The sequence below is a fragment of the Herbidospora sp. RD11066 genome, assembly GCF_054661255.1.
In genome coordinates, this window is sequence record NZ_BAAGDO010000010.1 from 61,534 (window position 1) to 119,204 (window position 57,671).

At 71.4% G+C, this 57,671-nt stretch carries 37 protein-coding genes (2 of these 37 only partly in view); 22 read left to right on the forward strand and 15 right to left on the reverse strand.

Features of this window, described 5'->3' with window-relative positions:
- Both ACYQ78_RS31720 and ACYQ78_RS31725 read right to left on the reverse strand, forming a co-directional pair.
- Positions 1–6,216, reverse strand: partial view of a thioester reductase domain-containing protein gene (locus ACYQ78_RS31720; RefSeq protein WP_459804628.1) — the 5' portion only. The gene continues 213 nt to the left of window position 1, outside the view; 6,216 of the gene's 6,429 nt are visible here — the first part of the coding sequence; the start codon lies at positions 6,214–6,216; its stop codon lies beyond the left edge, outside the window.
- 30 nt (positions 6,217–6,246) lie between these two features.
- On the reverse strand, positions 6,247–19,515 hold the full coding sequence (locus ACYQ78_RS31725; RefSeq protein ID WP_459804629.1) for an SDR family NAD(P)-dependent oxidoreductase: 13,269 nt from the start codon (positions 19,513–19,515) through the stop codon (positions 6,247–6,249).
- A 247-nt stretch (positions 19,516–19,762) separates the two neighbouring features.
- Here ACYQ78_RS31725 and ACYQ78_RS31730 point away from each other — a divergent pair, with 247 nt between their 5' ends.
- Complete coding sequence (locus ACYQ78_RS31730; protein WP_459804630.1) at positions 19,763–21,313, forward strand: aspartate aminotransferase family protein; 1,551 nt, start codon at positions 19,763–19,765, stop codon at positions 21,311–21,313.
- 15 nt (positions 21,314–21,328) lie between these two features.
- Here the strand turns inward: ACYQ78_RS31730 and pgl are convergent, their stop codons facing one another.
- The 6 genes from pgl to tkt form a co-directional block, all read right to left on the reverse strand.
- Positions 21,329–22,057: a 6-phosphogluconolactonase gene (pgl, locus tag ACYQ78_RS31735; protein ID WP_459804631.1), complete on the reverse strand. Its 729-nt coding sequence runs from the start codon at positions 22,055–22,057 to the stop codon at positions 21,329–21,331.
- 63 nt (positions 22,058–22,120) lie between these two features.
- Positions 22,121–23,026: a glucose-6-phosphate dehydrogenase assembly protein OpcA gene (locus ACYQ78_RS31740; protein ID WP_459804632.1), complete on the reverse strand. Its 906-nt coding sequence runs from the start codon at positions 23,024–23,026 to the stop codon at positions 22,121–22,123.
- A complete protein-coding gene (gene zwf, locus ACYQ78_RS31745; protein WP_459804633.1) occupies positions 23,023–24,630 on the reverse strand; it encodes a glucose-6-phosphate dehydrogenase in 1,608 nt (535 codons plus the stop codon). The genes ACYQ78_RS31740 and zwf overlap by 4 nt, the downstream gene beginning before the upstream one ends.
- 50 nt (positions 24,631–24,680) lie before the next feature.
- A complete protein-coding gene (locus ACYQ78_RS31750) occupies positions 24,681–26,294 on the reverse strand; it encodes a glucose-6-phosphate isomerase (protein WP_459804634.1) in 1,614 nt (537 codons plus the stop codon).
- Between the two features lie 3 nt (positions 26,295–26,297).
- Positions 26,298–27,404, reverse strand: coding sequence for a transaldolase (tal, locus tag ACYQ78_RS31755; RefSeq protein WP_459804635.1), 1,107 nt, complete (start codon positions 27,402–27,404; stop codon positions 26,298–26,300).
- A 2-nt stretch (positions 27,405–27,406) separates the two neighbouring features.
- Entirely contained in the window at positions 27,407–29,440 is a 2,034-nt protein-coding gene (gene tkt, locus ACYQ78_RS31760; RefSeq protein ID WP_459804823.1) for a transketolase, read from the reverse strand.
- A 327-nt stretch (positions 29,441–29,767) separates the two neighbouring features.
- Between tkt and ACYQ78_RS31765 the strand changes: the two genes are divergently transcribed.
- From ACYQ78_RS31765 to ACYQ78_RS31780, 4 genes are all read left to right on the forward strand, one after another.
- Positions 29,768–30,691: a heme o synthase gene (locus tag ACYQ78_RS31765; protein ID WP_459804636.1), complete on the forward strand. Its 924-nt coding sequence runs from the start codon at positions 29,768–29,770 to the stop codon at positions 30,689–30,691.
- A gap of 72 nt (positions 30,692–30,763) precedes the next feature.
- Positions 30,764–31,906 carry a PrsW family intramembrane metalloprotease gene (locus ACYQ78_RS31770; RefSeq protein ID WP_459804637.1) on the forward strand — a complete coding sequence of 381 codons (1,143 nt, stop codon included), beginning with the start codon at positions 30,764–30,766 and terminating at the stop codon, positions 31,904–31,906.
- An 80-nt stretch (positions 31,907–31,986) separates the two neighbouring features.
- Positions 31,987–34,602: a M14 family zinc carboxypeptidase gene (locus ACYQ78_RS31775; protein WP_459804638.1), complete on the forward strand. Its 2,616-nt coding sequence runs from the start codon at positions 31,987–31,989 to the stop codon at positions 34,600–34,602.
- A 104-nt stretch (positions 34,603–34,706) separates the two neighbouring features.
- Entirely contained in the window at positions 34,707–35,141 is a 435-nt protein-coding gene (locus tag ACYQ78_RS31780; RefSeq protein WP_459804639.1) for a cellulose binding domain-containing protein, read from the forward strand.
- A 29-nt stretch (positions 35,142–35,170) separates the two neighbouring features.
- Here the strand turns inward: ACYQ78_RS31780 and ACYQ78_RS31785 are convergent, their stop codons facing one another.
- Both ACYQ78_RS31785 and ACYQ78_RS31790 read right to left on the reverse strand, forming a co-directional pair.
- Entirely contained in the window at positions 35,171–35,911 is a 741-nt protein-coding gene (locus ACYQ78_RS31785; RefSeq protein ID WP_459804640.1) for a SanA/YdcF family protein, read from the reverse strand.
- Positions 35,912–35,917: 6 nt separating this feature from the next.
- On the reverse strand, positions 35,918–36,859 hold the full coding sequence (locus ACYQ78_RS31790) for a COX15/CtaA family protein (protein ID WP_459804641.1): 942 nt from the start codon (positions 36,857–36,859) through the stop codon (positions 35,918–35,920).
- Between the two features lie 72 nt (positions 36,860–36,931).
- Between ACYQ78_RS31790 and ACYQ78_RS31795 the strand changes: the two genes are divergently transcribed.
- The 7 genes from ACYQ78_RS31795 (at position 36,932) to ACYQ78_RS31825 (ending at position 42,313) form a co-directional block, all read left to right on the forward strand.
- A complete protein-coding gene (locus ACYQ78_RS31795) occupies positions 36,932–38,092 on the forward strand; it encodes an NAD(P)/FAD-dependent oxidoreductase (RefSeq protein ID WP_459804642.1) in 1,161 nt (386 codons plus the stop codon).
- Positions 38,089–38,325 (forward strand): (2Fe-2S)-binding protein, encoded by a 237-nt coding sequence (locus tag ACYQ78_RS31800; protein ID WP_459804643.1) that lies wholly within the window; start codon positions 38,089–38,091, stop codon positions 38,323–38,325. Before ACYQ78_RS31795 ends, ACYQ78_RS31800 begins: the two co-directional genes overlap by 4 nt.
- Complete coding sequence (locus tag ACYQ78_RS31805) at positions 38,322–38,459, forward strand: hypothetical protein (RefSeq protein ID WP_459804644.1); 138 nt, start codon at positions 38,322–38,324, stop codon at positions 38,457–38,459. The genes ACYQ78_RS31800 and ACYQ78_RS31805 overlap by 4 nt, the downstream gene beginning before the upstream one ends.
- The gene (locus ACYQ78_RS31810; RefSeq protein ID WP_459804645.1) at positions 38,456–39,700 is read left to right on the forward strand and encodes an FAD-dependent oxidoreductase; all 1,245 of its coding nucleotides are present in this window, start codon (positions 38,456–38,458) and stop codon (positions 39,698–39,700) included. The genes ACYQ78_RS31805 and ACYQ78_RS31810 overlap by 4 nt, the downstream gene beginning before the upstream one ends.
- Positions 39,697–40,566 (forward strand): dihydrodipicolinate synthase family protein, encoded by an 870-nt coding sequence (locus ACYQ78_RS31815; RefSeq protein WP_459804646.1) that lies wholly within the window; start codon positions 39,697–39,699, stop codon positions 40,564–40,566. Before ACYQ78_RS31810 ends, ACYQ78_RS31815 begins: the two co-directional genes overlap by 4 nt.
- 1 nt (position 40,567) lies before the next feature.
- Complete coding sequence (locus ACYQ78_RS31820) at positions 40,568–41,569, forward strand: proline racemase family protein (protein WP_459804647.1); 1,002 nt, start codon at positions 40,568–40,570, stop codon at positions 41,567–41,569.
- Between the two features lie 66 nt (positions 41,570–41,635).
- Positions 41,636–42,313, forward strand: coding sequence for a GntR family transcriptional regulator (locus tag ACYQ78_RS31825; RefSeq protein WP_459804648.1), 678 nt, complete (start codon positions 41,636–41,638; stop codon positions 42,311–42,313).
- A gap of 1 nt (position 42,314) precedes the next feature.
- Here the strand turns inward: ACYQ78_RS31825 and ACYQ78_RS31830 are convergent, their stop codons facing one another.
- The 3 genes from ACYQ78_RS31830 to ACYQ78_RS31840 all read right to left on the reverse strand — a co-directional run bounded on the left by ACYQ78_RS31830 (position 42,315) and on the right by ACYQ78_RS31840 (position 44,953).
- Positions 42,315–43,187 carry an EamA family transporter gene (locus tag ACYQ78_RS31830; RefSeq protein WP_459804649.1) on the reverse strand — a complete coding sequence of 291 codons (873 nt, stop codon included), beginning with the start codon at positions 43,185–43,187 and terminating at the stop codon, positions 42,315–42,317.
- A gap of 96 nt (positions 43,188–43,283) precedes the next feature.
- Entirely contained in the window at positions 43,284–44,048 is a 765-nt protein-coding gene (locus ACYQ78_RS31835; RefSeq protein ID WP_459804650.1) for an ABC transporter permease, read from the reverse strand.
- Positions 44,045–44,953, reverse strand: coding sequence for an ABC transporter ATP-binding protein (locus ACYQ78_RS31840; RefSeq protein ID WP_459804651.1), 909 nt, complete (start codon positions 44,951–44,953; stop codon positions 44,045–44,047). Before ACYQ78_RS31840 ends, ACYQ78_RS31835 begins: the two co-directional genes overlap by 4 nt.
- 199 nt (positions 44,954–45,152) lie before the next feature.
- Here ACYQ78_RS31840 and ACYQ78_RS31845 point away from each other — a divergent pair, with 199 nt between their 5' ends.
- Positions 45,153–45,878, forward strand: a complete 726-nt coding sequence (locus ACYQ78_RS31845; protein ID WP_459804652.1) for a VOC family protein — start codon at positions 45,153–45,155, stop codon at positions 45,876–45,878.
- 62 nt (positions 45,879–45,940) lie between these two features.
- Here the strand turns inward: ACYQ78_RS31845 and ACYQ78_RS31850 are convergent, their stop codons facing one another.
- The gene (locus ACYQ78_RS31850) at positions 45,941–49,279 is read right to left on the reverse strand and encodes a glycosyl hydrolase family 95 catalytic domain-containing protein (protein ID WP_459804653.1); all 3,339 of its coding nucleotides are present in this window, start codon (positions 49,277–49,279) and stop codon (positions 45,941–45,943) included.
- Between the two features lie 367 nt (positions 49,280–49,646).
- On the reverse strand, positions 49,647–49,898 hold the full coding sequence (locus tag ACYQ78_RS31855) for a hypothetical protein (RefSeq protein ID WP_459804654.1): 252 nt from the start codon (positions 49,896–49,898) through the stop codon (positions 49,647–49,649).
- A 251-nt stretch (positions 49,899–50,149) separates the two neighbouring features.
- On the opposite strand from ACYQ78_RS31855, the gene ACYQ78_RS31860 reads away from it, so the two are divergent.
- From ACYQ78_RS31860 to ACYQ78_RS31900, 9 genes are all read left to right on the forward strand, one after another.
- Complete coding sequence (locus ACYQ78_RS31860) at positions 50,150–50,881, forward strand: helix-turn-helix transcriptional regulator (protein WP_459804655.1); 732 nt, start codon at positions 50,150–50,152, stop codon at positions 50,879–50,881.
- Positions 50,878–52,290 (forward strand): Fe-S cluster assembly protein SufB, encoded by a 1,413-nt coding sequence (gene sufB, locus ACYQ78_RS31865; RefSeq protein WP_459804656.1) that lies wholly within the window; start codon positions 50,878–50,880, stop codon positions 52,288–52,290. Before ACYQ78_RS31860 ends, sufB begins: the two co-directional genes overlap by 4 nt.
- A gap of 2 nt (positions 52,291–52,292) precedes the next feature.
- Positions 52,293–53,411, forward strand: a complete 1,119-nt coding sequence (sufD, locus tag ACYQ78_RS31870) for a Fe-S cluster assembly protein SufD (protein ID WP_459804657.1) — start codon at positions 52,293–52,295, stop codon at positions 53,409–53,411.
- Positions 53,408–53,725, forward strand: coding sequence for a non-heme iron oxygenase ferredoxin subunit (locus ACYQ78_RS31875; protein WP_459804658.1), 318 nt, complete (start codon positions 53,408–53,410; stop codon positions 53,723–53,725). Before sufD ends, ACYQ78_RS31875 begins: the two co-directional genes overlap by 4 nt.
- A 1-nt stretch (position 53,726) precedes the next feature.
- Entirely contained in the window at positions 53,727–54,473 is a 747-nt protein-coding gene (sufC, locus tag ACYQ78_RS31880; RefSeq protein ID WP_459804659.1) for a Fe-S cluster assembly ATPase SufC, read from the forward strand.
- Positions 54,473–55,738, forward strand: coding sequence for a cysteine desulfurase (locus ACYQ78_RS31885; RefSeq protein WP_459804660.1), 1,266 nt, complete (start codon positions 54,473–54,475; stop codon positions 55,736–55,738). Before sufC ends, ACYQ78_RS31885 begins: the two co-directional genes overlap by 1 nt.
- Positions 55,735–56,166 carry a Fe-S cluster assembly sulfur transfer protein SufU gene (gene sufU, locus ACYQ78_RS31890; RefSeq protein ID WP_030452277.1) on the forward strand — a complete coding sequence of 144 codons (432 nt, stop codon included), beginning with the start codon at positions 55,735–55,737 and terminating at the stop codon, positions 56,164–56,166. The genes ACYQ78_RS31885 and sufU overlap by 4 nt, the downstream gene beginning before the upstream one ends.
- A gap of 1 nt (position 56,167) precedes the next feature.
- Positions 56,168–56,536 (forward strand): metal-sulfur cluster assembly factor, encoded by a 369-nt coding sequence (locus ACYQ78_RS31895; protein ID WP_459804661.1) that lies wholly within the window; start codon positions 56,168–56,170, stop codon positions 56,534–56,536.
- Between the two features lie 276 nt (positions 56,537–56,812).
- Positions 56,813–57,671, forward strand: the 5' portion of a protein-coding gene (locus ACYQ78_RS31900) for a DEAD/DEAH box helicase (RefSeq protein WP_459804662.1). The gene runs 983 nt beyond the window's last position; only the first 859 of its 1,842 coding nucleotides appear in the window; the start codon lies at positions 56,813–56,815; its stop codon lies beyond the right edge, outside the window.

Consider the following 57,671-nt stretch of genomic DNA (forward strand, 5'->3'; position numbering starts at 1 on the left):
GGCGTCGATGGTCGCGCGCCAGGTGTTCCAGCCGGTCTCGGGCAGGTCGTACCCGAGCGCCCGCAGGTGGTCGACGAGGTCGCCGAACGACTGCGACTGCTCGTTGAACAGGTGGAAGGTGCCGTTCACGGCGGACTCGCGGGCGGCCAGCGTGGTGATCGCCCCGCTGACGTAGTCCACCGGGACCAGGTGCACCCGGCCGGTCAGCCGGTCGGGGACCACACCGGCCTGGAGCATGCCCTTGAGGCTGAGCCAGACGAAGTCCCTGGTCTGGCACGCACCGCTGTCGCGGTCCCCGGACACCACGTCGACCCGGTAGACCGACACGGGGATACCGCGGGCCCGGGCGATCCCGAGCACGCCCTCCGCCACCCACTTGCTCTGGAGGTAGCCGTTGCGCAGCAGGTGCGCCGGACCGGTCGCGGCGGTGACACCCACCGGCTCGTTGGTCTCCGACGCGGCGAACACGCCCGTGGTCGACACGTAGTGCACCGGGACCGTGCGGTGGCGCGCGGCCAGCCGCAGCACCTCGACGGTGCCGGTCACGTTGGAGCCCTTCAGATCCGGGTACGGGCGCAGCCAGCTCACCGTCGCCCCGGCGTGGAAGACGGCGTCGACCCGGCGGGCGAGGTCGTCGAACACCTGCTCGCCCAGGCCGAGCCGGGAGGAGGTGAGGTCGCCGACGTGGACGACGACCCTGGCCGGGTCGACCTCGCCCGCCACCTCGTACCACTCCAGGTTCTCCCGCAGGCGGCGCTCCGCGTCGGCCTGGTCGACGCCGCGCACCAGGCAGTGCACGACCGCGCCGGTGGTGCGCACGATGTCGCGCAGCAGGAAGGCTCCGAGGAACCCGCTGGCTCCGGTCAGCAGGACCTCTCTCGGATCGGTGGCGACGGTGACCACGGTGTCCGCGGCGACCACGTCGTCGTCGAGCACCACCTCGCCGGCGAAGTCCACGCCCGCGACGTCGTCGTCCCCACCGGTGACCGCCGCGCGCGTCGTGGCGCAGAGGTACTCGGTCAGCGCGGCGGGCGTCGGGTGCTCGAACACCACCGAGACGGACAGCCGCGTGCCGATGTGCGCGGCCAGTCGGTTGCGCAGTTCCACCGAGATCAGCGAGTCGAAGCCGAGATCGGCGAAGAGCTGGTCGTCGCCGATCGCCGAGGCGTCGGGGTGGCCCAGCACCGATGCGACCTCCGCGCGGACCAGTTCGCCCACGATCTCCCGCCGTCGCTGCTCGGACTGCCCGGCCAGCCGCCGTTCCAGCGGCTCGGCCTCGCCCGTGCCCTGGGTGGCCCGCCGGGACGTGACCCTGGCCAGGGCGGTGAACAGCAGCGGCACCGCGGTGGGCCGGGCGGCCAGCGCGCGCACGTCCAGCGAGGTCACGACCGGGGCCGGACGACCGGTCCGCAGCGCGGCGTCGAACAGGCCGGGGCCGTCGTCGGGGGTGATCGGCAGCAGGCCGGTGCGGGCGATGCGCTTGAGATCGGCGTCGCCGAGGTTGCCACCCATGCCGCCGACCTGTGACCACAGGCCCCACACCAGCGAGGTCGCCGGGAGTCCGGCGCCGGTCCGGTGCGCGGCCAGCGCGTCGAGGAAGGTGTTCGCCGCGGCGTAGGCGCCCTGGCCGGAACCGCCGATGACACCGGCGACGGAGGAGAACAGCACGAACGCCGACAGGTCCAAGTCCTTGGTCAGCTCGTGCAGGTTCCACGCGGCGTGCACCTTGGGCCGCAGCACCCTGGCGACCTGGTCGGCGTCCAGGGAGCCGATCATGCCGTCGTCCAGGACACCCGCCGTGTGCACGACACCGATGAGCGGGCGCGATGCGGGGATGGAACCCAGCGCCGAGGCGAGTTCCTCCCGGTCGGCGGTGTCGCACGCGGTGATCGTCACCCGCGCGCCGAGAGCGGCCAGCTCGTCGGCCAGCTCTCGCGCCCCCCGCGCGGCCGGGCCGCTCCGGCTGACCAGCAGCAGGTCGGTGACGCCGTGCGCACGGACGAGGTGCCCGGCGAACAGCGCGCCCAGCGCGCCGGTCCCACCGGTGATCAGCACCGTGCCGCCGGGCCGCCACGGTGACGCCGCGCGCCCTGCCGAATGTCCCGGCGCGAGCCGGGCCAGCCGGGGAACGGCCACCGAGCCCGCGCGCACGGCCAGTTGCGCCTCCCCGGTCGCGATCGCGGCGGGCAGCGCCGACATCGATGCCGGATCGTCGTCGATGTCGATCAGCCGGAACCGGCCGGGCATCTCCGACTGGGCGGAGCGCAGCAGACCCCAGACCGGAGCCGCGGCCAGGTCGACCGGCGTGTCGTCGGCGTCGATCGCGCGCCGGGTCAGGAAGATCAGCGGGACCTCGGCGGAGCGCTCGTCGTCGTTCCAGGCGCGGACCAGTTCCAGCGCCCGCAGGACGGCGGACTGGGCACGGTCGGCGACCGTATCCTCCGCGTCGTCCTCTGCGGCGAACATCAGCGGCGCGACCAGGGCGGTGAACGTCCCGGCGGCGGACAGCGCCTCGTCGATCCCGGTGAACCGCAGCGGCCAGGGCAGGCCGCCGTGGCCGGTCTCCAGCACGGCCGGCCCGGCCCCGCCGGTCGGCCCGGCCGGGATGACCGGGGTCCACGCCACGCGGAACAGCGCCTCGCCCGGACGGGCCAGCGCGGCGCCGACCTCGTCCTCGCTCGCGGGCCGGGTGACCACGGCCGCCGCACGGGCCAGCGCGGTGCCCGACGCGTCGGCCAGCAGCACCGACACCGCGCCGTTCTCCGCCGGGGTGATCCGCACTCTGGCGGCGTCGGCGCCCGCCGCGTGCACGGTCACCCCGCGCCACTCCGCCACGACGCCGGGGTGCCCGGTGAGCAGCGCGGCGGGGTGCAGCGCGGCGTCGAGCAACGCGGGGTGGACGCTGAACCCGTCCGCATCGGTGTCGGCGGGCAGCCGCACCTCCGCGAACAGCTCGCCGTCGCGCCGCCACGCGGCCAGCAGTCCCGAGAAGAACGGGCCGAGGGCGAACCCGGCGTCGGCCCGATGCCGCAGCAGCAGGTCGGCGTCCAGGGGCTCGGCGCCGGGTGGCGGCCACTCGCTCAGGCCCTCCTCGGCGTTCCGGCGGGGACTGAGCACCCCGCGGGCGGCGAGCGTCCAGACGGGACGGTCCTCGTCCGCGCCGGTGTGCACGCTGATCCGGCGCCTGCCCGCGTCGTCCGGGGCGTCCACGGTGAGCTGCACGCGCAGCCTGGCCCGCTCCGGCAGCACCACCTGCTCGTCCACCACCAGCTCGTCGACGTGCGGGCAGCCGACCTCGTCCCCGGCGCGCACCGCCATCTCCAGCAATACCGAGGACGGGACGACCTGGCTGCCGAACAGGCGATGCTCACCCAGCCACGGCGCGATGGACGTCGACAGCGCGCCCGAGATCAGGACCTCGTCCCGGCCGGCGACCTCGACCGGGCTCCCCAGCAGCGGATGGTCCGACACCGGCCCGGCCGGGTCGTCGCCCCGCATCGCGGCGGGCGCCAGCCAGTAGCGCTGCCGCTGGAACGCGTAGCTGGGCAGCGGGCCCGCCGCCACACCGGCCGGGGCCAGGTAGGCGGCCCAGTCGACCGCGACCCCCGCCGCCCACAGCCGGCCTGCCGCGTCGACGAGCTCCAGAGGCTCGGAACCGCCGGTCCGGGTGCTCGCGACCGCCGTGACCCCGGCCCTGCCGTCGAGGCCGTCGCCGACCAGCGCGGTCAGCGCGGCCCCGGGGCCGACCTCCAGCGTCGCCGTGACGCCCTGGTCGGCGAGACGGCGCAGGGCGTCGAGGAAGCGCACCGGCCTGCGCACCTGGTCGATCCAGTACTCGGGGGAGCAGAGCGTGTCCGCGTCCGTGAGCTCACCGGTGACCGAGGAGATGATCGGGATGGCCGGCGCGGTGAAGGTGACCGCGCGCACGACGTCGCCGAACTCGGCCAGCATCGGCTCCATCAGGGGGGAGTGGAAGGCGTGGCTGACGGTGAGCCGCTTGGTCGAGCGGCCCCAGGACGCCACGGTGGCGGCGATCCCGGCGACCACGTCCTCGTCTCCGGAGACGACCACGGCCGACGGCCCGTTCACCGCGGCGATGCCGACGCTGCTCTCGTGGCCCTTGAGCAGCGGCGCGACCTCGTCGGGGGTGGCGCGGAGCGCGACCATCGCCCCGCCGGCGGGCAGCCGCTGCATCAGCCTGCCCCGTGCGGTGACCACGGCGGCGGCGTCGTGCAGTGACAGCACCCCGGCCAGGTGCGCGGCGGCCAGTTCGCCGATGGAATGGCCGACCAGCACGTCCGGCCGCATCCCCCACGACATCACCAGCCGCGCGGTGGCGACCTCGAAGGCGAACAGCGCCGGCTGGGCGTAGCGGGTCTCGACGAGCCGGTCGCCCTCGGCGATCACCTGCCGCAGCGGGCGGTCCAGGTGCGGGTCGACGGCGGCGCACACGGCGTCGAACACGTCGGCGAACACCGGGAACGCCTCGCGCAGCTTCAGACCCATGCCGGCGCGCTGCGACCCCTGGCCGGTGAACAGCAGCCCGAGCCCGCCCTGGCGCGAGGCCGCCGCCGGAACGGTCTCCGCGTCTCCGGCCAGCGCGCGCAGCCCGGTCAGCAGGTCCTCGCGGCCGGTGCCCACCACGACCGCGCGGTGGTCCAGCGCGGCGCGGGTCGTGGCCAGCGACTGCGCGATCCGCTCGGCCGACAGCGCCGGGTTCCGCTCGGCGAAGGACAGCAGCCGCTGCGCCTGGGCCCTGATCGCGCGCGGCGTCTTCGCCGACAGCGGCCACGGCACCACCGGCAGGGGCGCCTCCGGCCCGTTGTCCCCGCCGCCGTCCGGCGCCTGCTCGATGATCACGTGCGCGTTGGTGCCGCTGACCCCGAAGGACGACACCCCCGCCCGGCGCGGCCTGCCCGTCTCCGGCCACGGCCGCTGTTCGGTGAGCAGCTCGACGCCGCCGCGGGACCAGTCGACCAGCGGAGTGGGCTCGTCGACGTGCATCGTCCTGGGCAGCACCCCGTGCCGGATCGCCTGCACGGTCTTGATGACGCCGCCGATGCCGGACGCGGCCACCGCGTGGCCGATGTTGGACTTCAGCGACCCCAGCCACAGGGGCCGGTCCGCGTCGTGCGCGGCGCCGTAGGTGGCCAGCAACGCCTGCGCCTCGATCGGGTCGCCCAGCCGGGTCCCGGTGCCGTGCGCCTCCACCGCGTCGACGTCGGACGCCTTCAGCCGGGCCTCGGCCAGCGCCCTGCGGATGACCCGCTCCTGCGACGGCCCGTTGGGCGCGGTGAGCCCGTTGGACGCGCCGTCCTGGTTGATCGCGGAGCCGCGCAGCACCGCCAGTACCCGGTGCCCGTTGCGTTCGGCGTCCGACAGCCGCTCCAGCAGGACCAGGCCGACCCCCTCGGACCAGCTGGTGCCGTCGGCCGCCGCGGCGAACGACTTGCACCGGCCGTCGGGGGCGAGGCCGCGCTGGCGGGAGAAGTCCACGAACCCGCCGGGGGTCGCGCTGATCGTCACGCCGCCCGCCAGCGCCAGCGTCGACTCACCCGAACGCACGGACTGGGCGGCGATGTGCAGCGCGACCAGTGACGACGAGCACGCGGTGTCGACGGTGACCGCGGGTCCCTCGAAACCGAACGAGTACGCGACCCGGCCGGACACCACGCTGGTGAGCTTCCCGGTGATCAGGTAGCCCTCCAGCTCGGCCGGTCCGCGCAGGCCGAGGTAGGTCTGCTCGACCGCGCCGATGAACACGCCGACGTCGGCGCCCTTGAGCCCGGTGGGGTCGATGCCCGCCGCCTCGAAGGTCTCCCACGCGGCCTCCAGCACCACCCGCTGCTGCGGGTCCATCGACACCGCCTCGCGCGGGGAGATCCCGAAGAACTCCGCGTCGAACTCGGCGGCGCCGTCGAGGAACCCGCCCGAGCGGGTGTAGGTCGTGCCGGGGGTCTCCGGGTCCTCGTCGAACAGCCGGTCGAGGTCCCAGCCCCGGTCGGCGGGGAACTCCGAGATCGCGTCCCGGCCGTCGAGCACGAGCTGCCACAGGTCGTCGGCCGACGCGATCCCGCCGGGGTAGCGGCAGGCCATGCCCACGATCGCCACCGGCTCCTGCCGTCCGGACTCCAGCTCGGTGATGCGGTGCCGAGCCTTCTGCAGGTCCGCCGTGACCCATTTCAGGTACTCGGCGAGCTTCTTCTCATCCGCCATGGTCTTCTCTCAACCTTTCGTCAGGACGCGTCAGCTGTCGGCTCTGCCTAGTTGGTTGTCGATGAACGCCAGCAGCTCCTCGGTGGACGCCTCCTCGATGGCCGTGTCCGGCGCGGTGGCGGTGATCCGGGAGCCGCCGGACGACTCCATCCATCGGGAGAGGATCGTCTGCAGGCGCACGGTGATCGTGTCCCGGTGCCCGTCGTCCGCGCCGGCGGAGAACAGCACGTCCTCCAGCGTGTCCAGCCCCGCGAGCAGCGGTGACGCGGGCGCCGCCGCGCCGTCCGGGGCGATCTCGCCGAGCAGGAACGCGGCCAGCGCGGCGGGCGTCGGGTGGTCGAACACGATCGTGACGGGCAGCCGCACGCCCACCGCCGCGCTGAGCCGGTTGCGCAGCTCGACCGCGGTCAGCGAGTCGAAGCCCACCTCCATGAACGGCCGCCGGGGATCGACGGCGTCCGCGTCGCGAAGGCCGAGCACCACCGCCACCTGGCCGCTGACCATTCTCTGGACGGTCGCCTCGTGCTTGTCCGCGGGCAGCGCCGCCAGCCGCTCGGCCAGAGTCATCCCGTCGTCGTCCCCGGCCTGACGAGCCTGACCTGCGGGCGGGACGAGCCCGCGCAGCAGCGGGGGCACGTCGTCGCCGGCGCGCAGGGCGTCGAGGTCGAAGGGGGTCGCGGTCAACGCGGCGTCGGGCAGTCCGAGCGCGGCGTCGAGCACGGCCAGCCCGTGGCCGACCCCGATCGGGACGATCCCGTCGCGGCGGAAGCGGGTCAGGTCGGCGTCGGTCGCCCCGGCGCCGATGCCGCCGTCGACCTCCCACAGGCCCCAGCCCAGCGCGCTCGCCGGGAGGCCGCCGGCCGCCCGGTGCCGGGCCAGGCCGTCCAGGAACGCGTTGGCCGCGGCGTAGTTGGCCTGCCCCGCACCGCCGAACACGCCGAGGAGCGAGGAGAAGAGCACGAACGCGGACAGCTCCATGCCCTCGGTCAGCTCGTGCAGGTGCCAGGCGCCGTCCACTTTGGAGCGCAGGACGTTCTCCAGCTGGGTGGGTTCCAGCGCGGTGACCAGGTTGCCGTCCAGCACCCCCGCCGCGTGCACCACTGCGGTCAGCGGGTGTTCGGCCGGGATGTCCGCCAGCACCGCGGCCAGCGCGTCGCGGTCGGCGACGTCGCACGCGACGATCTCCACGGACGCGCCGTGCCCGGCCAGCGCGCGCCGCAGCGGATCGGCGCCCGCGGCGTCCGGACCCGACCGGCTCAGCAGCAGCAGGCGCCGTACGCCGTGCTCGGCCACGAGGTGGCGGGCGACCTCTGCGCCCACCGCCCCGGTGCCGCCGGTGATCAGCACCGTGCCCGAGGCCGTCCAGGTGTCCCGGCCGTCTTCCGGCGCACCGTTGTCGACCCGGGCCAGGCGGGGTGCCAGGACCTCGCCGCCGCGCAGGGCGACGGCGGGCTCGCCGGTGTCGAGCAGCGCGGCCAGTAACGCGAGGTCCGGGGTCGCGGTGTCGGTGTCCACCAGGACGATCCGGTCCCGGTTCTCCAGCTGCGCCGAGCGGACCAGACCCCACAGCGCGGCGGCGGCCGGGTCGCAGAGGTCCGAGCCGGCCGGGACCACGGCGCCCCGGGTGAGCACCACCAGCCGGGTCTCGGCAGACCGCGGATCGGCCAGCCACGTGCGCAGCGACGCCAGGACGCCCGACGTGAGCGCGTGCGTCCGCGCCGCGACGTCGCCGCCGGGCTCGGCGTCGGCCTCGGTGTCCAGCAGCAGCACCTCGGCGGGCAGGCCGGAGCCGACGGCGGCCCAGGTGACCGGTGGCGTGCCGGGGGTCACCGGCAGGGGGATCCACTCCAGGCGGTGCAGCGACCGGGCCGGGCCGGGGCCGCCGATCAGGTCGGCGGAGGTCCGGTCGCGCCAGACGACCGAGTCCACACCGGCGACCGGGCCGCCGTCCGCGTCGATCAGCAGCACCGACGCGCTGTTCTCCCCGGTCGGTGTGACCAGCGCGCGCACCACCGTGGCGCCGGTGGCGTGCAGCCGCACCCCGCGCCACGCCGAGGCCAGGTGGCCACGGGTGACGCCCGCGAGCGACAGGACCTCGTGCAGCAGGGTCGGGTGCAGGCCGAACCCGCCCGCGTCCCGGGTGTGCTCGTCGGCGAGCCGCACTTCGACCGCGGTCGCGGGGTCGGCGTTCCGCTGGGTGCTCACCTCCGCGGGCTTGGCGGCGAGGAGACCGGTCGCCACCGCGACCCACTCCTCATCGGCGGCCCTGGCGTGCACGGACACCGCACGGGCGCCGTTCTCGTCCGCCGCGCCGACGCGGGCCTGCACCGACGCGAAGCCCGGCTCCGGCACCGCGAGCTCGGCGAGCACCGTCAGCTCGGTCACGACCGGGCAGCCGATCTCGCGACCGGCCCAGGCGACCGCCTCCACCAGGGCGGACGCGGACAGCACCACGGCGCCGGACACGGTGTGCCCGGCCAGCCACGGGTGCGTCCCCAGCGAGACCTCACCGGTGAGGAGCACCTCGTCGGTGTCGGCCAGCGGGACGGTTCCGCCCAGCACCGGGTGGCCGCCCGGCCTCGGGCCGAACGCCGCCGGCACTTCGGCGGCCTCCAGCCAGTAGCGCTCGCGCTGGAACGGGTAGGTGGGCAGGTCGACGACCTTCGCCCCGGTCCCGGCGAAGAACGCCGACCAGTCCACCCGTACGCCCCTGGTGTGCAGCAGGCCCAGCGCCCCGACCAGGGTGCGCGGCTCGTCGTGGCCGTTGCGCATGGCCGGGAGCGGCACCGCGTGCTCCACCCCGGCCGCGGCCATCGCCGTCAGCACCCCGTCCGGGCCCAGTTCCAGCATCGTGCCGACGCCCTTGGCCTCCAGCGTGCGCACGGCGTCCAGGAACCTCACGGGCAGGCGCACCTGGTTGACCCAGTAGTCGACGGTGGACCACTGGTCGCCGGACTCGACCTCGCCGGTCACCGTCGACACGATCCGGATGTTCGGGCGGTGGAAGGTCAGCCCCTCGGCGACGGCCCGGAACTCCTCGAGCATCGGGTCCATCCTCGGCGAGTGCGACGCGCGGCTGATGGGCAGCCGCTTGGTGCTGCGCCCGCGTTCCTTCCAGAGCGCGGCGACGGCCTCCGCGGCGTCGGCGTCGCCGGAGACGACGACCGACCGCGGGCTGTTGATGGTGCCGATGACCGCCCTGCCGGACTCCGGCAGCGTCTCGGCGATCTCCTGCTCGGTGGCCTGGATCGCGATCATCGCGCCGCCCTCGGGCAGACCGCGCATGAGCCGGCCGCGCGCGGTGACCAGTGTCGCCGCGTCCGGCAGGGACAGCACCCCGGCGACGTGCGCGGCGATCAGCTCCCCCGCGGAGTGGCCGACGACGAAGTCCGGGTGGACGCCCCACGCCGCGAGCTGACGGAACAGCGCGACCCCCACGGCGAACAGCGCGGCCAGCGTGTAGTCGATCTCGTCCAGCTCGTCGCCGGTCTCGATGACCTCCCTCAGCGGCCTGGGCAGGCCCTTGTCCAGCTCGTCGGCCACCTCGTGGAAGGCGTCCCGGAACACCGGGAACGCCGCGCAGAGCTGCCCGGCCATGCCCACGCGCTGCGCGCCGCCGCCGGTGAACATGAACGCGGTCAGGCCCTCGGCGCGGACCCCGCGCACCGCCTTGGGACCGTCGGTGGCCAGCTCGGACAGGCCGCGCAGCAGCTCGTCGCGGTCGGCGGCCACGACCACCCCCCGGTGGGCGAGAGCGGACCGGGTGGTGGCCAGGGAGAGGGCGACGTCGAGCCGGTCGGCGTCGCCCTCGGCCAGCAGCTCGCCGATCTGGGCGGCGTGGGCGCGCAGCCCCGCGGCGGAGCTGCCGGAGAGCAGCCACGGCAGCACCGGCGGCTCGGCCACGGGCCCGGCGGCCGGGACCGGGGCATCGGTGCCGGCCGGGGACGGCTGCTCGATGATCACGTGCGCGTTGGTGCCGCTGATGCCGAACGACGACACCGCCGCCCGGCGCGGCCGGCTCCCGCTCTCCCATTCCCGCTGCTCGGTCAGCAGCGCGAGCGCGCCCGACGACCAGTCCACGTGCGGGGACGGCGTCTCGGCGTGCAGCGTGCGCGGCAGCGTCCCGTGCCGCATCGCCTCGACCATCTTGATGACGCCGCCGACCCCGGCCGCCGCCTGGGAGTGGCCGATGTTGGACTTCAGCGACCCCAGCCACAGGGGCCGGTCGGCGTCGTGCGCGGCGCCGTAGGTGGCCAGCAGCGCCTGCGCCTCGATCGGGTCGCCCAGCGGGGTGCCGGTGCCGTGCGCCTCGACGACGTCGATGTCGGCCGGATCCAGGCCCGCGTTCGCCAGCGCCTGCCGGATCACGCGCTCCTGCGACGGCCCGTTGGGCGCGGTGAGCCCGTTGGACGCGCCGTCCTGGTTGATCGCGGAGCCGCGCAGCACGGCCAGTACCCGGTGCCCGTTGCGTTCGGCGTCCGACAGCCGCTCCAGCAGCAGCAGGCCGACCCCCTCACTCCACACCGTGCCGTCGGCGTCGGCGGAGAACGACTTGCACCGGCCGGAGGGGGACAGCCCGCGCTGCCTGCTGAACTCGACGAACGAGCCGGGCCCGGCCATCACCGTCACCCCGCCCGCCAGCACCAGGTCCGACTCGCCCGACCGCAGCGCCTGCCCGGCCAGGTGCAGGGCCACCAGCGAGGACGAGCACGCCGTGTCGACGGTGACCGCGGGACCTTCGAGCCCGTAGGTGTAGGCCAGGCGGCCGGAGATCACGCTGGAGGTGTTGCCCACCAGCAGGAAGCCCTCGTACTCGGGTGGCACGGACGGCAGGTGCGCGGCGTAGTCGTCGTACATCGCCCCGACGAACACGCCGGTGTTGCCGCCGCGCAGGGTCGCCGGGTCGATCGCGGCGCTCTCGAAGGCGTTCCACGCCGTCTCCAGCAGCAACCGCTGCTGCGGGTCGGTCGCGGTGGCCTCGCGCGGGGAGATGCCGAAGAAGTCGCGGTCGAACAGGTCGGCCTCGTGCAGGAAGCCGCCTTCCCTGATGTACGAGCTGCCGGTCGCCTCCGGGTCGGGGTCGTAGAGCCGTTCGAGGTCCCAGCCCCGATTGGTCGGGAACCCGCTGATGGCGTCGGTGCCGTCGGCGACCAGCCGCCACAGGTCCTTCGGCGAGCGGACCCCGCCCGGATACTGGCAGGCCATCCCGATGATCGCGATCGGATCGTCATGGGCGACGGTGGCCCGGACGCCGGCCCCGGCCGTACCGGGGCCGGCCAGCTGACCCAGCAGGTACGTGGTCAGCGCTTCGGGGCTCGGGTGGTCGAACACGACGGTGGACGGCAGCCGCATCCCCGTCGCGGTGCCGAGTTGGTTGCGCAGCTCGACGGCGGTCAGCGAGTCGAGGCCCTGGTCCTTGAGCGCCCGAGCCGACTCGATGGCCGCGCCGGAGGCGTGACCCAGCGCCAGCGCCGCCGTGCCCCGCACCAGCTCCAGCACGGCCGGTGCCCGCTCGGCCTCGGGCAGCGCGGCGATCCGCGCGGCCCAGTCGTCCTGGACCACCCGGCGCTCCACCCGCCTGGGCCGGACCAGGCCGTGCCAGAGGCGCGGGCGGTCGCCGCCGCCCGCCAGGTCGAGCGCGGCGGGCACGATCAGAGGGTCGGCCAGGCCGAGCACCTCGTCGAACATCGCCAGGCCCTGCGCCCGCGTCAGCGGGACCACACCGGAGCGGGTCCAGCGCTGGACGTCCGCCTCGGACAGGGTCGCGCCCATGCCCTCCGCGTCCGCGCCCCACAGGCCCCAGGCCAGCGAGGTCGCGGCCAGCCCTTCGGCGGCCCGGTGCGCCGCCAGCGCGTCGAGATAGGTGTTCGCGGCGGCGTAGTTGCCCTGTCCGGCCGTGCCCATGATCCCGGAGACCGACGAGAACAGGACGAACGCGGCCAGGTCGTCGTCGGCGGTCAGGGTGTGCAGGTTCCACGCGCCGTCGACCTTGGGCCGCAGCACGGTCGTGATCTGCTCATCGGTCAGTCCCGTGATCGTCGCGTCGTCCAGGACGCCCGCGGTGTGCACCACGGCGGTCAGCGGGTGCTCGGCCGGGACCAGGGCCAGGGCGGCGGCGAGGGCGTCCCGGTCGGCGGCGTCGGCCGCGGCGACCCGGACCCGCGCGCCCAGCGCCGTCAGGTCGCCGACCAGCGCGGCGCATCCGGGGCTGTCCTCGCCACGCCTGCTGACCAGCAGCAGGTGCCGCACGCCGTGGGCCGCGACCAGGTGCCGGGCCGCCAGGGCGCCCAGCCCGCCGGTGCCTCCGGTGATCAGGACGGTGCCGTCGCGGTCGATCTCCCGCCCGGCCGGGGTGCCCGCGGTCCTGGACAGGCGGGGGGCGTGCAGCCTGCCCGAGCGGATGGCCACCTGCGGTTCCCCGCTCGCCGCCGCCGCGAGGACGAGGGCGCCGTCCGAACCGTCCGAGCCGTCGGTGTCGACCAGCACCAGGCGGCCGGGGTGCTCCGTCTGCGCCGAGCGGACCAGGCCCCACACCGGGGCGTGCGCCAGGTCGCAGACCCGGTCGCCGGGCAGCGCGGCGATCGCGCCGCCGGTCACCAGCACCAGCGTGGCGTCGGCGGACCGTGGGTCGGCCAGCCAGTCCCGCACCAGCGCCAGTGCCGCGGTGGTGGCCTCGTGCGCGTCGGCGGGGGAGTCGCCACCGGCCGGCAGCGTGGTGACGACGACGTCGGCTCGGGCCGGCACGGGGGTGTCGGAGGTCGCGATCGCGGGCCAGGCGACGCCGAACAGTGAGGTGCCCCTGCCCGCCTTCCCGAGCACGGCGCGGGAGACCCCGCGCAGGGTCAGCGACTCGACGGTGACCACCAGCGCGCCGGTGGTGTCGGTCAGCTCCAGCCGGACGGCGTCCGGGCCGACCGGCGACACCCGCACCCGCGCCGCGGTGGCCCCGCCGGCGTGCAGGGTGACACCCTCCCAGCTGAACGGCAGCCGGATCTCGTCACGGTCGCGTGCCGCGCCGGGCAGCAGCGGGTGCAGCGCCGCGTCGAACAGCGCGGGGTGCAGCCCGAACCGGTCGTCGTGGTCGGCGTCGGGCAGCGCGATCTCGGCCAGGACGTCCGTTCCCGCCCGCCACACCGACCGCAGCCCCTGGAACACCGGACCGTAGTCGTAGCCGAGTCCGGCCAGCGCCGGGTAGGCGCCGTCGACCGGCTCGGCCACCGCGCCCGCGGGCGGCCAGGACGGCCCCGACGCGGCGGGGCTCTCCTGGGCGGGTCCCAGCAGGCCCGAGGCGTGCTCGGTCCACGCGGTGGCCGGGTCGTCGCCGTCCGGTCGTGCGTGGACGGTGACCCGGTGGGACCCGGACCGGTCTGTGGCGGCCACTCTGACCTGCACCCGTACCGCATCCCCTTCGGGCAGCGGCAGCGGGGCCCGCAGCGTCAGCTCCGCGACCCGCCCGGCGCCCGTGTGCTCGCAGGCGGCGAACGCCAGCTCCAGGAACGCGGTCGCGGGCAGCAGAGCCACACCCTCGATGACGTGGTCGGCGAGCCACGGGTGCGTCTTGGTCGAGAGCACGCCGGTCAGCACCACGCTCTCGTCGTCGGCGACCTCGACCACGCCGCCGAGCAGCGGGTGCCCGGCCGGGTCGAGGCCGAGACCGCGCGCGTCGGGGCGCGAGCCCGCGGTCAGCCAGAAGCGCTCGCGCTGGAACGCGTACGTCGGCAGGTCGGCGGGGACGGCGTCCGGGAAGAACGGCGTGAGGTCGAGCGGGGGACCGGCGGCGTGGACGCCCGCCAGCCCGGCGACGAAGGTGTCGGCCTCCGGCCGGTCCGCGCGTGCCAGCGGCACGGCGGTCGCGGTGGCACCGGCGGCCTCGACGGTCTCCCGTGCCAGCGCGGTCAGCACCGCGTCCGGGCCGATCTCGGCGAACACCGTCGCGCCCAAGGCGGTCGCCGTCAGCACGGCGTCGTGGAACCGCACCGCCGAGCGGATCTGGCCGACCCAGTAGTCGGCGCTCGTGATCTGTTCGGGGGTCACGAGCGCGCCGGTGACGGCGGAGATGACCGGGATGGCGGGGGCGTGGAACGTCAGGCTCTCGGCGACCGCGCGGAACTCGTCGAGGATGCCGTCCATGTGCGGCGAGTGGAACGCGTGGCTGACCCGCAGCGGGCGTACCCGGTGGCCCTTGTCCTTCCACTGCCGGGCGACGCGGCTCGCGACCTCCGCGTCACCCGCGATCACCACCGCCCTCGGGCCGTTCACCGCGGCGATGTCGACCAGCCCGGCGTGCTCGGCGATCGAGGCGGAGACGGCGTCGGGCTCGGCCTCGATGGCGATCATCGCGCCGTCCGGCCGTGCGGCCTGCATCAGCCGGCCCCGGGCGGCGACCAGCGTCGCGGCGTCCTCGGCGGACAGCACCCCGGCCACGTGCGCGGCGGCCAGCTCGCCGATCGAGTGCCCGACCACCAGGTCCGGCACCACGCCGTGGTGCGCAGCCAGGCGGTGGAGGGCCACCTCGAACGCGAACAGCGCGGGCTGGGTGTAGCCGGTCTGGCCCAGGTCGTCCCCGCTCGCGATGACCTCGCGCAGCCGGCGGTCCAGGTGCGGGTCGAGGTGCGCGGCGATCTCGTCGAACGCTTCGGCGAACACCGGGAACGCGGCGCGCAGTTCCTCGCCCATGCCGATCCGCTGGGCGCCCTGACCGGTGAACATCAGCAGGGTCTTGCCGGGCAGCGCGGTGCCGCGCACCACGGTGGGCGCGGGCAGCCCGCCCGCGAGGGCGGCCAGCCCGTCGAGCCGGTCCTGCCCGGTCGGGCCGAGCACCACCGCGCGGTGGGCGAACGGGGTGCGCGTGGTCGCCAGCGCGAGACCGATGTCGGACGGGTGCGCGTCCGGCCGTGTGAGCACGAACTCGCGCAGCCGCGCGGCCTGGGCGCGCAGGCCGTCGCCGGTCGGCGCGGACAGCACCCACGGCGCCCTCGACCCGTCGCCGCCGCCCGGCCGGTCGGCCTCCGGCTCCACCTCGGGTGCCACCTCGATGATGGCGTGGGCGTTGGTGCCGCTGATCCCGAACGACGACACCGCCGCGCGGCGCGGCCTCCCCGTCTCCGGCCAGGCGCGGTTCGCGGTGACCACCTCGACCGCGCCCGACGACCAGTCCACGTGGGGGGTCGGCTCGTCGACGTGCAGGGTGGCCGGGACGACGCCGTGGCGCATCGCCTGCACGAGTTTGATCACACCGCCGACCCCGGCCGCGGCCTGGGCGTGGCCGATGTTGGACTTGAGCGACCCGAGCAGCACGGGCTCCCGGTCACCCCGGTCGGCGCCGTAGGTCGCCAGCAGCGCCGTCGCCTCGATCGGGTCGCCCAGGCTGGTGCCGGTGCCGTGCGCCTCGACCACGTCGACGTCGGCGCCGGTCAGGTGGGCGTCGGCGAGGGCCTGGCGGATCACCCGCCGCTGCGCCAGCCCGCTCGGCGCGGTCAGGCCGTTGGACGCGCCGTCGGAGTTGACCGCCGAGCCGCGCACCACGGCGAGCACCTGGTGCCCGTTGCGGCGGGCGTCGGACAGCCGCTCGACCACGAGCAGGCCGACGCCCTCGGCCCACGCGGTGCCGTCGGCGGCGGCGGCGAAGGCCTTGCAGCGGCCGTCGGCGGCGAGGCCCTGCTGCCGGGAGAACTCCAGGAACATGCCCGGCGTCGACATCACCGCCGCACCGCCCGCGATCGCCAGCGACGTCTCGCCCCGGCGCAGCGACTGAACGGCCAGGTGCAGCGCCACCAGGGACGACGAGCACGCGGTGTCCACCGTGATGGCGGGGCCGAGCAGACCGAGGTGGTAGGCGATGCGGCCGGACATGACGCTGGCCGTGCCGCCGGTCAGCAGGTGCCCCTCCACGCCCGCCGGCGCGTCGTGCATCCGGGGGCCGTAGTCGAACGTCGTGGCGCCGATGAAGACCCCGGTCCGGGAGCCGCGCAGGTCACCGGGGAGAAGACCGGCCCGCTCCAGCGCCTCCCACGTGGTCTCCAGCAGCAGCCGCTGCTGCGGGTCCATCGCCTGCGCCTCGCGCGGGGAGATGTCGAAGAACCCGGCGTCGAAGCGGGCCGCGTCGTACAGGAAACCGCCCTCGCGCACCGAACTCCGGCCGGACGCGCCGGGGTCGGGGTCGACCAGGTCCTCGGCCCAGCCCCGGTCGGTGGGGAAACCGGAGATGGCGTCGCCGTTGCCGGCGACCAGCCCCCACAGGTCGTCGGGCGAGGCGACCCCGCCGGGGTAGCGGCACGCCATCCCGACGATCGCGATCGGCTCGTCGTCCGAGCCGGTGGTGACGACCTCGTCGACCTCGGTGCCCCCGCCGCTGAGCAGGGCGTCGAGGTGGGCGGCCAGAGCGGCCGGCGTGGGGTGGTCGAACAGGGTGCTCGACGGCAGGCTCAGCCCGGTGGCCTCCGCGAGGGCGTCACTGAGTTCCACGGTCATCAGCGAGCTGAAGCCCAGGTCGCGGAAGGGCAGGTCGACCTCGACCGCCTTGCCGGGGGCCAGGCCCAGGACGGCGGCGACGTGCGCGGTCACCAGGTCGGCCGCACGGGGGGCCGGGCCGGTGACCGGGCGCGCGGCGGGTGCGCGGCCGGCACGCGGCGCGGCGGGGACGGTGGGGGCGGTGCCGTCGGCCGGGCCGTCGGTGACCCAGTGGTGCTCGCGCTGGAAGGCATAGGTGGGCAGGTCGAGCCGGCGGGCCCCCGTGCCCGCGAAGACCGCGTCCCACGCCAGTTCGACCCCGGAGACGGCCAGCCGGGACACCGCGTCCATGACGGTACGGGCCTCCGGCCTGCCCCTGCGCAGCACCGACCCCGCCCGCACCGCCGACCGGTCGGCGACGCTGTCGGCGACCAGGGCCGAGCACACGTCGTCCGGGCCGAACTCGATGACCGTGCGCACCCCCGCCGCCTCCAGGGCGCGCGCGGCGTCGGTGAAGCGGACGGTCGCGCGGACCTGCTCCACCCAGTACTCAGGGGACGTCAGCAGTTCGGCGGGGGCGACCTGCCCGGTCACCGTGGAGACCACCGGGATCCGTGGCGGGTGGAACTCCAGGCCGGACGCGACCTCGCGGAAGGCGTCGAGCATCGCGTCCATGCGGTGGGAGTGGAAGGCGTGGCTCACCGAGAGCCGCTTGGTCCGGTGCCCGGCCTGCCGCAGCCGCTCGGCGGCGTGGAGCACGTCCTCCTCGTCACCGGAGATCACGACCGCGTCCGGGCCGTTGACGGCGGCGAGCGCCACGGTGCCGGACAGGTACTCGGCGACCTGCCGCTCCGTCGCCCCCACGGCCACCATCGCGCCGCCGCCGGGCAGCGCCTGCATCAGACGTCCGCGTGCGGAGACGAGCGCGGCGGCGTCGGGCAGGGACAGCACGCCCGCGACGTGGGCGGCCGCGATCTCGCCGATGGAGTGACCCATCACGAAGTCCAGTCGAAGGTTCCACGACTCGAACAGCCGGAACAGCGCCACCTCGACCGCGAAGAGCGCGGGCTGGGTGTAGCCGGTCTGGTCGAGGTCCGTGCCGCTCTCGATCACCTCGCGCAACGGGCGGTCCAGGTGCGGGTCGATGAGCGCCGCGACCTCGTCGAAAGACCGCGCGTAGACCGGGAACGCGGCGTGCAGTTCCCTGCCCATGCCGGCCCGCTGGGCGCCCTGGCCGGTGAACACGGCCGCGGTCGCGCCGCCCGAGGGGACGCCGGTGACGAGCCCGGCGGCAGGGGTGCCCGCCGCCAGCGCACGCAGCCCGGCGACCAGTTCCGCGCGGTCCGCGGCGACGACGGCGGCGCGGTGGGGGAACCGGGTGCGCGTGGTCAGGGCGGACCAGCCGACGGACGCGACGTCGGCGTCGCCCGCCTCGACGGCGGCCCCGAGCCGTTCGGCCTGCGCGCGGAGCGCCTGCGGGGTGCGGCCGGAGACGATCACCGGCAGCGGTGCCGCGACGCCGGTTTCGCCAGGCTCGGTGGGCTCGGCGGCCGGCGCCTCCGCGACGACGACGTGGCAGTTGGTCCCGCCCATGCCGAAGGAACTGACGCCCGCGACGAGCCTGCGGTCCGGGTGCGGCCAGGGGGAGCGGCTCGTGACGACGGAGATGTTCAGCTCGCCGAACGGGATGGCCGGGTTCGGCGTCTCGTGGTTGAGGCTCGCGGGCAGCTCCCGGTTGCCGATCGCCAGCACGGTCTTCACCAGGCCGGTGATGCCCGCCGCGGCCTCCAGGTGGCCGATGTTGGTCTTCACCGAGCCGACGACCAGCGGGTCGCCGGACTGCTTAAGCCTGCCGATCGACGCCCCCAGCGCGGCGGCCTCGATCGGGTCGCCCACCGGGGTACCGGTCCCGTGCAGCTCGACGTACTGCACGTCGCCGGGGGAGACGCCCGCTCTGCGGTGCGCCGCCCGCACCACCTGCTCCTGCGCGAGGGCGCTCGGCACCGTCAGGCCGGAGGTCGCGCCGTCGTTGTTCACCGCGCTGCCCAGCAGCACGCCGTGCACCCGGTCGCCGTCGGCGATGGCCGTCCGCAGCGGTTTGAGCACGACCACGGCGGCACCCTCGCCGCGCGCGTAGCCGTTGGCCCTGGCGTCGAAGGTGTGGCAGCGGCCGTCGGGGGACAGCCCGCCGAACCGCTCGGCGCCGAGCACGGTCTCGGCCAGGATGTTGAGGTTCACGCCCGCGGCCAGCGCCAGTGCGGAGTCCCCCGAACGCAGGGACTCGCAGGCCAGGTGCACCGCGACCAGCGACGACGACTGGCTGGTGTCGACGGTCAGGCTCGCGCCGCGCAGACCAAGGGCGTAGGAGATCCGGTTGGCGATGACGCCGCGGTGGACGCCCGCGTTGGTGTGCTGGGTGATGGCGGGCGCGCCCTGGCGGTAGACCAGAGCGGCGTAGTCCTCGCGCGCGGTGCCGACGTAGACCGAGGTCGGGCTGCCCTCCAGGTCGGCGGCGACGATTCCGGCGTCCTCCAGCGCGGACCAGGCCAGCTCCAGCAGTAGGCGCTGCTGCGGGTCCATGACCCGCGCCTCGCGTGGCGAGATACCGAAGAAGGCGGCGTCGAAATCGGCCACCGAGTCCAGGAAGCCGCCTCTGCGCACCGGGTCGCCCGCGTCTGCGGAGATCGTTTCCCAGCGATGCCCGGGCATGTCGGTCAGCGCGTCGCGCCCGGACCGCAGCAGGTCCCAGAACGCGGCGATGTCGGGTGCCCCCGGGAGCAGGCAGGACATCCCGACGACCGCGATCGCGTCGTCTTCTTGATTGCCGTGGAATTGCTGACCACTCGTCATGGAAATCGGCTGCCCTCCGCTTACCGGAAACCGGACGGGTTATCCCAACCCAAACCCGTACGACACTAGCCACGGCGGGCGATTTACGACCTACTGCCGGTCTTTCGCCGGTAAGGGCATGAATGAACACCGATTACCGGGTTTGCCCCAGGCAGGCTATTACCGGGATAAGACCGGATATAGGCCGTGATTCACCGGACGTTGGTTACGGTCGCCCCCGAGAACCTCACGTGGACAGGGGACGAAGATGAATCCAGTGGTCGACAAGCCCGAGCTGGCCGAGCCGTACATGTTCGCCTGGCTGGCATCTCTGGGACTGGGTGTCGAATACACCAGGTCGAAGAAGGACTCCCTGTACTACCGCGACGCCGGTGGCGCCGAGATCGAGGTGCTCGACCTCGTCGGCGGCTATGGGTCGACCATTCTCGGGCACAACAACCCGGTGCTCATCGAGTACACGAAATCGCTGCTGGACGGCGATACCCCCATCCACGCACAGTTTTCCCGGCATCCTTACGCGAACAATCTCGCGTGGACGCTGAACACCATCGCGCACCGCGAGTTCGGCACCGACGAGAACTACGCGGTGATCTTCGCCAACAGCGGGGCCGAGGCCAACGAGGTCGCCATCAAGCACGCCGAGATGGACCGCGTGTACAAGATCGGTGAGGCGCTCGCCGAGGTCGAGGCCAACATCGAGGCCGCCATCGCGGCGGCGGCCGCCGGCGCGACCGTGGACGCGTCCCCTCTGCGGGGGTCGGACATCGACGAGGTCGTCGCCGCCCTGCGCGCCGCCAACGCCGAGCGCGCCGCCACGCCGCCGGTCTACCTGGCTCCCGTGGGCTCCTTCCACGGCAAGCTCGCGGGAACCATCCAGCTCACCCAGAACGTCGCCTACCGCACACCGTTCGTCGCCATGGCCGCGCAGTGCCGGTTCGTGCCCCTCGACCGGCCCGACGTCATCGCGGACGTGATCGCCGCCGAGAGCCGGACCCTGCTCGACATCGCCGTCGACGGCGACGTCATCCGGGTCGTCGAGCGCCCGCTGCCGGTGATCAGCGCGTTCGTCCTGGAGCCCATCCAGGGTGAGGCCGGCATCCGCGTCCTGGACGTCGACGCCCTCGCCCGCGTGCGTGAACTGCTCGACGCCGCCGACATCCCGGTCATCGTGGACGAGGTGCAGAGCGGCATGGGCCGCACCGGCGCGTTCTTCGCCGCGTCGCATCTGGGACTGCGCGGCGACTACATCACCCTGGCGAAGAGCCTGGGCGGCGGTATCGCCAAGGCGGCGGTCACGCTGATCCGGTCGTCGCGCTACCGCAGCGACTTCGAGCTGGTGCACACCTCGACGTACGCCAAGGACAGCCTCTCCACCCTCATCGCCCTGCGCGCCGTGGAACTGCTGGAGGCCGACGGCGGCGCGGCGTACCGGCTGGCGGCCGAGCGCGGCGACAGGCTGTCCGCCATGCTGCGCGGGCTGCGCGACGAGTTCGGCGACGTCGTCAAGGACGTACGGGGCAAGGGACTGATGGTGGGTCTGGAGTTCCACGACCTGTCCGATTCGGCCTCCGAGATCCTCGCCGAGCAGGCCAGGGGCGGTCTGATCGGCTACATGTTCTCCGGCTACCTCCTGCGCGAGCACAGCATGCGCGTCTTCCCCACCGCCAGTGCCACCAGCACCCTGCGCTTCGAACCGTCCATCTTCATCACCGACGAGGAGATCGCCCGCACGGAGGCGGGTCTGCGCGCGCTGATCACCCTGATCCGGGCCGAAGACGGCAAGACCCTCCTCGGCTGATCCCGTCCCCGGCCGTCACTGGCCGGGGATCTCGGCGGCGGCCGCCGCGTCGAGCAGGAACAGGGTCCTCTCGACGCCCCGCGCGCCCGCCGCCGGGGCCGAGAGCCGGTCGCAGGTCAGCCCGAGGCGCACCGCCGCGGCCTTCTCGGCGCCGGACGCGATCACCCACACCTCCCGGGCGGCCTGGATCGCCGGGAAGGTCAGCGAGACCCGCGTGGGCGGCGGCTTGGGGGAGTCGTGGACGGCCACCGCCATCCGGTCGGACACGTGGAGCGCGGCGTGGCCGGGGAACAGCGACGCCACGTGGGAGTCGGGCCCCATGCCCAGCATCAGCACGTCGAACTCCGGCGCCGACCCCAGGTTCGCCGCGTAGCGCTCGGCCGCCTCCTCCGGCGTCAGGCCGGAGTCGGAGGCGGCCATCGGGTGGACCCGCTTGGGGTCGAGGTCGACGGCGTCCAGCAGCGCCTCACGGGCCTGCTTCTCGTTGCGGTCGGCGGACCCGGCCGGGACGAACCGCTCGTCGCCCCACCAGACGTCCAGCGACCGCCAGTCGACCGCGTCGCGGGCCGGTGACGCGGCCACGGCGGCCAGGGTGGCGATCCCGACGGTCCCGCCGGTCAGCACCACCGACGCGGTTCCACGCTCGGCCTGGACGTCCACCAGCCGGGTGATCAGCCGGGCCGCCACGGCCTGGGCCAGCACGCCCGGATCCCGGTGCACCAGAACGGTGGGGACTGCGCTCACGACGTACCTCCGTAAAAGAGAAACCGCCCGTCTCCCGAAGGGGGAGACGGGCGGTCGATGATCTTAGTGCTCGGCGAGATACTTCAGAGAGCTCGCGTAGATCTCGTCGGGGTCGAGCCGCCGCAGCTCCTCCGACAGCAGCTCCGATTCGGTCCGCCGCGCCAGCGCGACGTTCCGGTCGGGCTGACCCGGACGCGACAGGGTCGCGAGCCGCGCGTCGCCCCGCGACAGGGACAGCTCCCCGCCCTTGGCCAGCTGCAGCCGCACGGACGTGAGCCCGGGGCCCTGCGACTCGCCGACGGTCACCTCGGTCTTGAGCCGGTCGGACAGCCACGACGCCAGCAGGTGGGCGCTGGGGTGCCCGGACGTGCCCTCGACGACCCCGCCGGTGATCGGCCCGAGCGGCTGGTCGAACGCGGCCGCCAGCAGCGAACGCCACGGCGTGAGCCGGGTCCAGGCCAGGTCGGTGTCGCCCGGGACGTAGCCGGTCCAGCGCGACGCGATCGTCTTCGCCGGGTCGGTGGCGGTCCGGGAGTCGACGATCCGCCGGGTGGCCAGGTGACCGATCGGGTCTTTGGCCGGCTCGGACGGGCCGTCGGCCGGCCACCACACCACGACCGGGGTGTCGGTCAGCAGCAGCGGGCTGAGCACCGACTCGGCGTGGCGGGTCAGCTCGCCGTAGAGGCGCAGGATGACGACCTCACCGGGCGACGACTCGCCGACGCGCAGTTCCGCGTCGAGCCGGTCGGCCTCCCGGGCGTCGCGCCTGATGACCACGAGGATCCGCGAGGGGTGCTCCCGCGCGGCGTCGGTCGCGGCGCGCACCGAGTCGTACTGGCCGGCCTCGTCGGAGACCACCACCAGCGTGAGCACCATCCCCACGGCGGGGGCGCCCATCTGGTGGCGGAGCTTCGTCAGGGCCGAGCTGATCTTCGACGCGGTGGTCGCGGTCAGGTTGAAGCTGGTCACAGCCGTCTCCAGACACGTCCGTCACGGGCGAGCATCTCGTCGGCGCCCGCGGGACCCCAGGTCCCGGCCGGGTAGCCCTCGGGGCGGCCGTGGGTGGCCCAGTATTCCTCGATCGGGTCGAGGATCTGCCAGGACAGTTCGACCTCCCGCTGGTGCGGGAACAGCGGCGGGTCGCCGATCAGGACGTCCAGCAGCAGCCGCTCGTAGGCCTCGGGGCTGCTCTCCATGAACGACTCGCCGTAGGCGAAGTCCATGGACACGTCCCTGACCTCCATGGCCGTGCCGGGCACCTTCGAACCGAACCGCACCGTGATGCCCTCGTCGGGCTGGACGCGGATGACCAGGGCGTTCTGGCCCAGGATCTCGGTGTCGTCCTTGCTGAACGGCAGGTGCGGCGCCCGCTGGAACACCACGGCGACCTCGGTCACCCGGCGGCCCAGGCGCTTGCCCGCGCGCAGGTAGAACGGCACCCCGGCCCAGCGGCGGTTGGCCACTTCGAGCTTGATGGCGGCGTAGGTGTCGGTCAGCGAGTCGGACGGGATCCCGTCCTCCTCCAGGTAGCCGATGACCTTGTCGCCGCCCTGCCACCCGGCGGTGTACTGGCCCCGGATCGCGCCGGTCGCCAGGTCGTCGGGCAGCCGGACCGCCTTGAGGACCTTCTCCTTCTCGCGGCGCAGCGAGTTGGCGTCGAAGGACGTCGGGTCCTCCATCGCCACCAGCGCCAGCAGCTGGAGCAGGTGGTTCTGGATGACGTCACGGGCCGCGCCGATGCCGTCGTAGTAGCCCGCCCGCGAACCGATGCCGATGTCCTCGGCCATCGTGATCTGCACGTGGTCGACGAAGCTGCGGTTCCAGATGGGCTCGTAGAGGTTGTTGGCGAAGCGCAGCGCCAGGATGTTCTGGACCGTCTCCTTGCCCAGGTAGTGGTCGATCCGGAAGACCGAGCTCTCCGGGAAGACCGCGCTGGTGATGCGGTTGAGGTCCTGGGCGCTCTCGAGGTCGTGGCCGAACGGCTTCTCGATCACCACGCGGCGCCACGACCCGTCGGGGTGCTGCGCGAGCCCGGTGCGCTTGAGCTGCTCGACGACCGTCGGGAAGAACTTCGGCGGGACCGAGAGGTAGAAGGCGTAGTTGCCGCCCATGCCCCGGGTCTCGTCGATCTCCTTCAGCATCATCGCCAGGCAGTCGAACGCGCCGTCGTCGTGGAACTCGCCGGGGCAGAAGTGGATGCCCTCGGAGATCTGCTTCCAGACCTCCTCCCGGAACGGGGTGCGGGCGTGCTCCTTGACGGCCTCGTAGGTGACGTTGGCGAAGTCCTCGTGCGCCCAGTCGCGGCGGGCGAACCCAACCAGCGAGAAGCCGGGCGGCAGCAGGCCGCGGTTGCCCAGGTCGTAGATGGCCGGCAGCAGCTTGCGCTTGGCCAGGTCACCCGTCACGCCGAACAGCACCAGCACGCACGGCCCCGCGACGCGCGGCAGGCGCTTGTCGCGCGGGTCGCGCAGCGGGTTCTCGGCGATGGTCTCGTCGGTGACCGCGACCGTCGCGACGGACGCGGTGGCCACCTGGGTCTCCTCGGCCAGGGCGGCCGGTTCGGTCTCAGACATGTTGCGGCGCCCTCCTGTGCGACGGCTCCGTTTCGATCTCATACATCAGATCAGAGCTCCTCGGCGACCGAAAGAAGGTGCGCGACGCCCGCCCGCCGGTCGGTCAGGTGGAGCCGCACGGTCGGGCGGTTGCGCGACTGGAGCGCCCCGAGGTCGCCCAGCGCCTGCGCGAGCTGGAGCTCGGCCAGGCCGTAGGGCCTGCCGGGAACCTCCACGTCGTCGCCGTTGACGCCGGTGATCTGCAGGAACACCCCGACCTGCGGGCCGCCCTTGTGATACTGACCGGTCGAGTGCAGGAACCGGGGGCCCCACCCGAAGGTGACGGCCCGCTCGGTGCGGTAGTCGAGCAGGTTGCGCAGCGTCGCGACGTCGGCCCGCGCCCATGCCTCGGTGGTCTGCTCGAAGTCGGCGCCGCCGAGCACGGCGGCGTCGAAGGCGGCCTCACGGTCGAGGTAGGCCATGATCGCCAGGTAGCCGTTGTCGGGGATCTCCCGCAGCACCCAGGTCAGCACGTCGGCCAGGTCGTCGCAGTTCTCGCCGATGTCGCCGTAGACCTCGACCGGCCCGTCGACCAGCGCGGGGTAGGCGACGTGCGGCTCGGCCGCCAGGATCTTGCCGGTGTTCTCCTTCGACTCGGCCACGTTGGGCTGGTTGAAGGGGTCGATCTCCAGCGCGCGGCCGGCGATCGCGGTGGCGTACTCCCAGAGCAGGAACTGCGCGCCCAGCGGGCCGTCGACGTGGACGTCGCCCTCGGGGCCGATGTCCACCGCGAACTGGTCGTGGCCCTCGGCCGACTCGGCGCCGACGACGGGCAGGATGCCCTTGCCCGACTTGCCGGTCGACTCGGCGATGAGCTGCTCGATCCAGTCGGGCAGGCCGGTGATGTCGGAGAGGGCGTCGCGCAGGATCAGCTTGTCGCGGCCGGCCAGCGCCTGGGCGCCCAGAAGCGCGCCCAGGTCGAGACCGGGGTTGCCCTCATTGAGGGCCAGCGACGGCAGGATCTCGGCGGCGTCGTCGAGCAGCTTCTCGACGTCGGCGCCGGCCAGCGCGCTCGGCACCAGGCCGAACGCGCTGAGCGCGCTGTAACGCCCGCCCACGTTGGGGTCGGCCAGGAAGACCTGGTAACCCGCCTCGGTGGCGGTCTTCTCCAGAGGTGAACCCGGGTCGGTCACGACGACGATCCGGTCGGCCGGGTCGATGCCGGCGTCGCGGAAGGCCTTCTCGTAGATCCGGCGGTGGCTGTCGGTCTCGACGGTGCCGCCGCTCTTGGACGCGACCACCACGACCGTGTTCTCCAGCCGGTCGCCCAGGGCGCGGAGCACCTGGCCGGGGTCGGTGGTGTCGAGCACGGTGAGCTCGACGTCCTCGGTCGCGCAGATGACCTCGGGCGCCAGCGACGAGCCGCCCATCCCGGCCAGCACGACGTGGTCGAGCCCTTCGGCGCGGACCCGCTCCACCAGCTTGCCGAGCTCGGGAAGCAGCTCCCGGCTGGTGGATGGCAGGGTCAGCCACCCCAGACGGATGGCCGCCTCGGTCTGTGCCTCAGGTCCCCAGAGGGTCGAGTCGCCCGCCGCGAGCGCGGCCGGCACCCCCTCGGCGACCAGCTTGTCCTTGACGGCCGCCGCGGCTTCCGCCGCGTGACCCAGGGTCACCTCTACCGCCATGAGTTATCGGGCCTTCCCCAGCTCGGTGGTGACGGTCTCCAGCAGTTCGTTCCACGAGACGGCGAACTTGTCGACGCCCTCGTCCTCCAGCACCTTCACGACGTCGTCGTAGTCGATGCCGATGTTCTTCAGGGCCGCCATGGCGTTCCAGGCCGCCTCGTAGAACGGGCGGATCGTGTCGCCCGAGATACGTCCATGATCGGCGACAGCGTTCAGCGTCTTCTCGGGCATCGTGTTGACCGTGCCGGCCGTCACGAGCTCGTCGACGTAGAGGGTGTCGGGGTACTTGGGGTCCTTCGTACCCGTGGAGGCCCACAGCGGGCGCTGGGGACGCGCACCGGCCGCGCGCAGCTCCTGCCAGCGCGGGGTGTTGACGATCTCCTCGAACGCGGCGTAGGCGAGGCGGGCGTTGGCCACGGCGGCCCGGCCCTTGAGCTCCAGCGCCTCGGGGGTGCCGATCTTGTCGAGGCGGGCGTCGATCTCGCTGTCGACCCGGCTGACGAAGAACGACGCCACCGACTCGATCGTCGACAGGTCGATGCCCTTGGCCTTGGCCTGCTCCAGGCCGTCGAGCCAGGCGTCCATGACCGCGCGGTAGCGCTCGAGGGAGAAGATCAGCGTGACGTTGACGCTGATGCCCTCGGCGATCGCCGCGGTGATCGCGGGCAGGCCCTCGACCGTCGCCGGGATCTTGATGAACAGGTTCGGCCGGTCGACGAGCCACCACAGCGCGCGGGCCTCGGCGATGGTCGCCTCGGTCTCGCGGGCCAGGCGGGGGTCGACCTCGATGGAGACCCGGCCGTCGACGCCGGAGGTGGCGTCGTAGACCGGGCGCAGCACGTCGGCGGCCCAGCGGATGTCGAACGTGGTGATCGCGCGCACGGCCTCGTCGACCGAGACCTTGCGGACCGCCAGGTCGTGGAGCTGGGTGGCGTAGGCGTCGCCCTTGCTCAACGCCGAGGCGAAGATCGTCGGGTTGGACGTGACGCCGGTGACGCTCTTCTCGCGGATCAGGTCGGCGAGGTTGCCGGTCCGCAGGCGCTCGCGGCTGATGTCGTCGAGCCAGATGGATACGCCGAAGCCGGTCAGCTTGGAAAGATGCTCACTCATGTTCAGTTTCCCGTCGTCTCGCCCTTGTCGGCGCCCGTCTTGGCGAGCGACGCCTTCGCCGCCGCGGCCACGCGCTCCGCAGTGATGCCGAACTGCTCGTAGAGCGTCTTGTACGGAGCCGACGCACCGAAGTGCTCCAGGCTCACCACGACGCCATCGTCTCCTACGAACTCACGCCAACCCAGCGCGATTCCCGCCTCGACGGCGACCCTCGCGTGAACATTCGGTGGCAGAACCTCCTGCCGGTAGGCGGAGTCCTGCGCCTGGAACCACTCGACGCACGGCATCGACACGACGCGGGTCGGGAAGCCCTGCTCCTCGAGCAGCTTGCGGGCGCCGAGCGCGATCTCGACCTCGCTGCCGGTGCCGATGATGACGACCTGCGGCTGTCCGTTGGAGGCGTCTTCGAGGACGTAGCCGCCCTTGGCCACCTTGGTGACGTCGCCGGTGCCGGCGTAGACCGGCAGGTTCTGCCGGGTCAGGGCCAGCGCGGCGGGACGGTCGTTGTGCTCGAGGATGACGCGCCAGGCGGCGGCCGTCTCGTTGGCGTCGGCGGGGCGGACCACGTCGAGGCCGGGGATGGCGCGCAGCGACCACAGGTGCTCGACCGGCTGGTGGGTCGGGCCGTCCTCACCGAGGCCGATGGAGTCGTGCGTCCAGACGTAGGTGACCGGCAGCTTCATCAGCGCGGCCAGGCGGACGGCCGGGCGCATGTAGTCGCTGAAGACCAGGAAGGTGCCGCCGTAGGGGCGGGTGCCGCCGTGCAGCGCGATGCCGTTGAGGATCGAGCCCATGCCGTGTTCGCGGATGCCGAAGTGCAGCGTGCGGCCGTAGGGGCCACCCGGGAACTCGTGGGTCTGGAACTCGGTCGGGATGAAGGACGGCTCGCCCTTCATGGTGGTGTTGTTCGACTCGGCCAGGTCGGCCGAACCGCCCCACAGCTCGGGCAGCACCGGCGCCAGCGCGCTCAGCACCTCGCCCGACGCCTTACGGGTGGCCACCGAGCTGCCGGCCTCGAAGCCCGGCAGCGCCTCGGTCCAGCCGGTGGGCAGCTCGCGGGCGCTCAGCCGGTCGAGCAGGGCGGCCCGCTCGGGGTTGGCGGTGCGCCAGTCCTGGTAGCCCTTCTCCCACTCGGCGCGGGCGGCGCGGCCACGCTCGGCGACCTGGCGGGAGTGGGCCAGCACGGCCTCGGGGACCACGAAGGACTCGTCGGGGTTCATGCCCATGACGACCTTGGTGGCCGCCACCTCGGCGGCGCCGAGCGCCGAGCCGTGGATCTTGCCGGTGTTCTGCTTGTTGGGGGCCGGGTAGCCGATGATCGTGCGCAGCCGGATGAACGACGGGCGCTCGGTCTCGGCGCGGGCGGCCTCCAGGGCGGCGTGGAGGGCGGCGACGTCCTCCACGTATTCGCCGGTCTGAGTCCAGTCGACGGTCTGGGTGTGCCAGCCGTAGGCCTCGTAGCGGGCGACGACGTCCTCGGAGAGGGCGATCTGGGTGTCGTCCTCGATCGAGATGTGGTTGGAGTCGAAGACCACGGTCAGGTTGCCGAGGCGCTGGTGGGCGGCCAGGGCGCTGACCTCGTGGCTGATGCCCTCTTCGATGTCACCCTCGGAGGCCACGCACCAGATGTGGTGGTCGAAGGGGGAGGCGCCGGGGGCCGCGTCGGGGTCGAGGAGGCCGCGCTCGCGGCGGGCCGCCATCGCCATGCCCACGGCGTTGCCGATGCCCTGACCCAGAGGGCCGGTGGTGGTCTCGACACCGAGGGTGTGGCCGTGCTCGGGATGGGCGGGGGTCAGACTGTCCCACTGGCGCAGACCCTTGATGTCCTCAAGGCTCAGGCCGTAGCCGGACAGGTAGAGCTGGATGTAAAGGGTGAGGCTTGAATGCCCACAGGAAAGTACAAATCGGTCGCGACCCACCCAGTGGGAATCGGTGGGGTCGTGTCGCATCGTCTTCTGGAACAGCAGGTAGGCGGCTGGCGCCAGGCTCATCGCCGTTCCGGGGTGTCCCGAGCCCGCCTTCTCGACAGCGTCCATCGCCAGGGCGCGCACCACGTCGACGGCCTGTCGATCGAGGTCGCTCCACTCAAGACCAGCACTGCTCACTCGCTCGATCCCCTCTAGTCTTTCTCTCGTGCGTGTGGGCGTTCCCGCCCACACCGGACCCTAACGGGTGCGGGTGGGTACCGTCCGGTAGGCCGCCGTTCGTGAGACGGCAGGCGGGTGAGCAGCCCCGATTCAGGGACCGCGGCCACGTCCCACTACAGTGATTTCCCTAGTTCCGGCTGCATGCCCGGAGATCCCGCTCTCATCCCGAGGTTACGCGTTGACCCCGCACGTGCTGGAAGCGCCTTGACGGTGCTCATGAAGAACGAAGCGATGGCCCCCGCCGCGGTTCGCCGTGGAGTGCGCGAGGTCATCGGTGCCTACATAGCGCTGACCAAGCCGCGGATCATCGAGTTGCTCCTGATCACCACGCTGCCGGTCATGTTCCTCGCGGCCAAGGGCCTTCCCGACCTGTGGCTCGCGATCAACACCATGGTGTTCGGCACCCTGTCGGCGGGCAGCGCCAACGCGCTGAACTGCTACATCGACCGCGACATCGACGAGGTGATGCGCCGCACCCGGCGCCGCCCGCTGGCCCGCCACACGGTCTCCCCGAAGGGCGCGCTCACTTTTGGCGTGATTTTGGGCGCCGCTTCCACGGTGGGCCTCGGCCTGACCGTCAACTGGCTGGCCGCCGCCCTCTCCTTGGGGGCGATCCTCTTCTACGTCCTGTTCTATTCGATGTTCCTGAAGCGGCGCACGTCGCAGAACATCGTCTGGGGCGGCATCGCGGGCTGCATGCCCGTGCTCATCGGCTGGGCCGGCATCACCGGCGGCATGGCGTGGGCGCCGGTCGTGCTCTTCGGCGTCGTCTTCTTCTGGACGCCCCCGCACACCTGGACCCTCGCGATGCGCTACCGCGAGGACTACGCCGCCGCCAACGTGCCGATGCTGCCGACGGTGGCCACCGAGGCCACGGTCGTGAAGCAGGTCATCTGGTACACGTGGGCGACCGTGGCGTGCTCGCTGCTGCTGTGGCCGGTCGCCGGGACCTCCCTGTTCTACCCGGCCGTCGCCGCCGTGCTCGGCGCCGCCTGCCTGTTCGAGGTGTACGCCCTCCAGCACCGCCTCAGGGCCGGGAAGACCGGCGTGGACCTGCGTCCGATGCGCTTCTTCCACTGGTCGAACATCTACCTGGCGCTCCTGTTCCTCGCCGTCGCGATCGACTCCCTGATCGCCTGAGTGATCGCCTGAGCGGACAGAGGGTCGAGGTTCGGTTACGCTCGCGGAATGGCGAGCCAGAATCCACGATCGGTGTTGAGGGGACGCCCGTCGTTCGGGCTCATCATCGGGCTCGTCCTGGCGGGCATCTGCGCGACGGTGTCGTTCTCCTTCGACATCCTCAACGGTGACCCGGTCCAGTTCTTCATCGCCCTGGCGGCCGCGATCGCCCCCGTTCCGCTGCTGCTGGCGGGGGTGCTGGCGCTCGACCGCATGGAGCCCGAGCCGCGCAGCAACCTGGTCTTCGCCTTCATGTGGGGCGCCGGCATCGCGGTGCTGTTCGCCGGCCTGCTCAACTCGCTCAACCTGATCTACGTCGAAAACGCGCTGGGCGACCCCGACAACGCCCGCAACTACGTCGCCACCTTCGGCGCCCCTCTGGTCGAGGAGTCGATGAAGGGGCTCGTGCTGGTGGGCTTCCTGCGCTACCGGCGCCAGGAGCTCGACGGCCCCACCGACGGCATCATCTACGCCAGCATGGTCGGCCTCGGCTTCGCGATGTCCGAGAACGTCAGCTACTACCTGGCGGCGCTGACCGAGAACGGTCCCGAGGGCCTGGCCGCCACGGTCGTCCTGCGCGGGGTGCTCTCACCGTTCGCCCACCCGCTGTTCACCTCGCTGATCGGCATCGCGGTCGCCTACGCCGCCCAGCCGCAGAACCGGGGCGCGCGCGGCGTCTGGATGGTCGTCTTCGGCTGGATCGGCGCGATGATCCTCCACGGGCTGTGGAACGGGTTCGCGTCCTTCTCCGGCTTCAACGGCCTGATCGTGGCCTACCTGATCCTGATGGCGCTGCTCTTCCTGGAGCTGTGGGTCATCGTGCGCGACCGGAAGCGCGTGGTCGGCATGATCCAGCACTACCTGCCGCCCTACGAGCGCACCGGCCTGATCACCTCCGCCGACATCGTCATGCTCTCCTCGCTGAAGCACCGGCGCGACGCCCGCAAGTGGGCCCGCACCCACGGCGGGCGGGCCGGGCAGCGGGCCATGAGCGACTACCAGCTCGCCGCGACCGAGCTCGGGCTCCTCCACGAGCGGGCGGTGCGCGGCGGGGTGTCAGAAGACGACTTCCTCGTCACCCAGCGGTCGCTCGCCGACCTGATGGCCTACTCGCGCGGGATGTTCCCGATGCCCCCGCCGCAGCAAATGGTCGCGCAACCGCCCTGGCATTCCTGAGAATTTCCTGTCAGATCTTGTGGAATGTCACATTCGATCACTACGAATAGGGCACGCACCCTGATCACGGAGGTTCTCTGTTGCGTGCCCCCATCGCCCTCCTGAGCGTCGCCGTCGCGGCCACCACGATCCTCGTTCCGACGGGTTCGGCCTCCGCCGAGCCGACCCCGCCGCCTGGAGTGACGACCCGCGACTTCGGCAACGGTCCCGAGCGCAACGAGGAGGCGGCCGGTGTCTCCGAGCAGACCGCCGGCACCTTACGAGCACTGACCCCCGAAACCCCGGCCGCGGCCACCGAGCGGCTCAAGCAGTTCCCCTTCTTCCGCGACTTCCGGGACAAGGAGCGCGGCTACCCGCGGCAGACCCGCCTCCCGCTGCCCGCCGAGAACGCGGCCGACGCCTCCATCAAGCTCGGCCTCACGCCCTACCACGCCATCGCCGGCAAGCTGAACGCCCTCCAGGCCCGCAGCAACCGCGTCAGCGTCGAGATCATCGCCAAAACCCACCAGGGCCGTGACCTCTACCTGGTCACCGTCACCGCGCCCGAGAGCAAGAGCCAGACGCGCGAGCAGGACGCCATCCGCGACCGCATCGAGAACGACTCGGCCAAGGCCGCCAAGGACCGGAAGCTGCCCGGGAAGTACAAGGCGCCGATCTTCATCAACAACAACATCCACGGCAACGAGTGGGAGGGCACCGACGCCGCCCTGCGCGTGATCGAGGAGCTGGCCACCAGCAACGACAAGAAGATCGTCGACCTGCTGGCCAAGAACCGGCTCTACTTCAACGTCACCGCCAACCCCGACGGCCGGTTCGGCAACACCCGGGCCAACGGCGCCGGCTTCGACATGAACCGCGACTTCATCACCGCCTCGCAGCCCGAGGTCCAGGCGATGCGCCAGCTCATGATCGACACCCAGCCGGTCGCCATGATCGACCTGCACGGCTACGTCAACGGCACCCTCATCGAGCCGACGACCCCGCCCCACGGCGCCAACTACGAATACGACCTGTTCATCAAGAACACCTACGCCAACGGCCTGGCCATGGAGCAGGCGGTGCTGGGTCTGGGCTACACGCCCGAGAAGGACGGCGTGAACCCGCCGCAGATCCCGTTCCGCGACGACGCCGAGGGCTGGGACGACTGGCCCCCGATCTTCACCCCGCAGTACGCCCCCTTCCAGGGCGCGGTGGCCTCGCACACCATCGAGTTCCCGATGCGGGTCAACAACGCCGACTACAACAACCTCCCGGTCGAGGAGCTCCAGCGGCGCTCGAAGATCAACACCGACATCGCGGCGGCGGTGATGCGGGCGACGTACACCTTCGTCCAGGAGCGGCACGACCAGCTCATCGCCGACCAGATCGAGACCTTCCGCCGGGGCGCCGCCGGTGAGGCCTCCAAGCAGGTGCCGCTCGGCATCGTGCCCGGCTTCGGTCCCGAGGACGTCTACAACACGACCTTCCCGCGCGCCTACGTGATCCCGGCGGGCGACCGGCAGCGTTCGGCCACCTCGGCCGCGCGCCTGGTCGACCACCTGATCGCCAACGACGTGAAGGTGGAGAAGGCCAAGCGGGCCTTCTCGGCGAACGGCAAGTGGTACGCCGAGGGCTCCTACATCATCGACATGCACCAGCCCAAGCGCGGCATCGCCAACGTGATGCTGGAGCCGGGCGCCGACATCACCCCGCGCGTCGACTCGATGTACGACATCTCCGGCTGGAGCCACGCCCTGCTCTGGGGCGCGACCGTCGACTCGATCAGCTCGTTGAAGGCCGACTCCAAGCAGGTCGACAGCGCCGAGCTCGACGGCTCGGTGCCGTGGACCAGCCGGTCGCTGTCCCTGCGCGTCACCGACGGCCGCGAGATCCAGGCCGTGAACGAGCTGCTCGCGCAGGGCGTCCAGGTGACCTGGGCGGACGACGGCACCGCCGTGATCCCCGCCTCGGCCCGCCGCCAGGCCGAGGGCGTGGCCCGTAAGTACGACGTCTCCTTCGGCGTCTCGGAGAAGGCCGCGGGCACCAGGCTCGGTCAGGTCCGGATCGCCGCCGCCGTCTCGGCCGACGAGCTGTTCACCCTGCGTGAGCTGGGCTTCCAGGTCACCCCGGTGTCGACCGCCGTGCTCAACGCCGGGTTCGACTGGAGCGCGACCGACGTGCTCTTCGTCTCCAGCGGCCTCAACTACGGTCAGCTCAACGCCGACGCCAAGGCGAAGCTCGACGCCTACCTGACGACGGGCGGCGTGGTCACCCGGGGCAGCACCGGCTCGGCCTTCAACGGCGCCGCCGGGCTGCTCACGCTCACCCCGGTCGCCGGTCGCAGCGACGCCAACGGTGTGGTGAAGGTCACCTCGCCCGGCGGGGCCGTCGGCGGCGACGCCCCGGCCCACTCGTTCGTCTACTCGCCCCGCTGGTTCACCGGCCTCGGCCCGGAGGTCCGCGTCGAGCAGGCGTACGCCACCGAAGGCCCGCTGGTCAGCGGCCACTGGCGGGCGAACACCAACGGCACCGGCGGCCAGGACGCCGCACGGGGCCAGGCGGCCGTGGTCAGCGGCCGGGACGAACGCGGCGCGGCCGTGGTCATGTTCGGCACCGAGCCGATGTTCCGCAACCACCCCAAGGGCCTGTTCGCCCAGGTGGCCAAGGCGCTCTACTGGTCGGCCTCCGCAGCCGACTCTGGGGCCGACGTGAAGTAGCCGGTTTCACGGCCCCTGGCGCTCCGGCCGGGGGCCGTGTTTCAATTCCGGCGGGCCCGATTCCCACGTGACGAGTGTCGATCCGTCACGCCTGGAGGGCCCCGTTGAAGAAGAACTCCCTGACCGCTCTGGCCGTCCTCGCCCTCGTCGCCGGGGTCGCCCTGGTCGTCTGGCGGGTCACGGGGGTGAGCGCCGCCGAGCCGGTCCACTTCCACGCGTCGCCGTCGGCCACGACGGCCACCACGAAGTGCACCGCCGACGTCAAGCTGATCACCACCTGGCCTGGGGGTTTCCAGGGCGAGGCGAAGATCACCAACACGGGGACCGCGCCGATCAACGACTGGTACGTCCAGTGGAACGTCCCCCTGGAGGCGAAGATCACCCAGTCGTGGAACGGTACCTGGATGCAGAGCGGCCCCTCGGTGATGATCCACGCCGAGAAGTGGAACAAGGTCCTCAAGCCCGGCGCGACCGAGACGGCAGGATTCAAGGGCGACGCGAAGGCCGCCCCCACGATCGCCGACATCTATTGCGGCTGAAAGATTCACGGGAAAGCCCAGCTCAGCCCTTATGAGCGACCCGTCTCCTCGACGGCCGTCTCCAGCGGTGCCATCTTTCGGTCCATCGCGTCGGGATTCGGGCCCCGCGCGGAGACGGTCAGCGCCGTGTCGAGCGAGGTCTCGTACGGCCCCAGGAACCGTGGATCCGATTTGAGCACGACCGCGTCGAGGAACCCCTTGCCGGTCGCGAAGAATTCGCGTGCGGCGTAGGTGTAGGTCGTCAGCGCGTACTTCCGCTGGGAGTCGTCGCCGACCCCGAACGTGGTCAGCCCCGCCTCGCGGCAGAGCGTCACCGCGCGGGGCAGGTGGAACGTCTGGGTGACCACGGTCACCTGGGACGCGCCGAAGATCTTCCTGGCCCGTACACAGGAATCCCAGGTGTCGAGACCGGCGTAGTCGAGCACGAGCGACCGCGCCGGGACACCCCGGGCCAGCAGGTAGTCGCGCATGACCGTGGGCTCGTCGTACTCCTTGACGTGGTTGGTGCCCGACAGCAGCAGCGCCTTCACCCTGCCGGTGCGGTAGAGCGCGAGGCCGATGTCGAGGCGGTCGCGCAGCATCGCCGACGGCCAGTCGCCGTTCACCCCCGCCCCCAGCACCAGCGCGACCGGGGCGACGGGGACCTGAGAGGTCCACCCGGGGTCGTTCGTGTCGATGCGGTGGCCCTCGCTGGAGAGCCACGCCCACGTCATGGGCGCCACCGCGAGCAGGCTGGCCGCGACGGCGCCCCGGAATACGGCACGTTTCACGCAGGGTCAGACGCGGGCGACCGCTTCCGAGTTCACGGATTCGATGATCTCGGTGCGCTCCCGCAGCAGATGGACCACCCGCAGCGTGGCGATCCACACGAGGGCCGCGCCCAGCACGTGGAACCCGACCAGCAGGGCGGGGACGGCGAGGAAGTACTGGACGTACCCGATGACCCCCTGCGCGAGCTCCACGCCGAACAGGATCAGCGCGGCCCGTCTGGCCTGCTCGGGCGCCTTGGTCAGATAGAGGGCGAACAGCAGCGCGAACGTCAGCCCGACGACGACCCACACGACGTCGGCGTGGATGCGGGCCACGATCTCGATGTCGAAGTCGAACCGGCTGGCCCGCTCGTCGCCGGAGTGGGGGCCCGTGCCGGTCGTGACGACACCGGCGACCAGCAGCACGAGCATGGCCCCGGTCAGCACCCGGCCCAGCGTGACGATCCACGGGTGCACGGTCGGCACCACCGGCCCGTCGCCCTCGGTCGAGCGGGCGAACAGCATGTAGGCCGCCGCGATCATCCCGACCGACACCAGGAAGTGGACGCTCACCGTGACCGGGTTGAGCGCGGTGCGGACCACCAGCCCGCCCCACAGGGCCTGGAAGATCACGCCGAGCGGCTGGACCAGCGCGAGCCGGACCAGCGACCGCCGCTTCAGCCTCCACGCCGCGACGAAGACCGCGATGGCGACCGCCAGCACCATGAGGCTGAACATGCGGTTGCCGAACTCGATCGCGGTGTTGATCGGCGAGTGGTCCGGATGGGCGACCGGGACGAAACTGTCGGCGGTGCACCGAGGCCAGGTCGGGCAGCCGAGGCCCGAGCCCGTGAGCCGCACGGCCGCACCGGTGACGGTGATGCCGGCGTTGACCACGACCGCCGCCAACGCCCAGGCCCGCATGTTCCGGGCGGTGGGAGACCAGACGGAGGAGAAGAGACGCTTCACGGCGTCAATGCTAGGTGCGGTAGGGGGTGGTCCCTCTTGCGGCCCGATATGTCATGTGACATGGTACAAACCGTGGACGTCCTCGTGGTCGGAGCCGGGATCGTGGGCGCTTCATGCGCTTATTTCCTGACCCGTGCCGGTCTGCGGGTAACGGTAGTCGATCGCGGGGGAGTGGCGTCCGGCACCACGGGCGCCGGCGAGGGCAACATCCTGGTGTCCGACAAGGAACCGGGCCCTGAACTGGACCTTGCGCTCAGGTCGACGACCCTCTGGCGACAACTCGCCACCGACGCCGGCGATTTCGAATGGGACCCCAAGGGCGGCTTGGTCGTCGCCGAAACCCCAGAGGTCTTGGACGCCCTGACGCGGTTCGCCGAACACCAGCAGGCGCACAGCCTCCCCGACACTGAAGCGGGCAAGTCGGTGGGTGCGGCGCCTGAGCACACCGGCGTTGTCGCCTCTCTCGTGCCGGCCGAGAATCTGCGGGACCTCGAACCCCATCTCGCCGACGGCCTGGCCGGGGGAGTCCACTACCCGCAGGACGCCCAGGTGCAGCCCATGCTGGCCGCCGCGCGCCTGCTCAGGGCCTCGGGCGCGCGGGTGGTCCGGACCGCCGTAGAGCGCTTTCTCGTGTCCGGTGACCGGGTGATCGGGGTGCGCACGGGCCAGGGGGACGTGTACGCCGACGCCGTCGTCAACGCCGCAGGCACGTGGGCGGGAAGCTTCGCCCAGGCGCCGCTGCCGATCCGGCCCCGGAAGGGGTTCATCCTGGTCACGCAGCCCTTCGTTGTCCCGCCGGTCAGACACAAGGTCTACACCGCCGCCTACGTCACCAACGTCGCCAGCGACGCCGAAGGGCTCGAGACGTCGGGTGTCATCGAGTCGACCCAGGCCGGGACCGTCCTCATCGGGGCCTCGCGGCAGCGGGTCGGCTACGACACCTCGATCGACTACAGGATCCTCGCCAAGCTCGCCCGGCAGGCGATCGGGCTGTTCCCGATCCTCGCCGACCGGCAGGTCATGCGGGCCTACGCCGGGCTGCGGCCCTACTCGCCGGACCATCTGCCGGTCATCGGCCCCGACCACCGGCTCCAGAACCTCTTCCACGCCTGCGGGCACGAGGGCGCCGGCATCGGCCTGGCCCCGGCCACCGCCGAGATGATCACTGCGCAGATCACCGGCACCCGGCCACAGGTCGATCCGGCGCCCTTCGCCCCGGGGAGGTTCACATGATCGAGTTCCGCTTCGACGGCCGCACGATCACGGCTGAGGAGGGCCAGTCGATCGGCGCCGCCCTGCACGCCGCCGGGATCCGCTCCTGGCGGACCACCCGCTTCGGCAACCGCCCCCGCGGCCTCTTCTGCGCCATCGGCGCCTGCTTCGACTGCCTCCTCACGGTCAACGGCCTCCCCGACCAGCGCGCCTGCCAGACCGTGGCCCGACCGGGCGACGAGGTGGGCCCGTGACCACGCCCAGCCACGGCGACGACACGCGGGCCGCAGCGACGCTCCTCAGCCACTCCAACGGACCCGGCGACGACGTGCGAGCCGCGCAGACGTTCAAGCGCCCGGCCACGCCCGGCGACGAGGTGGACTCGTGATCTACGATCTCGCCGTCGTTGGGGCCGGGCCCGCCGGTCTCACCGCCGCCAGGGTCGCGGCGAGGCGCGGGCTCAGCGTCGCGCTCGTCGACGCCTACGCCCGTACCGGTGGCCAGTTCCTCCGGGGCGCCGCGCAACCCCGTCTGACCGGCATCGACGTCAAACTCGGCGAGCGCGTCTGGGCCGTGGAGAAGTCGGGCACCGGATTCCACCTCCACGCTTCCACGACCACCACCGCCACGACCCTCCTGATCGCGACCGGCACCCACGACAAGGTCATCCCCTTCCCGGGGTGGGACCTTCCCGGCGTGCTCACTGCGGGTGGAGCCCAGGCCCTCGTGAAGGGCGAGCGGGTCAAGCCGGGCGAAGAGGTCGTCGTGGCCGGCACCGGGCCGTTCCTGCTCCCGGTCGCGGTGACGCTGCTCGACGCGGGGGTCCGCGTCAAGGAGGTCCTGGAGGCCAACCGGCCCTCACCCCGCATGGCCGCGGCACTGGCCCGGGTTCCGTCGAAGGCGAAAGAGGCCGTCGACTACGGAAGGAGGCTGGCCGCCGCGCGGGTGCCGTACAGGACCGGGCACGCCGTGGTCGCCGCCCACGGGAAGGACTCCGTCGAGGGCATCACCGTCGCCAAGATCACCAAGGACTGGAAGCCCTACGCCTGGCGCACCGTCGACTGCGACACCCTCGCCGTCGGCTACGGCTTCACCCCGCAGGTCGATCTCCTGATGCAGCTCGGCTGCCGCCTCGACGGCGACCACGTCGTCGTCGACGACCACCAGCGGACCTCCGTCGACGGGGTGCTCGCCGCCGGAGAGGTCGCGGGGGTCGCGGGCGCGCAGGCCGCGGTGGTCGAGGGCGCGCTGGCCGTGCACGCCCTGATCGGGGAGCCGCCGCCCCGGCTGGTCGCCGAGAAGCACCGCCTGCGCCGGTTCGCGCGGGCCCTCGAACTCTCCTATCCGGTACGGGACGGCTGGCGACACTGGCTCACCCCCGACACCCTCGTCTGCCGCTGCGAAGAGGTCACCGTGCGCGCCGTGGAGGCGGCCCGTGACCTCGGCGCCGGCGACCCCCGCATGGTCAAACTGCTGGCCCGCCCCGGGATGGGCTGGTGCCAGGGCCGCATGTGCGGCCACGCCGTCGCCCGGCTGACCGGGCACGAACCGGCCCCGCAGAAGAGACCGTTCGCCCAGCCGATCACCCTCGCAGACCTGACACTGCACGATCGAGAGGACAGCACATGATCCGACCTTGGCACGGCATCATGGTGGCCACCGCGCTCCCCTTCACCGGTGACCTCACCGTCGACCACGACGCCTACGCGGCCCACTGCCGCCGGCTCGTCGACGAGGGGTGTGACGGCGTGGTGCCCAACGGCTCGCTGGGCGAATACCAGACGCTGACCCCCGACGAGCGGGCCCGGGTGGTCCGGACCGCCGTCGAGGCCGTCGGCGGCGACCGGGTGATGCCGGGCGTGGCCGCCTACGGCTCCCGCGAGGCGCTGGCCTGGGCCGAGCAGGCCCGCGACGCCGGGTGCGCCAGCGTGATGCTGCTGCCGCCCAACGCCTACCGGGCCGACGAGAACGCCGTGCTGGAGCACTACCGGACCGTCGCCAAGGCCGGGCTGCCGATCGTCGCCTACAACAACCCGATCGACACGAAGGTCGACCTGACCCCGGCGCTGCTGGCCAAGCTGTTCGGCGAGGGACTGATCGTCGCGGTCAAGGAGTTCACCGGCGACGTGCGCCGCGCCTACGAGATCCAGGAGGTGGCGCCCGGCCTCGACCTCCTCGTCGGCTCCGACGACGTGGTCCTCGAACTGCTCACCGCCGGGGCGAAGGGCTGGATCGCCGGGTTCCCCAACTCGGTGACCCGCCCGTGCGTCGACCTCTACCGCGCCGCCGCCGCAGGTGACCTGGCCACGGCCGTGCCGCTCTACCGCGATCTGCACCCCCTGCTCAGATGGGACGCACGGGTAGAATTCGTGCAGGCGATCAAGCTGTCGATGGACGTGGCCGGGCTCAACGGCGGCGCCTGCCGGCCGCCCCGCCTGCCGCTCCCTCCCGCCACGGCGGCCGAGATCCGCGCCGCGACAGAGAAGGTCATGTGACGTGCGCACGAAAAGGATCTTCCATGCCGTCGACTCCCACACCGAGGGCATGCCCACGCGCGTGATCACCGGCGGCGTCGGGGTCATCCCCGGCGCCACCATGGCCGAGCGCCGCGAGCACTTCATGGCCCACCTCGATCACGTGCGCACCCTGCTCATGTACGAGCCCCGAGGCCACGCGGCCATGAGCGGCGCCATCCTCCAGCCGCCCACCAGGCCCGACGCCGACTGGGGCGTGCTCTACATCGAGGTCTCCGGCTGCCTGCCGATGTGCGGCCACGGCACGATCGGGGTGGCGACCGTACTGGTCGAGACCGGCATGGTCGAGGTCGTCGAACCCGTCACCACGATCCGTCTCGACACCCCGGCCGGGCTGGTCACCGCGTCGGTCGCCGTCCGCGACGGCGTGGCCGAGTCGGTCACGATCGAGAACGTGCCCTCCTACGCGCACGCCCTCGCCCAGACGGTGAAGGTCGAAGGGTTCGGCGAGCTCACCTACGACCTGGCCTACGGCGGCAACTTCTACGCCATCCTGCCGATCGAGTCGGTGGGGCTGCCGTTCGACCGGGCGTACAAGCAGCAGATCCTGGACGCGGGCCTCGCGATCATGGACGCGATCAACTCCTCGGGAGAACCGGTCCACCCACTCGACCCCGGCATCCGGGGCTGCCACCACGTGCAGTTCCTCGCCCCCGGCTCCACCGCCCGGCACTCGCGGCACGCCATGGCCATCCACCCCGGCTGGTTCGACCGCTCGCCGTGCGGAACCGGCACCAGCGCCCGGATGGCCCAGCTCCACGCCCTGGGCGAGTTGCCCATCAATGCCGATTTCACCAACGAATCGTTCATCGGCACGAAGTTCACCGGACGCCTCGTCGCAGAGGCCGAAGTGGGAGATCACCAGGCCGTGGTGCCGCACATCACCGGCCGCGCCTGGCTCACCGGCACCGCCCAGTACTTCCTCGATCCCCGGGACCCGTTCCCGCAGGGTTTCCTGCTGTGACCAGGCGGTCGCGTACCGGTCCGAACCGGTACGATCACCAGCTACGACGTCACGGATGGGAGTGGAATGGCCACGGGAGCAGAGGGGCTCGGCCTGCCGGTCGTGGGTGAGCGGCAGAGCCTGCGCGAACAGGTCGCGCAAGCCCTGAGAGACGCGCTGGTCGCGGGTGAGATGAGGCCGGGGGTCGTCTACTCCGCGCCGGTGCTCGCCGCCCAGTTCGGCGTCTCGGCGACCCCCGTCCGCGAGGCGATGCTCGACCTGGCCAAAGAGGGCCTGGTCGAGGCGGTGCGCAACAAGGGCTTCCGGGTCACCGAGATGTCCGACAGCGACCTGGACGACATCACCGAGATCCGGCGCCTCATCGAGGTGCCCACGGTCGCCAAGCTGGCCGAGTCGGGCCTCGACGCCGACTTCGAACGGCTGCGCCCGCTGGCGCGGGAGATCGTCACCTCGGCCGAGCGGGGCGACCTGCTCACCTACGTCAACGCCGACCTGCGCTTCCACGTCGAACTGCTGAGCCTGGCGGGCAACGCCCACCTGGTCGAGGTGGTCCGCGAGCTGCGCAGCCGAGCCCGCCTCTACGGCCTGAAAAGCCTGGCCGACGCCGGGAAACTGGTCGACTCGGCCCGCGAACACATCGAACTGCTCGACGCCCTGATCAGCGGCGACCGCCGCGCCGCCGAACACGTGATGCGCCACCACATCCAGCACGTGCGCGGCATATGGGCCAACAAGCCGGAGTGACTCAGCCGGAGCGCGCGGCCCCGATCGAGGCGACCACCACACACCCGATCGCGGCCCACTCCCGCAGGTGCAGGATCTCGCCGAGCACGACCAGCCCGACCAGGGCGGCGACGGCGGGCTCCAGGCTCATCAGGATGCCGAACACCCGCTTCGGCATCCGCCGCAGCGCCTCGAGCTCCAGCGAATAGGGGATCACCGACGACAGCAGCCCGACGCCGAGCCCGATCAGAAGGATCATGGGGTCGAGCAGGTCGAGGCCGCCCGAGACGATCCCCGGCGGGGCCACCACCACGGTCGAGATGATCATGGCGAACACCAGCCCCGACGTACCGGGGAACCGCTGCCCCACCGACGCCGACAGCAGGATGTAGGCGCCCCAGCAGACCCCCGCGGCGGCGGCGAACGCGATGCCGACCCAGTCGGCGTTGGCGGCGTTCCCCCAGGGCGCCAGCAGCACGATCCCGGTGGCGGCCAGCCCCACCCACACGAGGTCGAGGCGGCGGCGCGAGGCCGCGACGGCGACCCCCAGCGGCCCCATGAACTCGATGGCCACCGCGATCCCGATCGGCAGCCGCGCCAGCGCCTCGTAGAAGGTGAGGTTCATCACCGCGAGGATCACGCCGAACGCCAGCCCGACCCGGAGGGTCTGCCACGAGAGCCCCCGGAGCTGGGGCCGCACGAACGCGACGAGCACCAGCGCCCCGGTCGCGATGCGGAGGAAGACCACGGCGGCGGGGGAGAGCTGCGTGAACAGGTCTTTGGCCAGCCCGGCGCCGATCTGCACCGAGACGATGCCCAGCATCACCAGCGCGGGCGGCGGTACGGCGCCGACACCCCTGGCCCAGGGCTTGGGCAGGCCCATGTCAGCGGTCACTCTGTCCACTCCTCACACCGGAATCAGCGGACAGTACTGTAATGGGCTAAAACCAAGATCACTACTGATATCCGGCCCGTGAGACGCGCCCCCGCGCTACTCCCAGCGGAACCAGCGGGCCGCCGCCGCGAGCGCCAGCACCGCCCACGACAGGAGCACCAGCGCCGCCCCGACCGGGAACCCGCCGACCCCCGTCAGCACCGAGCGCAGCCCGTCGGTCAGCGCCGTGATCGGCAGGATCTCCAGCAGCGGCTGGATCCCCTCGGGAAAGGCCGACACGGGCAGCACGACCCCGCCCAGCGCCAGCAGCAGCAGGTAGACCAGGTTGGCCCCGGCCAGCGTCGCCTCGGCGCGCAGCGTCCCCGCCATCAGCAGCCCGAGCCCGCTGAACGCCGCCGTGCCCAGGATCACCAGCAGCGCCACGGTCAGCGGATTGCCGTGGGGCGCCCAGCCCAGCGCCAGCGCGACCAGCACCAGCACCACGATCTGCAGCAGCTCCACCACGATCACGGCCGCGGTCTTGGCCAGCATCAGCCCCGTCCGCGACAGGGGCGTGGCCCCCAGCCGCTTCAGCACGCCGTAGCGCCGCTCGAACCCGGTCGCGATGGCCTGCCCGGTGAACGCCGTGGACAGCACCGCCAGCGCCAGCACACCGGGCGCCACGAAGTCGACCCGCGCCCCCTCGACGTCGAGGAAGGGCGCCTTGGAGAACCCCACGAGCAGCAGCACCGGAATGATCAGCGTCAGCAGCAGCTGCTCGCCGTTGCGCAGGATCGCACGGACCTCCGCACCCGCCTGGGCGAGCACCATCCGCGCGAGCGGCGCCGCTCCGGGCGCCGGGGACAGGTCGAGGGTGGTCATCGCAATTCCCTACCGGTCAGCTCCAGGAAGACGTCTTCCAGGGTGCGCCGCTCGATGCTGAGGTCTTCGGTCGTCACGCCCTCGGTCGCGCACCAGGCGGTCACGGTGGCCAGGAGTGAGGGGTCGACCTGGCCCTCGATGATGTAGTGGCCCGCCGGGGACTCCTTGGCGGCCGAGCCGGGCGGCAGGGCGCTGAGGAGTTCGTCGAGGTTCAGGCCGGGGCGGGCGCGGAAGCGGAGCTGGCGTTCGGCGCCGGTCAGTTCGGCCGGTGAGCCCTCGGAGACGACGCGGCCCCGGTCGATGATGACGACGTGGTCGGAGAGCTTCTCGGCCTCGTCCATGTGGTGGGTGGTCAGCACCACGGAGACGCCTGCCTCGCGGAGTTCGCGGACCATGTCCCAGCAGGCGTGGCGGGCCTGGGGGTCGAGGCCGGCCGTCGGTTCGTCGAGGAAGACCAGTTCGGGGCGGCCGACGACGGCGGCGGCCAGGCCGAGGCGCTGCTGCTGGCCGCCCGACAGGCGCCGGTAGGGGGTGCGGGCGTGGTCGGCGAGGCCGAGGCGTTCGAGGAGGGCCTTGGGGTCGAGCGGGTGGGCGTGGAAGCGGGAGACCAGCTTCAGCCACTCTCCGGCGCGGGCCGCCTGGGGGACGCCGCCCGACTGGAGCATGATCCCGATTCTCGGTTTCAGGGCCCGGTCGCCGGGGGTGAGGCCGAGGACGCGGACCGAGCCCGCGTCGAAGGTGCGGAAGCCCTCGCAGATCTCGATCGCGGAGGTCTTGCCGGCGCCGTTGGGCCCGAGGACCGCGGTCACCTCGCCCCGGCGGCAGCGCAGGTCGAGGTGGTCGATCGCGGTGACCCGGCCGTAGCGCTTGACCAGTTCGCGGACCTCGACCGCGGCGGATTCCATGCCATCGAGTGTAGGGAGTGAGCACCCCGCCTCCGTCCGCGACCGGGCCGGTAAAGGCTTCCTCCGGGAACGGCCACGCTCCCCGATAGTCAGGTTTGTACGTGTAAGGGTGGAATTGTCCCCATGGCTTAGATCGCAAGGAGGGTGGCGCATGTCCGAGTTCACGGGCTATGCACCCGGCGTGCCATGTTGGGTGGACGTGTCCACTCCCGACATCGACGCATCCACGGACTTCTACACCGAGCTCTTCGGCTGGACGGCCGTCTTCGACGAGAGCGAGGACTACGGCGGCTACGGCCAGTTCCAGTTGCGCGGGAAGAAGGTCGCCGGTATCGGCCCCGTCTACCAGGAGGGCATGCCCGCCGCCTGGAACACCTACATCTGCGTCGACGACGTCGCCAAGACCACCGAGATGGTCCGCAACAGCGGCGGCACGATCGTCGCCGAGCCCATGCAGATCATGCGCGAGGGCCGCATGGCCGCGTTCATGGACCCCGCCGGGGCCTACATCTGCGCCTGGCAGCCCGACGAGCACAAGGGCGCCCAGCTGGCCAACGAGCCCGGCACGCTCAACTGGAGCGAGCTGATCACCCGGGACACCCTGTCGTCGAAGGAGTTCTACGGCGACGTCTTCGGCTGGACCGCCGACAGCCGGGCCATGGGAGACCAGGAGTACACGACCTTCGCCGAGAACGGGCACGTCATGGCGGGGATGATGGCGCTGCCCGACGTGCTGCCCGCCGAGGTGCCGTCGTACTGGCTGGCCTATCTGGGGGTCGACAACCTCGACGCCGCGGTGCGGGAGTCGGCCAAGCTGGGCGCGACCCAGATGGTGGGGCCGACCGAGGTGCCCGGGATGGGCAACTTCGCGATCATCACCGATCCGGCGGGGGCGGCCGTGGGGTTGTGGGAGAGCACGCCCTAGTCGTACAGGAGGGAAAAGAAAGAAGCCCGGCCGGAGCCGGGCTTCTTCTTGTGAAAACCTACTTAGAAGGCGATGTCCTGCCAGGTCGAGACCTGGTTGGCGGGCAGCGCGTAGGGGAGGACGGCCATGCGGTCCACGGCGCCGGTCATCCGCTCGCCGCCGCCCTGGTTGGCGGCGAAGAAGAACGGACGGGTGTTGCAGCCGTAGATGCCGGACGAACCGGTGTTGCCACCGCCCGCACGCACACCGTCGACGTAGACGTCGATGGCGCCGTTGCGGTTGACGGTGACGACCAGGTCGATGTAGCGGCCGGTCGGCAGCGTCGCGTTGGTCGTGACGCCGTTGCCGGCGCCGATCAGACGCAGGCGGCTGTCCGGGGTGACGTCGAGCAGGATGCCGTCGGTGCCCGGGTTGCCCGAGGGCTGGGTGTCGAACAGACGGCGGTAGCCGGTGCCACCGATCTTCACCTCGGCCGCGAACGTGGCCTCACGCAGGAAGCCGATGGTCGTCGGCTGCTCGGTGCGGACGTAGTTCTGGCCGGTGAGGACCAGGCCGCCGTCGGTGTCGTAGGTGGGGGTTCCGTTGACGATGACGGCGTTGCGGCCGGAGCCGGAGGCGTCGGCGATGGTGGTGCCGGACTGCGGGTCCCAGGCGAAGATGGCACGATCGGCTGGGGGAACGGCACACGGGTTGAGCGCGGCACCGGTGGCGGCCGAGATCGACCAGCCGGAGCCGGCCAGGGTCGCCTGGATGCGAGCCGACGTCTGGCCGTTGGACGGACCGGCCGTGACGTTGACCGTGATCTCGCGGCTCTCGCCGGCGGGAACCGACGCGACCGGCGTGGAGGCCGGGTCGGCGGTCCAGCCCGCGGGGAGCTGCAGGGTCAGGTTGCCGGCGGGGGAGTCGTTCTGGATCGCGGTGACGGTGGCCTTGACCGGGACGGTCTGACCGGCGCCGATCTCGGCCGGAGCCGAGACCGCGAGCTGGATCTCGTTGTAGAGGGTGTAGGTGCGGCCCTTCTCGGCGCCGAACCTGAGCGAGTCGCCGGTACGGATCGCGTCGACCGGGTTGCCCTGGTCGTCGACGAACGAGTAACGGGCGTTGAGCGCACCGGCGCGGACCGTCAGCTCGCCGGTGTCACCGGCGGTGATGGTCGCCTTGGTGAGGCTGCTGTTGGACCACGCGATGTCGACGGTCGCGTTGCCACGGGCGCGCAGGCCGGTGACGGAACCGTTCTTCCACACGGCCGGGAGGGCCGGGAGGATGTGGATCGAGTCCTGGTGCGACTGCAGCAGCATCTCGGTCATGCCCGAGGTGGCGCCGAAGTTGCCGTCGATCTGGAACGGCGGGTGCGTGTCGAACAGGTTCGCGAGGGTGCTCGACTTGAGCTGCTCGCTGAGCATCTTGTGCGAGTGGTCGCCGTCGAGCAGACGCGCCCAGAAGTTGACCTTCCAGGCCTTCGACCAGCCGGTGCCGCCGTCGCCGCGCGCGGTCAGCGAGATCTTGGCGGCCTCACCCGCGGGGGTGCCGGCCTTGATCGCGTTGCCCGGGTGCACCGCGAACAGGTGCGAGACGTGGCGGTGGTCGTTGTTCGGGTTGTCCAGGTCTTCCTTCCACTCCTGGAGCTGACCCCAGGAGCCGATGCGGATGCCCGGGTCGAGCTTGGCGAGAGCGTTGGTGAGCTCGGCCTGGAGCGCCTGGTCGACCTTGAGGGTCTTGGCGGCCTTCAGGGTGTTGGTCAGCAGCTCGGTGACGATCTGCTGCGACATCGAGGCACCGGCGGTGAACTGGCCGTTCTCCGGCGAGTACGACGGGGAGACCACGAGCTTGCCGTCACGCGGGTCGGTGTGCAGGAAGTCCAGCCAGAACTCGGCCGCACCCTTCATCACCGGGTAGGCGGTGCGCTTGAGGTACTTCTCGTCGTTGCTGAACTTGTAGTGGTCGTACATCTGCTGCGTGTTCCACGCGGCGGCCTCGGGGAACCAGAACGACTCGGGGTAGTTGTGCAGACCCGTGAAGCCCCAGGGGTTGGTCTCGTTGTTGACGACCCAGCCGCGCGCGCCGTACATGTCCGTCGCGGTCTTGGTGCCGGGGGCGACCATCGAGGCGATGTACTCGTCGTACGGAATCGTGGTCTCGGCGAGGTTGGTCTGCTCGGCGAGCCAGTAGTTCATCTGCAGGTTGATGTTGACGTGGTAGTCGGCGTCCCACGGCGGGTTCGTGACGTTGTTCCACACGCCCTGCAGGTTGGCCGGCAGCGATCCCTCACGCGAGGAGGAGATCAGCAGGTAACGGCCGTACTGGTAGAACAGGTTCTCCAGGTACCGGTCCTGCGCCGCCCCGGCGCCCGCGTAGGCCGCGCGCAGCTGGTCGGTGGGCAGGTTCGGGGCCGTGCCGCCCAGGTTGAGCTTCACCCGGTCGAACAGGCCGTGGTAGTCGTTGAGGTGGGCCTGCTTGAGGTTCGCGTACGACATCGAGGAGGCAGCGTTCGCCCAGTGGCGCACGTTGTCGTGCGGGTCCTCGGTGCGGTACGTCGGGTACTGCATGGAGTAGTCGGTGCCGGCCGAGATCACGAACCACGCCGCGTTGGCGTTGGAAACGGTGATGCGGTCGGTGCCGTCGGTCCGCGAGCCGCCCTCGGTGACGACGTTGACCTGCGACTCGAAGTTCAGCCCGTTGTTGGCGAGCTTGCCGCGGATCGTCATGCGACCCTTGGACACCGAGATCGTCTTGTCGTTGCGCGGCGAGGTGTGCCGGACGGTGAAGTTGACCTTGCCGACGGCATCGGTCGAGATGCGCCCGACGATGACGTTGTTGGGGTAGGACACGAAGTACTCGCGCTTGTACGTGACGCCGCTGGCGTCCTTGTACGTGACGGCGGACACCGCGTCGTTCAGGTTGAGCGACCGCTTGTAGTCGGTCGGGTTCGCCGGCGCCCCCGGGAAGTCCAGGAACATGTCGCCGAACGTCTGGTAGGAACCGAAGTTCGTCTTGCCCTGGCCGAGGCGCTGCGCCACCTGAGCCGGGGTCATCTGCTTGTTCTGGTCGATCAAGGCCTGGACGTCGGCGATCGCGGTGGGTCGCGGCGTCGTCCAGTTGCCGAAGTTGTATCCGCTGGAACCGGGGCCACCGGTCCACAGCGACTTCTCGTTGAACTGGATCTGCTCGGTGCCGACGCCACCGTAGATCATGGCGCCGAGGGCGCCGTTACCGATCGGAAGAGCCTGCGACTCCCAGTTGGTCGCCGGCTTGTCGTACCAGAGGGTCAGATCGTCTTGCGCGGCGGCGGCCTCCTGGACCTGAGCCGTGGCGGTGCTGCCCTGCAGCACCGGCACGCCCAGAGCCATGACCAGCCCCAGCGCCGTGGCGGCGCCGAGCAGCCGCCGTGGGGGGTGACTCACGGGTGTTCCTTATGGGTCAGGGTTGGTGATCTAACAATGAAATAGCACCGAAACTTAGGCGAAACAAGCTCTGAGATCCGATGAATTTGGCCGCAACCAACTTGTGACCCACGCCTCACGGCTGGTCTAGTCCGATGGATTAGGCCTTTTGATCTTCAAAAGTCGATCAGTGGGGCGCCTGGAAGGGGAGAGGTCGGATCAATTTCTGACAAGACCGCGAACAGACATCGGACCTCTGAGTTACCTGGCAGCGCGATCGTGGAGGCTCAAGGTAGCGAGCGGGGTGGAGCGGGCGCGGCGAATCCGATGAAATCCGGCCACATCCGAAACAAAGGTCACAGCGGGGCCGATACTGGAGCTCCAACGATTACGCGGGCTCGGGGGCCTGACACTCCGTGGTCTCGCGCACCTGATCCGCGGGTGGGATCTCAACGTCCACCTCACGTCCCCAGCCGGTGAAGCGGACCTCCGCCACGGTCGTCCCCGCCCGCCGATCGGCCCGGGCCCCGGGATCGGTGAAGGTGAGGCGCAGCCGGAGGGGGAGCCGGTCCGGTCCGGTCCACAGCCGCCAGGAGACCCGCACGGGTTCGAGGATCTCGCGCAACCGTGCGACGAACACGGGGTCGCTGGAGGGGGCCGGGTTTCACGCCGAATCCCTCGGATATTCGGTGAACGATCAGAGCTCGTGAATCCGATTCCGGGCGGGAGGACGTCGTCCGAGGTCACCGGCGTGTCCGGGGCGGTAGGCTCCGATAGCCCCATTTGGTTGGCGTTCAACTTAGGTAAGCCTTACCTGCGTGACAAATTGCATTACCCACGAATGCGGGGTTCCGTTTGTCGTGGGGGAAGGAATTACGCCACACTGATGTTGTGAAAAACGTGACGGGGACCAGCGCAGCGGAGACCACGCGGTCCTCCGGCGTGCCCTCGGAACGGGGAACCCGCGCACGGGTTGCGCGCCTGATCCTCGAACACGGCCCCGTCACGGCCGCTGACCTCGGCGAACGTCTGGGGCTCACCCCGGCCGCCGTCCGGCGGCACCTCGACGCCCTTCTCGCCGAAGGGCACATCGAGACCCGTCAGATACCACTGAAGGTGCAGCGGGGGCGCGGCCGTCCGGCCAAGCTGTTCGGCATCACCGATGCCGGGCGCAGCGCCTTCGAACACGCCTACGACGACCTCGCCGGAAGCGCGCTGCGGTTCCTGGAGGAACGTCTGGGTCCCGCCGCCGTCACCGAGTTCGCCCGTCAGCAGGTGGCCGGGCTCGTCGCCCGGCTGGCGCCCGCCATGCGGTCCATACCCGCCGAGCAGCGGGTGCGGATGCTGGCCGAGGCGCTGTCGGCCGACGGCTACGCCGCCTCGTCCACCAAGACGGGAACCGGCGGAGAGCAGCTCTGCCAGCACCACTGCCCGGTCGCCCACGTCGCGGCCGCGTTCCCGCAGTTGTGCGAGGCCGAGACCGAAGCGTTCGGGCGTCTCCTGGGCACGCCCGTCCAGCGGCTGGCGACCATCGCCCATGGAGACGGAATCTGCACAACCCACGTCAGCCCCCACGCGCTGGCGCGAGCCACTCGTATAGAGAGCAAGGAGCCCGGAAGGTGACTGTCACCGACCGCCCGGAGCTGGAAGGCCTCGGGAACTACAAGTTCGGCTGGTCCGATCCCGACGCGGCCGGCGCCGTTGCGCGCCGCGGCCTCTCGGAAGAGGTCGTCCGCAACATCTCGGCGCTGAAGAACGAGCCGGAGTGGATGCTCGACCTGCGTCTCAAGGGGCTGCGCCTGTTCGGGCGGAAGCCCATGCCGACCTGGGGCTCTGACCTCACGGGCATCGACTTCGACAACATCAAGTACTTTGTCCGGTCGACCGAGAAGCAGGCCGCGTCCTGGGACGAACTCCCCGAGGACATCAAGAACACCTACGACCGGCTGGGCATCCCCGAGGCCGAGAAGCAGCGGCTCATCGCGGGCGTCGCGGCCCAGTACGAGTCCGAGGTGGTCTACCACAAGATCCGCGAGGACCTTGAGGAGAAGGGTGTCATCTTCGTCGACACCGACACCGGCCTGCGTGAGCACGAGGAGCTCTTCAAGGAGTACTTCGGCTCGGTGATCCCCGTCGGCGACAACAAGTTCGCCGCGCTGAACACCGCCACCTGGTCGGGCGGCTCCTTCATCTACGTGCCGCCGAACGTCAACGTCGAGATCCCGCTCCAGGCCTACTTCCGGATCAACACCGAGAACATGGGCCAGTTCGAGCGCACCCTGATCATCGTCGACGAGAACTCCTACGTTCACTACGTCGAGGGCTGCACCGCGCCGATCTACTCCAGCGACTCGCTGCACAGCGCGGTCGTGGAGATCGTCGTGAAGAAGGGCGCCCGCTGCCGTTACACGACCATCCAGAACTGGTCGAACAACGTCTACAACCTGGTCACCAAGCGCGCCGTCGCCTACGAGGGCGCGACCATGGAGTGGATCGACGGCAACATCGGCTCCAAGGTCACGATGAAGTACCCCGCCGTCTACCTGATGGGCGAGCACGCCAAGGGCGAGACCCTCTCCATCGCGTTCGCCGGTGAGGGCCAGCACCAGGACGCCGGCGCCAAGATGGTGCACCTGGCGCCCAACACGTCCAGCACGATCATCAGCAAGTCGGTGGCGCGCGGCGGCGGCCGGACCTCCTACCGGGGCCTGGTCCAGATCGAAGAGGGCGCCCACGGGTCGGCCTCCACGGTCAAGTGCGACGCCCTGCTGGTCGACCAGATCAGCCGCTCCGACACCTATCCCTATGTCGACGTCCGCGAGGACGACGTGTCCATGGGCCACGAGGCGACCGTCTCGAAGGTCTCCGAAGACCAGCTCTTCTACCTGATGAGCCGCGGTCTGAACGAAGACGAGGCCATGGCCATGATCGTGCGCGGCTTCGTCGAGCCGATCGCCCGTGAACTTCCCATGGAGTACGCCTTGGAGCTCAACCGTCTGATCGAACTGCAGATGGAAGGAGCGGTGGGCTAAGCATGGGCCTCGAGACCAAGCCGCTCGTGACCCTGCACGAGACGGCCTCCTTCGACCTGGCCGACTTCCCGGTCCCCACCGGACGGGAAGAGCAGTGGAGGTTCACGCCGCTGTCGCGGCTCAAGGGCCTCCACGACGGTTCGGCCGTGAACGACGGCAACGACCGCACCGAGGTCCTGACCCCGTCCGGGGTGACCTACGAGCTGGTCAGCCGCGACGACACGCGCATCGGCTCGGCCGGCAAGCCCGCCGACCGGGTCGCCGCGCAGGCGTACAACGGGTTCGAGAAGGCCGGTGTCATCACCGTGCCGAAGGAACTCGTGCCGGGCGAGCCGATCGTGGTGAACGTCCACGGTCAGGGCGGCACCGTGTTCCGGCACCTGCTCGTCGACGTCAAGCCGCTGGCCGAGGCCGTCGTGGTGATCAACTACACCGGCACCGGCGCGCAGGCCTCCAACGTCGAGTTCCTCGTGGGCGACGGCGCCAGGCTGACCGTCGTGTCGAACCAGGAGTGGGACCGCGACGCCGTGCAGGTGGCGCAGTACACCGCGCGGCTCGACAAGGACGCCACGTTCAAGTCGGTCATCGTCACGCTCGGGGGAGACCTCGTGCGGATCTCGCCGCGGGTGTCCTACTCGGCGCCCGGCGGCCGGGCCGAGCTGGTCGGGCTCTACTTCGCCGACGCCGGGCAGCACCTCGAACACCGGCTGCTGGTCGACCACAGCGTGCCCAACTGCGCCTCCGACGTCACCTACAAGGGTGGCCTCCAGGGTGAAGACGCCCACACGGTGTGGATCGGCGACGTGATCATCCGGGCCGAGGCCGAGGGCACCGACACCTACGAGCTCAACCGGAACCTGCTGCTGACCGACGGCGCCCGCGCCGACTCGGTGCCCAACCTGGAGATCCTCACCGGCGAGATCGCCGGCGCGGGCCACGCCTCGGCGTCCGGGCGGCTCGACGACGAGCACATGTTCTACCTGCAGGCCCGCGGCATCCCCGCCGACGAGGCCCGCAAGCTGATCGTGCACGGCTTCTTCAACGAGCTGATCCAGCGCATCGAGGTCCCCGAGATCCAGGAGAAGGTGCTGGCCGCCGTCGAGGCGGAGCTGGCGCGATGACGTTCGAAAAGGTCTGCAAGATCGGTGACGTTCCCGACGAGGGCGTCATCGGCGTCGAGGTGGGCGACACCCCCGTCGCGCTCGTCCGCGAGGGCGACGAGGTGTACGCCGTCCACGACGTCTGCTCCCACGCCGAGGTGCGCCTCAGCGAGGGCGAGGTCTACGACGGCACGCTGGAATGCTGGCTGCACGGATCGTGTTTCGACATCCGTACCGGCAAGCCGACGGGCCCTCCGGCCACCCGGCCCGTTCCCACATACCGAGTCAAGATCGAAGGCGACGACGTGTATGTCTCGCTCTCGAAGGAGTCATAACGTGTCCACGCTTGAGATCCGCGACCTGCACGTGTCCGTCGGCGACAAGGAGATCCTCAAGGGGGTCGACCTGGTCGTCCGCGCGGGGGAGACCCACGCCATCATGGGCCCCAACGGCTCGGGCAAGAGCACGCTCGCGTACGCCATCGCCGGCCACCCCAAGTACACGATCACCAGCGGCAGCGTCACCCTCGACGGCGACGACCTGCTCGACATGTCGGTCGACGAGCGCGCCCGCGCCGGCCTGTTCCTGGCGATGCAGTACCCCGTCGAGGTCCCCGGCGTCTCGGTGTCCAACTTCCTGCGCAGCGCCGTCACGGCCGTGTCGGGCGAGGCGCCCAAGCTGCGCCAGTTCGCCAAGGACCTGAAGGGCGGCATGGACGCCCTGGCGATCGACTCCGCCTTCGCCACCCGCAACGTCAACGAGGGGTTCTCCGGCGGCGAGAAGAAGCGCCACGAGATCCTCCAGCTCGAACTGCTGAAGCCGAAGGTCGCCGTCCTCGACGAGACCGACTCCGGCCTCGACGTCGACGCCCTGCGCGTGGTCTCCGAGGGCGTCAACCGCTTCCGCGCCTCGGGTGACACCGGCGTGCTGCTGATCACCCACTACACCCGCATCCTGCGCTACGTGAAGCCCGACTTCGTGCACGTCTTCGCCGCCGGCCGGATCGTCGAAGAGGGCGGTCCCGAGCTCGCCGAGAAGCTGGAGAACGAGGGCTACGAGGCCTACACGAAGGTCAGTTCCTGATGTTCGACGTCGATCTCATCAGAAAGGACTTCCCGGTCCTTTCTCGTGAGCTGTCAGAGGGCCGCCCGCTCGTCTACCTGGATTCCGGCAACTCGTCGCAGAAGCCGAACCAGGTGATCGAGACGATGCGCGACCACCTGGCCCACCATTACAGCAACGTCGGCCGCGCCCACCACACGCTGGGCGCGGAGTCGACGGCCGCCTACGAAGACGCCCGCGACCTGGTCGCCGGTTTCGTGGGCGCGCCGTCGCGCGACGAGATCATCTTCACCAAGAACGCCTCCGAGGCGCTCAACCTGGTGGCCTACGCCTTCGGCAACCCGATCGCCACCGACGCCAGGTTCAAGGTGGGGCCGGGCGACGAGATCGTCGTCAGCGAGATGGAGCACCACTCCAACATCGTGCCGTGGCAGCTCCTCGCCCAGCGCACCGGCGCCACGCTGCGCTGGTTCAAGGTGACCGACGAGGGCCGCCTCGACCTCGACGACCTCAACGAGCTCGTCAACGAGCGCACCAAGATCGTCTCGATCGTCCACCAGTCCAACGTGCTGGGCACGGTCAACTCGGTGTCGCCGATCCTCGCCCGCGCCCGCGAGGTCGGCGCGCTGATGATGCTCGACGCGTCCCAGTCGGTGCCCCACATGCCGGTCGACGTGACCGAGCTCGGGGTCGACTTCGTGGCCTTCACCGGCCACAAGATGGTCGGCCCTTCGGGCATCGGCGTGCTGTGGGGCCGTCGTGAGCTGCTCGACGCCATGCCGCCGTTCCTCGGCGGCGGCGAGATGATCGAGGCGGTCTGGATGGACCGCTCGACCTACGCGCCGATCCCGCACAAGTTCGAGGCCGGCACCCCGCCGATCGTCGAGGCCATCGGCCTGGGCGCGGCGGTGAACTACCTGACCGCCCTCGGCATGGCCGACGTCAAGGCCCACGAGAAGGCGCTGACGGGCTACGCCCTCGACGCCCTCGGCGAGGTCCCCGGCCTGAAGGTGATCGGGCCGCGCACGAACATCGCGCGCGGCGGCACGATCTCGTTCACGCTGAAGAACCTGTCGGGTGACGACATCCACCCTCACGACGTCGGGCAGATCCTCGACGACGCGTTCGGCATCGCCGTCAGGGTCGGTCACCACTGCGCCAGGCCGCTTCACCTGCGGTTCGGCATCCCGGCCACCACCCGTGCGTCGTTGTACCTTTACAACACCACGGACGAGATCGACGCCCTGGCGCGGGGGCTCCACCATGTGCAGAAGGTGTTCGGATGATCGCTGAGTCGATGTACCAGGAACTGATCCTGGAGCACTACAAGCACCCGCAGGGCCGTGGGCTGCGCGACCCGTTCGACGCCGAGGTCCACCACGTCAACCCCACCTGCGGCGACGAGATCACGCTGCGGGTGAAGGTCGACGAGGGCAAGGTCCTCGACGTCTCCTACGAGGGGCAGGGCTGTTCGATCAGCCAGGCCGCCGCCTCGGTGCTGCACGAACTGGCCACCGGTTCGACCGTCGAAGAGAGCCTGGGCGTGGTCGACGAGTTCACCCGGCTGATGCAGGGACGCGGCCAGGTGGAGGCCGACGAGGACGTCCTCGGTGACGCGGTCGCGTTCGCCGGGGTCGCCAAATATCCGGCGCGGGTGAAGTGCGCCCTTCTGTCGTGGATGGCGTACAAGGACGCCGTGGTGAGGAGTGCCTGAGATGAGCAAGCCGACCGAGACCCCGACGGCCGCCCCCTATGACGGCGAGCTGTCCAACGACGACCTCATGGAGGCCCTCCGCGACGTCGTCGACCCCGAGCTCGGCGTGAACGTCGTCGACCTCGGCCTGATCTACGGCCTCAACCTCGACCCCGCGGCCGAGGGCGAGAAGCCGATCGTGACCATCGACATGACGCTGACAAGCGCGGCGTGCCCGCTGACCGACGTCATCGAAGACCAGGCCAACTCGGCGCTGGCCGACCTGGTCAGCGGCGTGGTGATCAACTGGGTGTGGCTGCCGCCGTGGGGTCCCGACAAGATCACCGACGACGGCCGTGACCAGCTGAGGATGCTCGGTTTCAACGTGTGACCCCCAATGGTGATCCCAGTGACGATCCCGGTGTAAGATACGAGGGTTGACTTCAAAGGCCGCCTGCTTTTTCAGCGGGCGGCCGTTTGCCGCGACTGTGAACCGCGGCGACTGCACACTGCTATGCAGTTTCTCGCGCCACACTTGACGGGCGCGTTTATCGGGCGGTGCGCAGAGCTGGCACTCGGCACCTTTGGAAGGGGTGCCCTCCCCCGATGCGGCGGATGCCGCCCCGGATTAACTTGGCTCGTCCTTTCGCAGAAGAGACGCGCCTGCGTGCTGCGGCACGTCCTCTCACCGAAAGGCACGACCAACGTGACCATGCTCGACCCGACCATGCCCGCGACCGAGCCCACCGTCGAGACCGTCAACGGTTTCGCCGCGCTGGGGCTGCCGCGACCGCTGGTCACCGGGCTTGCCCGCCAGGGCATCGAATCGCCGTTCCCCATTCAGGAAGCCTGCATCCCCGACATCCTGACCGGCCACGACGTCCTCGGCCGGGGCCAGACCGGCTCCGGCAAGACGCTGGCGTTCGGCCTGCCGATGATGGCCCGCATCTCGGGTGAGCGCGCCCTGCCGCGCCGTCCGAAGGCCATCATCCTCGTCCCCACCCGCGAGCTGGCGCTCCAGGTGAACGACGCCCTCGAGCCGCTCGGCCGGGGCCTGTCGCTGCGGATGAAGACCGTCGTCGGCGGCATGTCGATGGGCCGTCAGATCGAGGCGCTGCGCCGTGGCGTCGAGGTCATCGTCGCCACCCCCGGCCGTCTCACCGACCTGATCGAGCAGGGCGAATGCTCGCTCGAAGACGTCGAGATCAGCATCCTCGACGAGGCCGACCACATGTGTGACCTCGGCTTCTTCCCGGTCGTCAGCGCGCTGCTCGACCAGACCCCCGTCAGCGGCCAGCGCCTGCTGTTCTCGGCCACCCTCGACGGCGACGTCGACCAGCTGGTCCGCCGTTTCCTCGTCGACCCGATCACCCACTCGCTCGCGCCGGCCACCTCGCCGGTCGAGACGATGGAGCACCACCTCGTGCAGGTGAGCTGGCAGGACAAGCCCGCCGTCACCGCCGAGATCGCCAACCGCGAGGGCCGCACCATCCTGTTCGTGCGCACCCAGCACGGCGTCGACCGCG

Excerpts from the sequence above, each read along its gene's own strand:
- ACYQ78_RS31725 (WP_459804629.1), bottom strand. The coding sequence starts at position 19,515 with ATGACGAGTGGTCAGCAATTCCACGGCAATCAAGAAGACGACGCGATC.
- ACYQ78_RS31730 (WP_459804630.1), top strand. The coding sequence starts at position 19,763 with ATGAATCCAGTGGTCGACAAGCCCGAGCTGGCCGAGCCGTACATGTTC.
- zwf (WP_459804633.1), bottom strand. The coding sequence starts at position 24,630 with ATGTCTGAGACCGAACCGGCCGCCCTGGCCGAGGAGACCCAGGTGGCC.
- ACYQ78_RS31750 (WP_459804634.1), bottom strand. The coding sequence starts at position 26,294 with ATGGCGGTAGAGGTGACCCTGGGTCACGCGGCGGAAGCCGCGGCGGCC.
- tal (WP_459804635.1), bottom strand. The coding sequence starts at position 27,404 with ATGAGTGAGCATCTTTCCAAGCTGACCGGCTTCGGCGTATCCATCTGG.
- tkt (WP_459804823.1), bottom strand. The coding sequence starts at position 29,440 with ATGGACGCTGTCGAGAAGGCGGGCTCGGGACACCCCGGAACGGCGATG.
- ACYQ78_RS31765 (WP_459804636.1), top strand. The coding sequence starts at position 29,768 with ATGAAGAACGAAGCGATGGCCCCCGCCGCGGTTCGCCGTGGAGTGCGC.
- ACYQ78_RS31800 (WP_459804643.1), top strand. The coding sequence starts at position 38,089 with ATGATCGAGTTCCGCTTCGACGGCCGCACGATCACGGCTGAGGAGGGC.
- ACYQ78_RS31815 (WP_459804646.1), top strand. The coding sequence starts at position 39,697 with ATGATCCGACCTTGGCACGGCATCATGGTGGCCACCGCGCTCCCCTTC.
- ACYQ78_RS31825 (WP_459804648.1), top strand. The coding sequence starts at position 41,636 with ATGGCCACGGGAGCAGAGGGGCTCGGCCTGCCGGTCGTGGGTGAGCGG.
- ACYQ78_RS31835 (WP_459804650.1), bottom strand. The coding sequence starts at position 44,048 with ATGACCACCCTCGACCTGTCCCCGGCGCCCGGAGCGGCGCCGCTCGCG.
- ACYQ78_RS31840 (WP_459804651.1), bottom strand. The coding sequence starts at position 44,953 with ATGGAATCCGCCGCGGTCGAGGTCCGCGAACTGGTCAAGCGCTACGGC.
- sufD (WP_459804657.1), top strand. The coding sequence starts at position 52,293 with ATGGGCCTCGAGACCAAGCCGCTCGTGACCCTGCACGAGACGGCCTCC.
- ACYQ78_RS31875 (WP_459804658.1), top strand. The coding sequence starts at position 53,408 with ATGACGTTCGAAAAGGTCTGCAAGATCGGTGACGTTCCCGACGAGGGC.
- ACYQ78_RS31885 (WP_459804660.1), top strand. The coding sequence starts at position 54,473 with ATGTTCGACGTCGATCTCATCAGAAAGGACTTCCCGGTCCTTTCTCGT.
- sufU (WP_030452277.1), top strand. The coding sequence starts at position 55,735 with ATGATCGCTGAGTCGATGTACCAGGAACTGATCCTGGAGCACTACAAG.
- ACYQ78_RS31895 (WP_459804661.1), top strand. The coding sequence starts at position 56,168 with ATGAGCAAGCCGACCGAGACCCCGACGGCCGCCCCCTATGACGGCGAG.